This window comes from Sulfurimonas sp. HSL-1656, assembly GCF_039645585.1.
GTDB classification, from domain to species: domain Bacteria; phylum Campylobacterota; class Campylobacteria; order Campylobacterales; family Sulfurimonadaceae; genus Thiomicrolovo; species Thiomicrolovo subterrani.
Genome location: NZ_CP147915.1, coordinates 1,257,434 through 1,310,846, shown reverse-complemented (window position 1 = coordinate 1,310,846; position 53,413 = coordinate 1,257,434). Strand labels below are relative to the sequence as shown.

General features: G+C 54.7%; 70 protein-coding genes, 1 tRNA gene and 1 other RNA gene (2 of these 72 cut by a window edge). 26 read left to right on the top strand and 46 right to left on the bottom strand.

Annotated features, from left to right (window positions below):
* The 7 genes from sucD to rnpB form a co-directional block, all read left to right on the top strand.
* On the top strand, positions 1-600 hold the 3' portion of the coding sequence (sucD, locus tag WCX49_RS06775; protein ID WP_345984335.1) for a succinate--CoA ligase subunit alpha. It extends 273 nt beyond the left edge of the window; the window shows 600 of its 873 coding nt (coding positions 274-873); its start codon lies beyond the left edge, outside the window; its stop codon occupies positions 598-600.
* The gene (locus WCX49_RS06770) at positions 600-896 is read left to right on the top strand and encodes a heavy-metal-associated domain-containing protein (RefSeq protein ID WP_345984334.1); all 297 of its coding nucleotides are present in this window, start codon (positions 600-602) and stop codon (positions 894-896) included. Before sucD ends, WCX49_RS06770 begins: the two co-directional genes overlap by 1 nt.
* Positions 897-968: 72 nt before the next feature.
* Positions 969-1,286, top strand: coding sequence for a 4Fe-4S dicluster domain-containing protein (locus WCX49_RS06765; protein WP_345984333.1), 318 nt, complete (start codon positions 969-971; stop codon positions 1,284-1,286).
* A gap of 9 nt (positions 1,287-1,295) precedes the next feature.
* Positions 1,296-2,450 (top strand): 2-oxoglutarate synthase subunit alpha, encoded by a 1,155-nt coding sequence (locus tag WCX49_RS06760; protein ID WP_345984332.1) that lies wholly within the window; start codon positions 1,296-1,298, stop codon positions 2,448-2,450.
* Positions 2,450-3,304 carry a 2-oxoglutarate ferredoxin oxidoreductase subunit beta gene (locus WCX49_RS06755; protein WP_345984331.1) on the top strand — a complete coding sequence of 285 codons (855 nt, stop codon included), beginning with the start codon at positions 2,450-2,452 and terminating at the stop codon, positions 3,302-3,304. Before WCX49_RS06760 ends, WCX49_RS06755 begins: the two co-directional genes overlap by 1 nt.
* An 11-nt stretch (positions 3,305-3,315) precedes the next feature.
* On the top strand, positions 3,316-3,879 hold the full coding sequence (locus tag WCX49_RS06750; protein ID WP_345984330.1) for a 2-oxoacid:acceptor oxidoreductase family protein: 564 nt from the start codon (positions 3,316-3,318) through the stop codon (positions 3,877-3,879).
* A 290-nt stretch (positions 3,880-4,169) separates the two neighbouring features.
* An RNA gene (gene rnpB / locus WCX49_RS06745) (RNase P RNA component class A) lies at positions 4,170-4,492 on the top strand.
* Between the two features lie 24 nt (positions 4,493-4,516).
* Here the strand turns inward: rnpB and WCX49_RS06740 are convergent.
* Positions 4,517-5,140 carry a TetR/AcrR family transcriptional regulator gene (locus tag WCX49_RS06740; RefSeq protein ID WP_345984329.1) on the bottom strand — a complete coding sequence of 208 codons (624 nt, stop codon included), beginning with the start codon at positions 5,138-5,140 and terminating at the stop codon, positions 4,517-4,519.
* A gap of 219 nt (positions 5,141-5,359) precedes the next feature.
* On the opposite strand from WCX49_RS06740, the gene WCX49_RS06735 reads away from it, so the two are divergent.
* Positions 5,360-5,980, top strand: coding sequence for a hypothetical protein (locus WCX49_RS06735; RefSeq protein ID WP_345984328.1), 621 nt, complete (start codon positions 5,360-5,362; stop codon positions 5,978-5,980).
* Positions 5,981-6,301: 321 nt separating this feature from the next.
* Here the strand turns inward: WCX49_RS06735 and WCX49_RS06730 are convergent, their stop codons facing one another.
* The 19 genes from WCX49_RS06730 to WCX49_RS06640 all read right to left on the bottom strand — a co-directional run bounded on the left by WCX49_RS06730 (position 6,302) and on the right by WCX49_RS06640 (position 15,423).
* On the bottom strand, positions 6,302-6,499 hold the full coding sequence (locus WCX49_RS06730; RefSeq protein ID WP_345984327.1) for a hypothetical protein: 198 nt from the start codon (positions 6,497-6,499) through the stop codon (positions 6,302-6,304).
* A gap of 705 nt (positions 6,500-7,204) precedes the next feature.
* Entirely contained in the window at positions 7,205-7,597 is a 393-nt protein-coding gene (locus WCX49_RS06725) for a hypothetical protein (protein ID WP_345984326.1), read from the bottom strand.
* A 104-nt stretch (positions 7,598-7,701) separates the two neighbouring features.
* Entirely contained in the window at positions 7,702-7,905 is a 204-nt protein-coding gene (locus WCX49_RS06720; protein ID WP_345984325.1) for a hypothetical protein, read from the bottom strand.
* Positions 7,898-8,245, bottom strand: a complete 348-nt coding sequence (locus WCX49_RS06715; protein WP_345984324.1) for a hypothetical protein — start codon at positions 8,243-8,245, stop codon at positions 7,898-7,900. Before WCX49_RS06715 ends, WCX49_RS06720 begins: the two co-directional genes overlap by 8 nt.
* A gap of 64 nt (positions 8,246-8,309) precedes the next feature.
* Positions 8,310-8,915: a hypothetical protein gene (locus tag WCX49_RS06710; RefSeq protein ID WP_345984323.1), complete on the bottom strand. Its 606-nt coding sequence runs from the start codon at positions 8,913-8,915 to the stop codon at positions 8,310-8,312.
* Positions 8,872-9,084, bottom strand: a complete 213-nt coding sequence (locus WCX49_RS06705) for a hypothetical protein (RefSeq protein ID WP_345984322.1) — start codon at positions 9,082-9,084, stop codon at positions 8,872-8,874. The genes WCX49_RS06710 and WCX49_RS06705 overlap by 44 nt, the downstream gene beginning before the upstream one ends.
* A gap of 9 nt (positions 9,085-9,093) precedes the next feature.
* Complete coding sequence (locus tag WCX49_RS06700; protein ID WP_345984321.1) at positions 9,094-9,816, bottom strand: hypothetical protein; 723 nt, start codon at positions 9,814-9,816, stop codon at positions 9,094-9,096.
* Positions 9,813-10,133 carry a hypothetical protein gene (locus WCX49_RS06695; RefSeq protein WP_345984320.1) on the bottom strand — a complete coding sequence of 107 codons (321 nt, stop codon included), beginning with the start codon at positions 10,131-10,133 and terminating at the stop codon, positions 9,813-9,815. The genes WCX49_RS06700 and WCX49_RS06695 overlap by 4 nt, the downstream gene beginning before the upstream one ends.
* A gap of 74 nt (positions 10,134-10,207) precedes the next feature.
* On the bottom strand, positions 10,208-10,591 hold the full coding sequence (locus tag WCX49_RS06690) for a hypothetical protein (protein WP_345984319.1): 384 nt from the start codon (positions 10,589-10,591) through the stop codon (positions 10,208-10,210).
* Positions 10,591-10,854 (bottom strand): hypothetical protein, encoded by a 264-nt coding sequence (locus WCX49_RS06685; protein WP_345984318.1) that lies wholly within the window; start codon positions 10,852-10,854, stop codon positions 10,591-10,593. Before WCX49_RS06685 ends, WCX49_RS06690 begins: the two co-directional genes overlap by 1 nt.
* Positions 10,855-10,865: 11 nt before the next feature.
* Entirely contained in the window at positions 10,866-11,822 is a 957-nt protein-coding gene (locus WCX49_RS06680; RefSeq protein ID WP_345984317.1) for a hypothetical protein, read from the bottom strand.
* Positions 11,823-12,240: 418 nt separating this feature from the next.
* Positions 12,241-12,423 carry a hypothetical protein gene (locus tag WCX49_RS06675; protein WP_345984316.1) on the bottom strand — a complete coding sequence of 61 codons (183 nt, stop codon included), beginning with the start codon at positions 12,421-12,423 and terminating at the stop codon, positions 12,241-12,243.
* A gap of 10 nt (positions 12,424-12,433) precedes the next feature.
* Complete coding sequence (locus tag WCX49_RS06670) at positions 12,434-12,670, bottom strand: DUF3850 domain-containing protein (RefSeq protein WP_345984315.1); 237 nt, start codon at positions 12,668-12,670, stop codon at positions 12,434-12,436.
* A complete protein-coding gene (locus WCX49_RS06665) occupies positions 12,667-13,305 on the bottom strand; it encodes a hypothetical protein (RefSeq protein ID WP_345984314.1) in 639 nt (212 codons plus the stop codon). Before WCX49_RS06665 ends, WCX49_RS06670 begins: the two co-directional genes overlap by 4 nt.
* On the bottom strand, positions 13,302-13,886 hold the full coding sequence (locus WCX49_RS06660) for a hypothetical protein (protein WP_345984313.1): 585 nt from the start codon (positions 13,884-13,886) through the stop codon (positions 13,302-13,304). The genes WCX49_RS06665 and WCX49_RS06660 overlap by 4 nt, the downstream gene beginning before the upstream one ends.
* Positions 13,876-14,208 carry a hypothetical protein gene (locus WCX49_RS06655; RefSeq protein ID WP_345984312.1) on the bottom strand — a complete coding sequence of 111 codons (333 nt, stop codon included), beginning with the start codon at positions 14,206-14,208 and terminating at the stop codon, positions 13,876-13,878. Before WCX49_RS06655 ends, WCX49_RS06660 begins: the two co-directional genes overlap by 11 nt.
* A complete protein-coding gene (locus WCX49_RS06650) occupies positions 14,208-14,456 on the bottom strand; it encodes a hypothetical protein (protein WP_345984311.1) in 249 nt (82 codons plus the stop codon). Before WCX49_RS06650 ends, WCX49_RS06655 begins: the two co-directional genes overlap by 1 nt.
* Before the next feature lie 9 nt (positions 14,457-14,465).
* Positions 14,466-14,804, bottom strand: a complete 339-nt coding sequence (locus WCX49_RS06645) for a hypothetical protein (protein WP_345984310.1) — start codon at positions 14,802-14,804, stop codon at positions 14,466-14,468.
* A complete protein-coding gene (locus WCX49_RS06640) occupies positions 14,791-15,423 on the bottom strand; it encodes a hypothetical protein (RefSeq protein ID WP_345984309.1) in 633 nt (210 codons plus the stop codon). Before WCX49_RS06640 ends, WCX49_RS06645 begins: the two co-directional genes overlap by 14 nt.
* 304 nt (positions 15,424-15,727) lie before the next feature.
* Here WCX49_RS06640 and WCX49_RS06635 point away from each other — a divergent pair, with 304 nt between their 5' ends.
* The 5 genes from WCX49_RS06635 (at position 15,728) to WCX49_RS06615 (ending at position 18,364) form a co-directional block, all read left to right on the top strand.
* A complete protein-coding gene (locus tag WCX49_RS06635; protein ID WP_345984308.1) occupies positions 15,728-17,002 on the top strand; it encodes a citrate synthase in 1,275 nt (424 codons plus the stop codon).
* Positions 16,999-17,196, top strand: a complete 198-nt coding sequence (locus WCX49_RS06630) for a hypothetical protein (protein WP_345984307.1) — start codon at positions 16,999-17,001, stop codon at positions 17,194-17,196. Before WCX49_RS06635 ends, WCX49_RS06630 begins: the two co-directional genes overlap by 4 nt.
* A gap of 147 nt (positions 17,197-17,343) precedes the next feature.
* Positions 17,344-17,889 carry a response regulator gene (locus tag WCX49_RS06625; protein ID WP_231018057.1) on the top strand — a complete coding sequence of 182 codons (546 nt, stop codon included), beginning with the start codon at positions 17,344-17,346 and terminating at the stop codon, positions 17,887-17,889.
* Positions 17,890-17,982: 93 nt separating this feature from the next.
* Positions 17,983-18,057 (top strand) — tRNA-Glu (locus tag WCX49_RS06620).
* A 184-nt stretch (positions 18,058-18,241) separates the two neighbouring features.
* On the top strand, positions 18,242-18,364 hold the full coding sequence (locus tag WCX49_RS06615; RefSeq protein WP_345984306.1) for a hypothetical protein: 123 nt from the start codon (positions 18,242-18,244) through the stop codon (positions 18,362-18,364).
* 52 nt (positions 18,365-18,416) lie between these two features.
* Here the strand turns inward: WCX49_RS06615 and WCX49_RS06610 are convergent, their stop codons facing one another.
* Positions 18,417-18,950: a hypothetical protein gene (locus tag WCX49_RS06610; protein ID WP_345984305.1), complete on the bottom strand. Its 534-nt coding sequence runs from the start codon at positions 18,948-18,950 to the stop codon at positions 18,417-18,419.
* Positions 18,951-19,092: 142 nt separating this feature from the next.
* Here WCX49_RS06610 and gltX point away from each other — a divergent pair, with 142 nt between their 5' ends.
* Genes gltX through WCX49_RS06595 form a run of 3 tightly spaced genes read left to right on the top strand, consistent with a single transcriptional unit; the run spans position 19,093 to position 22,324 of the window.
* Positions 19,093-20,391: a glutamate--tRNA ligase gene (gene gltX / locus WCX49_RS06605; RefSeq protein ID WP_345984304.1), complete on the top strand. Its 1,299-nt coding sequence runs from the start codon at positions 19,093-19,095 to the stop codon at positions 20,389-20,391.
* Positions 20,388-20,684, top strand: coding sequence for a YggT family protein (locus WCX49_RS06600; protein ID WP_345971490.1), 297 nt, complete (start codon positions 20,388-20,390; stop codon positions 20,682-20,684). Before gltX ends, WCX49_RS06600 begins: the two co-directional genes overlap by 4 nt.
* Positions 20,685-20,686: 2 nt before the next feature.
* Positions 20,687-22,324: a transglycosylase SLT domain-containing protein gene (locus tag WCX49_RS06595; RefSeq protein WP_345984303.1), complete on the top strand. Its 1,638-nt coding sequence runs from the start codon at positions 20,687-20,689 to the stop codon at positions 22,322-22,324.
* Here the strand turns inward: WCX49_RS06595 and WCX49_RS06590 are convergent.
* Positions 22,260-22,733 carry a hypothetical protein gene (locus WCX49_RS06590; RefSeq protein WP_345984302.1) on the bottom strand — a complete coding sequence of 158 codons (474 nt, stop codon included), beginning with the start codon at positions 22,731-22,733 and terminating at the stop codon, positions 22,260-22,262. The two genes, WCX49_RS06595 and WCX49_RS06590, sit on opposite strands and share 65 nt — an antisense overlap.
* A 141-nt stretch (positions 22,734-22,874) precedes the next feature.
* Here WCX49_RS06590 and mobB point away from each other — a divergent pair, with 141 nt between their 5' ends.
* The 7 genes from mobB to dctP all read left to right on the top strand — a co-directional run bounded on the left by mobB (position 22,875) and on the right by dctP (position 29,851).
* A complete protein-coding gene (gene mobB / locus WCX49_RS06585; protein WP_345984301.1) occupies positions 22,875-23,378 on the top strand; it encodes a molybdopterin-guanine dinucleotide biosynthesis protein B in 504 nt (167 codons plus the stop codon).
* Complete coding sequence (locus WCX49_RS06580; protein WP_345984300.1) at positions 23,378-24,232, top strand: class 1 fructose-bisphosphatase; 855 nt, start codon at positions 23,378-23,380, stop codon at positions 24,230-24,232. Before mobB ends, WCX49_RS06580 begins: the two co-directional genes overlap by 1 nt.
* Complete coding sequence (locus tag WCX49_RS06575) at positions 24,219-24,422, top strand: hypothetical protein (protein WP_345984299.1); 204 nt, start codon at positions 24,219-24,221, stop codon at positions 24,420-24,422. Before WCX49_RS06580 ends, WCX49_RS06575 begins: the two co-directional genes overlap by 14 nt.
* A gap of 17 nt (positions 24,423-24,439) precedes the next feature.
* Positions 24,440-26,380: a methionine--tRNA ligase gene (metG, locus tag WCX49_RS06570; RefSeq protein WP_345984298.1), complete on the top strand. Its 1,941-nt coding sequence runs from the start codon at positions 24,440-24,442 to the stop codon at positions 26,378-26,380.
* Positions 26,377-27,375 carry a hypothetical protein gene (locus WCX49_RS06565; RefSeq protein ID WP_345984297.1) on the top strand — a complete coding sequence of 333 codons (999 nt, stop codon included), beginning with the start codon at positions 26,377-26,379 and terminating at the stop codon, positions 27,373-27,375. Before metG ends, WCX49_RS06565 begins: the two co-directional genes overlap by 4 nt.
* An 11-nt stretch (positions 27,376-27,386) precedes the next feature.
* On the top strand, positions 27,387-28,547 hold the full coding sequence (locus WCX49_RS06560; RefSeq protein ID WP_345984296.1) for a sodium:proton exchanger: 1,161 nt from the start codon (positions 27,387-27,389) through the stop codon (positions 28,545-28,547).
* A 170-nt stretch (positions 28,548-28,717) separates the two neighbouring features.
* Positions 28,718-29,851, top strand: coding sequence for a TRAP transporter substrate-binding protein DctP (dctP, locus tag WCX49_RS06555; protein WP_345984295.1), 1,134 nt, complete (start codon positions 28,718-28,720; stop codon positions 29,849-29,851).
* Here the strand turns inward: dctP and WCX49_RS06550 are convergent.
* The 7 genes from WCX49_RS06550 to WCX49_RS06520 all read right to left on the bottom strand — a co-directional run bounded on the left by WCX49_RS06550 (position 29,848) and on the right by WCX49_RS06520 (position 36,129).
* Positions 29,848-30,699 (bottom strand): bifunctional methionine sulfoxide reductase B/A protein, encoded by an 852-nt coding sequence (locus WCX49_RS06550; protein ID WP_345986795.1) that lies wholly within the window; start codon positions 30,697-30,699, stop codon positions 29,848-29,850. The two genes, dctP and WCX49_RS06550, sit on opposite strands and share 4 nt — an antisense overlap.
* Before the next feature lie 130 nt (positions 30,700-30,829).
* Positions 30,830-31,459 carry a SprT family zinc-dependent metalloprotease gene (locus WCX49_RS06545; protein ID WP_345984294.1) on the bottom strand — a complete coding sequence of 210 codons (630 nt, stop codon included), beginning with the start codon at positions 31,457-31,459 and terminating at the stop codon, positions 30,830-30,832.
* Entirely contained in the window at positions 31,449-31,946 is a 498-nt protein-coding gene (locus tag WCX49_RS06540; protein WP_345984293.1) for a DNA-deoxyinosine glycosylase, read from the bottom strand. The genes WCX49_RS06545 and WCX49_RS06540 overlap by 11 nt, the downstream gene beginning before the upstream one ends.
* Positions 31,947-33,167 carry an EAL domain-containing protein gene (locus WCX49_RS06535; protein ID WP_345986778.1) on the bottom strand — a complete coding sequence of 407 codons (1,221 nt, stop codon included), beginning with the start codon at positions 33,165-33,167 and terminating at the stop codon, positions 31,947-31,949.
* A gap of 71 nt (positions 33,168-33,238) precedes the next feature.
* Entirely contained in the window at positions 33,239-33,904 is a 666-nt protein-coding gene (gene queC, locus WCX49_RS06530; protein WP_345986777.1) for a 7-cyano-7-deazaguanine synthase QueC, read from the bottom strand.
* A 30-nt stretch (positions 33,905-33,934) separates the two neighbouring features.
* Positions 33,935-35,623 carry a GMC family oxidoreductase gene (locus WCX49_RS06525; RefSeq protein WP_345986776.1) on the bottom strand — a complete coding sequence of 563 codons (1,689 nt, stop codon included), beginning with the start codon at positions 35,621-35,623 and terminating at the stop codon, positions 33,935-33,937.
* Positions 35,620-36,129 carry a gluconate 2-dehydrogenase subunit 3 family protein gene (locus WCX49_RS06520; RefSeq protein WP_345986775.1) on the bottom strand — a complete coding sequence of 170 codons (510 nt, stop codon included), beginning with the start codon at positions 36,127-36,129 and terminating at the stop codon, positions 35,620-35,622. The genes WCX49_RS06525 and WCX49_RS06520 overlap by 4 nt, the downstream gene beginning before the upstream one ends.
* Positions 36,130-36,204: 75 nt before the next feature.
* Between WCX49_RS06520 and ybeY the strand changes: the two genes are divergently transcribed.
* Positions 36,205-36,630 (top strand): rRNA maturation RNase YbeY, encoded by a 426-nt coding sequence (gene ybeY, locus WCX49_RS06515; RefSeq protein WP_345986774.1) that lies wholly within the window; start codon positions 36,205-36,207, stop codon positions 36,628-36,630.
* Positions 36,630-37,559, top strand: a complete 930-nt coding sequence (locus tag WCX49_RS06510) for a calcium/sodium antiporter (RefSeq protein ID WP_345986773.1) — start codon at positions 36,630-36,632, stop codon at positions 37,557-37,559. Before ybeY ends, WCX49_RS06510 begins: the two co-directional genes overlap by 1 nt.
* Before the next feature lie 21 nt (positions 37,560-37,580).
* Here WCX49_RS06510 and mrdA read toward each other — a convergent pair whose 3' ends face one another.
* The 15 genes from mrdA to WCX49_RS06435 all read right to left on the bottom strand — a co-directional run bounded on the left by mrdA (position 37,581) and on the right by WCX49_RS06435 (position 49,341).
* Entirely contained in the window at positions 37,581-39,365 is a 1,785-nt protein-coding gene (gene mrdA / locus WCX49_RS06505; protein WP_345986772.1) for a penicillin-binding protein 2, read from the bottom strand.
* Entirely contained in the window at positions 39,362-39,733 is a 372-nt protein-coding gene (locus WCX49_RS06500) for a hypothetical protein (protein WP_345986771.1), read from the bottom strand. Before WCX49_RS06500 ends, mrdA begins: the two co-directional genes overlap by 4 nt.
* 47 nt (positions 39,734-39,780) lie before the next feature.
* Positions 39,781-40,242: an N-acetyltransferase gene (locus tag WCX49_RS06495; protein ID WP_345986770.1), complete on the bottom strand. Its 462-nt coding sequence runs from the start codon at positions 40,240-40,242 to the stop codon at positions 39,781-39,783.
* On the bottom strand, positions 40,226-40,849 hold the full coding sequence (gene yihA, locus WCX49_RS06490; RefSeq protein WP_345986769.1) for a ribosome biogenesis GTP-binding protein YihA/YsxC: 624 nt from the start codon (positions 40,847-40,849) through the stop codon (positions 40,226-40,228). Before yihA ends, WCX49_RS06495 begins: the two co-directional genes overlap by 17 nt.
* Complete coding sequence (gene lptA, locus WCX49_RS06485) at positions 40,846-41,325, bottom strand: lipopolysaccharide transport periplasmic protein LptA (RefSeq protein WP_345986768.1); 480 nt, start codon at positions 41,323-41,325, stop codon at positions 40,846-40,848. The genes yihA and lptA overlap by 4 nt, the downstream gene beginning before the upstream one ends.
* Positions 41,322-41,840, bottom strand: coding sequence for a hypothetical protein (locus tag WCX49_RS06480; protein WP_345986767.1), 519 nt, complete (start codon positions 41,838-41,840; stop codon positions 41,322-41,324). The genes lptA and WCX49_RS06480 overlap by 4 nt, the downstream gene beginning before the upstream one ends.
* Positions 41,837-42,334 (bottom strand): HAD-IIIA family hydrolase, encoded by a 498-nt coding sequence (locus WCX49_RS06475; RefSeq protein ID WP_345986766.1) that lies wholly within the window; start codon positions 42,332-42,334, stop codon positions 41,837-41,839. Before WCX49_RS06475 ends, WCX49_RS06480 begins: the two co-directional genes overlap by 4 nt.
* A complete protein-coding gene (gene hisB, locus WCX49_RS06470; RefSeq protein ID WP_345986765.1) occupies positions 42,331-42,903 on the bottom strand; it encodes an imidazoleglycerol-phosphate dehydratase HisB in 573 nt (190 codons plus the stop codon). Before hisB ends, WCX49_RS06475 begins: the two co-directional genes overlap by 4 nt.
* 2 nt (positions 42,904-42,905) lie before the next feature.
* Entirely contained in the window at positions 42,906-43,697 is a 792-nt protein-coding gene (locus WCX49_RS06465; RefSeq protein ID WP_345986764.1) for a septal ring lytic transglycosylase RlpA family protein, read from the bottom strand.
* Positions 43,690-44,913: a LysM peptidoglycan-binding domain-containing protein gene (locus WCX49_RS06460; RefSeq protein ID WP_345986763.1), complete on the bottom strand. Its 1,224-nt coding sequence runs from the start codon at positions 44,911-44,913 to the stop codon at positions 43,690-43,692. The genes WCX49_RS06465 and WCX49_RS06460 overlap by 8 nt, the downstream gene beginning before the upstream one ends.
* Before the next feature lie 48 nt (positions 44,914-44,961).
* Positions 44,962-45,738: a TatD family hydrolase gene (locus WCX49_RS06455; RefSeq protein WP_345986762.1), complete on the bottom strand. Its 777-nt coding sequence runs from the start codon at positions 45,736-45,738 to the stop codon at positions 44,962-44,964.
* On the bottom strand, positions 45,735-47,294 hold the full coding sequence (locus tag WCX49_RS06450; RefSeq protein ID WP_345986761.1) for an AAA family ATPase: 1,560 nt from the start codon (positions 47,292-47,294) through the stop codon (positions 45,735-45,737). Before WCX49_RS06450 ends, WCX49_RS06455 begins: the two co-directional genes overlap by 4 nt.
* Entirely contained in the window at positions 47,291-48,157 is an 867-nt protein-coding gene (locus WCX49_RS06445) for an NAD(+)/NADH kinase (protein ID WP_345986760.1), read from the bottom strand. The genes WCX49_RS06450 and WCX49_RS06445 overlap by 4 nt, the downstream gene beginning before the upstream one ends.
* Before the next feature lie 52 nt (positions 48,158-48,209).
* Positions 48,210-48,962 carry a TIGR04219 family outer membrane beta-barrel protein gene (locus WCX49_RS06440; protein WP_345986794.1) on the bottom strand — a complete coding sequence of 251 codons (753 nt, stop codon included), beginning with the start codon at positions 48,960-48,962 and terminating at the stop codon, positions 48,210-48,212.
* Positions 48,963-49,068: 106 nt separating this feature from the next.
* Complete coding sequence (locus WCX49_RS06435) at positions 49,069-49,341, bottom strand: PqqD family protein (protein ID WP_345986759.1); 273 nt, start codon at positions 49,339-49,341, stop codon at positions 49,069-49,071.
* Positions 49,342-49,542: 201 nt separating this feature from the next.
* Here WCX49_RS06435 and WCX49_RS06430 point away from each other — a divergent pair, with 201 nt between their 5' ends.
* Positions 49,543-50,694, top strand: coding sequence for a S8 family peptidase (locus tag WCX49_RS06430; RefSeq protein WP_345986758.1), 1,152 nt, complete (start codon positions 49,543-49,545; stop codon positions 50,692-50,694).
* A 58-nt stretch (positions 50,695-50,752) separates the two neighbouring features.
* Here the strand turns inward: WCX49_RS06430 and WCX49_RS06425 are convergent, their stop codons facing one another.
* Complete coding sequence (locus WCX49_RS06425; RefSeq protein WP_345986757.1) at positions 50,753-52,852, bottom strand: asparagine synthase-related protein; 2,100 nt, start codon at positions 52,850-52,852, stop codon at positions 50,753-50,755.
* A protein-coding gene (locus WCX49_RS06420; RefSeq protein ID WP_345986756.1) for a hypothetical protein crosses the window boundary here: on the bottom strand, positions 52,849-53,413 show its 3' portion. 320 nt of this gene lie beyond the right edge of the window; only the last 565 of its 885 coding nucleotides appear in the window; its start codon lies beyond the right edge, outside the window; the stop codon is at positions 52,849-52,851. The genes WCX49_RS06425 and WCX49_RS06420 overlap by 4 nt, the downstream gene beginning before the upstream one ends.

The following is a 53,413-nucleotide window of genomic DNA, read 5'->3' as shown; positions in this document are numbered from 1 at the left end:
CTGGCCGTCATCATTACCGAAGGCGCACCGGTCCGCGACATGATGTACGCAAAAATGTACGCGACGAAAAAAGGCATGAAGACGATTGGGCCGAACTGCCCGGGTATCATCACTGCCGAAGAGTGCAAGATCGGGATCATGCCGGGCATGATCTTCAAAAAAGGGAACGTCGGCCTGATCTCCAAGTCCGGTACCCTGACCTACGAAGGTGCAAACCAGGTCGTCAAGCAGGGCTTCGGTATCACGACGGCAGTCGGTATCGGCGGTGACCCGATCATCGGTCTTTCTTATAAGCAGCTGCTGCCGCTCTTCGAAGCGGATCCGGAAACGGAAGCGATCGTTATGATCGGTGAAATCGGCGGAGACTTGGAAATTCAGGCAGCTGCATTTATTAAGGAAAATATCACCAAACCGGTTGTAGCTTTTATCGCGGGCCAGACCGCGCCGAAAGGTAAACGTATGGGCCACGCCGGGGCAATCGTCTCCGGTGCAGCCGGTACGGCGGCCGAGAAGATGGCAGCGCTTGAAGCGGCCGGTGTCAAAGTCGTCGTTTCGCCTGCCGAGATCGGCAAAGCGGTCGCAGAGGTCCTTTCAAAGTAATGAAAGAGAGTGTCGCCGTCGCCAACGTCCGCTGCAGCGGTTGCGCGGCGACGATTACAAAGGCACTCGAAGCCGAAGGGTTTACATCCGTTGAAGTCGATTTGACGTGTGAGCCTCGTATCGTAACAGCAGATGTTGACGACGAGGCGCAATCAGCACTATTCAAATCGATTTTACGTGGCCTGGGTTATCCTCTTGCAGAAGAGCAGGTCAGCGGATTGGATGCAGCGGGACTGAAAGCGAAAAGTTTCGTCTCCTGCGCCGTCGGAAAATTTTCAACCAAAAGCGATGAGTAGGGGATCCTCATAAAGGACTCGCAGGAGTCTTTTATGAGATCCCTTATCTCGCAAATAAATGGAGGAGTATTAATGTTTCAGACTGAAAAACCGGGTGACGTCCCTGTCTGGGTCAACACCAATAACTGTAAAGCATGTGATATCTGTGTTTCCGTCTGCCCTTCGGGCGTTCTGGGGATGCGTTATGAACCGACATCTACACTGGGTGCGATGATCTCCATCGACCACCCGGAAGCGTGTATCGGCTGTAACGAGTGTGAACTCACATGTCCGGACTTTGCGATTTATGTTGCAGATAAGAAAGAGTACAAATTTGCGAAGCTGACAGATGAAGCAAAGGCACGCCAGGCGGCGATCGTTGCTAACAACTATATGTCACTTGAGCAGTAAGGAGCAGGAATGTCAAGAATTGTAATTTCAACAGGTAACGAACTGGCGGCAAAAGCGGCTGTAGATGCGGGCGCACGTTTCTTCGGCGGTTATCCGATTACACCGTCTTCCGAAGTTATGCACGAAGCATCCGATCTGCTGCCGGCAGTCGGCGGCGTCGCGATCCAGATGGAAGACGAGATCGGCGGTATTTCCGCTGCCCTCGGTGCTTCCATGACCGGTACGAAGTCGTTCACGGCGACATCAGGCCCGGGTATCTCCCTCAAAGCGGAGCAGATCGGTCTGGGCTTCATCGCCGAGATCCCGCTCGTTATCGTCAACGTCATGCGCGGCGGCCCTTCCACAGGTCTGCCGACACGTGTTTCCCAGGCGGATATCGGCCAGGCGAAATACCCGACACACGGTGACTACGCCTCTATTACCCTCTGTGCAGGTTCCCTGACAGAGTGTTATACGCAGACGGTCCGCGCTTTCAACCTCGCGGAAAAATACATGACACCGGTCTTCATGCTTCTGGATGAGACGATCGGTCACATGCACGGTAAAGCGGAACTCCCGGACCTCGAAGAGGTTGAAGCGAGCATCGTTAACCGCGCGACATTCGACGGTGCGCCGGAAGACTACCGCCCGTACGACGTTCCGATGAACCAGCCGGCGGTCCTGAACCCGATGTTCGAAGGGTACCGCTACCACGTTACGGGTCTGCACCACGGACCGACAGGCTTCCCGACGGAAGATGCGGAACAGTGCGAATTCAACATCGAACGCCTCACCGGCAAGATCAACACGGTTGCTGCACAAAACGACGGCCTTGACGATCTTCCGGATTACGAAGAGGTCCTGATGGACGACGCGGAAGTCTGTATCATCGCATACGGCTCCATCGCACTGGGTGCTTTCGAAGCGGTACAGAAACTGCGTGCAGAAGGGATCAAAGCCGGTCTCTTCCGCCCGATCATGATGTGGCCGAGCCCGGAAGCCGAGATCCGCAAGATCGGTGAACGCTTCGGTGACAAGATCATGGTAACCGAGCTGAACATGGGTCAGTACTCTACGGAAATCGAACGTATCGTTCGCCGTAACGATTTCACGCGCCTGCTCAAAGCAAACGGTCGCCCTATCGCGCCGGCAGAGATGGTAGCAAAAGTTAAGGAGATGATGTAATGGCTTTTAACTACGACAAATACCTTCGTGTAGACAAGATGCCGACACTCTGGTGTTGGGGCTGTGGTGACGGTGTCATCCTCAAAGCGACGATCCGCGCGATCGAGAAAATGGGATGGGACATGGACAAGGTCTGTGTCGTTTCCGGTATCGGCTGTTCCGGGCGTTTCAGCTCTTACATCAACTGTAATACGATTCACACGACACACGGTCGTACCGTTGCGTACGCCACCGGTGTCAAGCTTGCGAAACCAGAAGCAAACGTGATCGTTGTTGCCGGTGACGGTGACGGCCTGGCGATCGGTGGTAACCACACCATTCACGGTTGCCGCCGTAACATCGACCTGAACTTCATCCTGATCAACAACTTCATCTACGGTCTGACAAACTCCCAGACGTCCCCGACGACGCCGCAGGGGATGTGGACCGTCAGCCAGAAGAATGGTAACATCGACCCGACGTTCGACGCATGTGCGCTGGCGATCGGTGCGGGTGCCTCTTTTGTTGCACGCGAAACGATGCTCGACCCGAAGAAACTCGAGAAGATCCTGGTCAAAGGCTTCAGCCACAAAGGTTTCTCTTTCTTCGACATCATGTCCAACTGCCACATCAACCTTGGCCGTAAAAACAAAATGGCGAGCGCGATGCAGAACCTCGAGTGGATCGACAGCATCACCATGCCGCTGCGCAAGTGGGAAGCCCTCTCTGACGAAGAGAAGAAAAATGTATTCCCGACAGGTGTCCTTAAAGAAGTTCAGGAGCCTGAGTACTGTGAATCTTACGATCAGATCAAAGCCGCTGCACAAGGCAAGCGTGCGAAACTGACGCAAGACGACTTCGAGAAAAAGATCTAAGGAGACATGAAATGAGACATACATTGCGCTTTACCGGTGTAGGCGGGCAGGGGGTTCTCCTCGCCGGCGAAATCATGGCGGCCTGTAAGATCAAAGACGGTGGTTTCGGTCTGAAGACTGCGACCTATACTTCCCAGGTCCGCGGCGGCCCGACCGTCGTTGACATTACGCTTGACGATGAAGAGATCCGCTACCCGTACGCGAACGAAGGCGAGATCGATTTCATGCTTTCCGTTGCGGACGTCAGCTACCAGTCTTTCAAGAAGGGTGTAAAGCCGGGCGGCGTTATCGTTGTTGACCCGAACCTGGTTCACCCGACAGACGAAGACCGTCAGACATGGACTATCGTTGAGATCCCCATTATTACGATCGCAAAAGAAGAGGTCGGTAACGTTATTACGCAGTCTGTCGTCGCGATGGCGATTGCCAACCAGATCACAAGCGTTCTGAACCCGGAATCCCTCCAAGAGGTCATGCTCTCCAAAGTACCGAAAAAAGTACACGAAGCGAACCTCAAAGCCTGGGAACTCGGCGTCAAGTACGCAATCGAGTCCGGCGTTACGCTGGCAGCGTAAGGAAAAGGGCGGCTCCTCGCCGCTTTTTTTTGATCATCAATCTAATATTATATAATATCTTATATAGCCATCGATCCGGGAAAATAGAAGAGGGCGCCGGATTCTGCAAGTGAGAGGTATAATCGGTGCCTCGACGGTATCAATGACTCCAGTGAATTCTCGAATACGACACAGCATCAATGCATCGTTCAGCCGACAAAGAGCAGGCGTCTGATCGAAAAGTTGAAGAAGTTTGTAATATTATATAATATATTATTTATTTCGATCCGTTCTCATATGCTATAATATCACCGGTACAACGTGCGATAGCTTGATTTTCAAGAGGAAAGTCCGGGCTGCCGTAAGACAGGGCTCCATCTAACGGATGGCCGGCGAAAGCCGAGGGACAGTGCAACAGAGAGCAGACCGCCGCGCAAGCGGTAAGGGTGAAACGGTGGGGTAAGAGCCTACCAGTTCCGCCAGCAATGGCGGAAGCTATGTAAACCCAGCCTGGCAGCAAGAAACAGATGGTAAGCGTCTTACAATGCTTTTGTTTCGCTGGAGGCATCCGGTAACGGATGCAGTAGATAAATTATCGCATCAACAGAACCCGGCTTACCGTTGTACCTTTCTTCCCTATCTCTTTTATCCCATATGCTTATTCACTGATCGATGACCAGAAGAGGTCGAGCTGTTTTTCAAATGCCGTCGACAGTGCCGTCGTAGGCATGCTGTCAGCCTTTAGAAGGCTGACCTGCAGCCGCAGATAGAATAGTTGCCCCAGGAAGGCATTGGCGAGCGTCATAGGGTCATTGGAGCGGATAAGGCCCTCCTGCATCATGATGAAGAAACCCGAAGAGAGCACCTTGATATTCGCATCATGGAACTCCTGCCGGAACCCGCTGCGCAACACGTCATTCTGCATCAGTTCGATCAGCATAAAACGGAAGAGTTTTTCGTACTTTTTATCGAATGTCATCAGCTTGAATTCGGTCATGAACTTATGCAGAAAAGAGCGTCCTTTTTTCGCATTCTCCTGCACGAAATCATCGGTCTTCTGGTGGGCGAAAGGCGAGGCGAAAACCCTGCCTGCGACGGCCAGGAAAATCGCTTCTTTGTTTTCAAAATGGTTGTACAGCGCACTCTCCCTGATCCCGACTTTTGCAGCGATTTTACGTACGGAAGCACCTTTGTAGCCATGTTCCGCGAAGAGATCCATGGCAGCTTCCTCGATCAGCTTCTTTGTATCGCCACCTTTCTTAAACTCCCTGTTTTCGGGCATTTCAGTCTCCTTATTAACGAATGTTCATGTTTTAGAAAGTGTATATGAACGTCTGTTAATTTATCCTTAATCAAATGTGAACACTTGTTCTTTTGGTTCACGATGTAAATTAACATATGTTCATTTTATTCATGGGCAGACAAGTGCCGGTCAGGTATAATCATCAGGTCTTTAAAACGCATTTGTCAGTTATTGATATTTTTATATATGGAGTCAAGGATGAAACCGCTTTTTATCAGCATTTGCAGCGTCCTTTTTGTCGGCTGCAGTTCCCCCTCTATTATTGAAAAAGACGATCTGCTTCTGGGGGTGGAGATCGGTCAGGATCGCCTGACCGTCAGTACGGAAAAGATCGCCGAAGACCGTATCGGCATGCAGGGCCTCACGATCAGGCGTACGCTGTACGCAGTGCAGGGGGGACGGCATATTGTCTACGAGCTGGCGGTGACGCAGCCGCCTTATCGCTATCACTATGACCTGGGACGTTCGCTCGATCTTATTTTTGCGGCCAGGAAGGTATCGCAGATCGACCGAATCGGCAACCTCGGCTTTTATGCCATCGAATGGAAAGAGGGCGGCGTACTGCTCGCGGTTGCCCAGAACATGCATAAACGCGGTATTAAGATGATCTACGGTCTCAGTGCGGCTCAGATGGAAGAAGCGCTTGAGAGAGCCGCTAGCGACCATACAGCCAACCTGGATGCCTTTAAGAGCATTATGGTGCTGGACGGTGACAAATCCGCGTTTAAAAGCCGCTGGGTGCCGAAACTGCTGATCCTGGACACATTGATTACGCGTCCGGCTGTCCATCCGGCACCGAGACCGCTTATGCCGAAATAGTGTTTTGTTTTCTCCTTGTCGCCATATTATTTAATGTAATTGCTTATATTAAATAATGTCTATTGTGACAGCGGGCTCATTGTGGAATGGGGGATCGGGAACGGAAAACTTATTTCAAGAGAATATACATTATGAGGTTTAAGGTTTAAGGGGCATAAAAGGCAAAAGTAGGGTAGAATGGTGCTTAAGGTTACCATATGATTCCTGCTCAGGGAAATGTAACTGAACGATCAAAGGTTGCCGCCTTTGATCTCCTTCGAGGCGTTGCCGCGCCTCAAATGAAAATCAGCAGCCTCAAGTATATCACATAAACCTATGGTTTTATTCTTTCATCCCGATTAATTTTAGAAAATCACTATCATTCATATGATCCAGAAGGACTTTTCGCAGGACCGCAGACATTGCTAGGCCGTGTTCGTCCCTTAAAGCCTTTGTTTTGAGCCGTATAGCCTCCCTTTCTTCCTCTGTAAGCCGTATGAAGAACGCATAATCCTTCCTTCCAGTGTCAGGTCTGGCCATAAAATCTCCTTTGCTCTCAATGCACATATAGGGTACGAAAAAATCGTGTAGAAATTGGGCACATTATACCCCGTCGTTTTCGACGGGTTACCCCGTCGTTTTCGACGGGTGGCTATCTTATAAAGGAATTCTTTAAAGAAAGTCTTTTAGGGCAGAGGTGATCGACCAGGGGGAAATTTTCGGAAATTCGACGCGGTGCTCGTCGGCTGCGCCTCCTCACTGGTCCGCCCGGGGGCGGCCCTGATCGGTGCGCCTCCTTCGTCGGCCCATATACCGATGTTTTTACCTGCGCGTCGCGGTGCTCCTTGCCTGATCGGTTGCTGCACGACGCCCTGCGGGCTGTGCAGAGTGATATCGCTTGCCTCGCCGAAGGGCGACGCGCTCTAGGGTGCGCTTCGCGCAGCGGAAAGGGTTGAAGGTGTTCGGCTTTCGGTTGATTTATGGCTGAAGGTTTCGTTTGATGGATCGGAATAGTGCAGGATTCGAGCGGAAACGGGCCAAATTTCGATTTTTACCTAAAAAACGAGGTCAGATATGCACAACGGCATAAAATGCGTTTACGGCGATTTATGAAGGGGGTGATTTTTCCCGCCGCGCGCCGTGACGCGCCAGGATAAAAAACTGTGACTATTCCAGGAGGGAAAAACGTGACGCGGCAGCGGCGAATTGCGATCGATCCGTCACGCTTTACCGTGACGCGGACGGTCAGATTGCCGTTTCGACGAAGCCGAGCGTGTCCGGGATGCGGTCGAGGATGAATTGCGGCGCATAAACGTAGTTCTGGCCGCTGCCGCTGTACTGGATCGTCTGCATGTCTGACGTACCTGTGAAAGCGATTGCGGAGGTATCAGCGTTGTAGATCAACGTTTGAACGTCGCAGTTCTTCATTTCGATCTGGTTGTTCGTGCCGTTGATGGTCAGATTGTCAACGACGGCGCCGCCACAGTCATAGGTAAGCGTCTGCCCGGTCGATCCGGTTCCAAGCGTGACGTTGTACTGCGTCGTGGTGCTGCTGCTGTCCCCGCTGCTACTGCTGCTTTCGCCGCATCCGGTCAATGTGAGTGCTGCGGCGACGGCCGCGATGATGATTTTTTTCATGATGGTCCTGTTATTGAAGTGTGAAGATGATCCCGCCGTCTATGTAGTCGGCGGTTAGAGCGATAGCAAGGCCGCACGCGGCGGCCAGAAAGTAGAGCAGGGCGCTAGGGCCCCACTTTGACTTCGAGTTTTGTGATCCGTCTGTCATGTTCCCGTACCGTCCGTTTGAAGTTGGTGTGATCGCTGCTGATTATAACGATTTTGTCATTAATGGATTTCAGGTAGCGGACACCGTTGACGAGCGGGTAGATCACGAGCAGCATGATCACATCGACGTAGTCTTTGATGAAGTCGAGCAGCTCAAGCACGGGCGGCCTTTCTGGACCGCTCCGCCGTGTACTCTTTGAGCGAGGTGAACCCGATGAAGAGCAGGGCGGCGTAAGCGCCGTACTTGAGAAGTTTTGATCCGATACCGTCGGCAATGTCCGCCACGTCCTTTTCAAACTGCGTGGAGGTGTTGAAGTTGCCGTTTGACGGGTCGGCCGTCGTGTAGCTGTCGAAGGTCAGGTATTTGAGCCAATCCGGCGTTGCGTCGTAGACTTGCTGCGCGACGCTTCCTTCACCGAACGATGCACTCACCCCACCGTTTTCCGTTTCAGTGATACCGAGTACGTTTTGGTTCTGGTCAGGTTCAGATGATTGTGACATTCCAGGATCATTTGACCCGAAAAGGTAGCTGTATCCTTCGCCTACCATTCCAAAGATTGATGAGTCAGGCAATTCCATTGCGTTGTGCCGCCTTCACGTAGTGTTCCGGCGTCCCGGCCCCGGCCATCGAGTTGTAATGACGTTTCCAGTAAGCATCTCTCCCATCGATCATTTCAGGATCATCTATGTCGAACGGAACTGAACTGATAAGTTTTTTCGGTATCGGTTCAGGGATAAGTCTATATTTCAGACGGGCGAAGACGACTGAGAGCATGGGGGACCAACGAAGGTCATTGATCGTCGCCCGGTCGATATCGATGCCGAAATACTGGTTCACGATCTTTTTGATCCGCGCCGGGGTCCGCTCTTTGACATCATCGAAGCCGATAGGGTCGAACTGCATCAGCCCGATCCCGGTAAACCAAGAGCGGTCAATAGCGTTTCCCATGTCCGTTTCGGCCGCCGCTGTTTCAAGCAAAAGAAGCCGTGCAGGTTCGCCGCCGCCGAGTACGCTTACAACGTTGTCGACGATTTCGACAAGCGCGGCTTTTGAGGGTAATCCGTACAAAAAAAAGCTCCTTTCGAAGTAGAGCAGCGCGAAGGCTGCTGCGGTGATTAGCGCTCTGTCACGGCGCAACATATCCGAGGTCTTGAAGAATTGCGACACCATACGGATAAATTGTAGTTATGTGTCTGTATTGAGAAGGAGGGTTTACATAATCAGTTGAGAAGATTGGAAACCCTCTAGAATCTTCCATAATTTTCGTGTAAGTAATCGAAACAATTACTTCGTCAGGATTGAGCAATGCTTCAATTACTGCTTGTTCTTCAGGTGTCAAATTTAATCCTTATGCTTTAAGTGTGTAAAGGCTTAACATACAGCCGACTTTGGTGAAAGTCCCATTTCCAGAAATTCCACTAATTACCAAGTGCTTCCCTCTACAATTTTCTATTGTAAACTCTATGTAAGGTTGGTCTGTAAATGTTTTCACAGATGCATTTGCAACGATTTCACTATCGTAATATGCTACAACATTCCCCCAGTACAACGTATCAGGGGAAGTGTTATAACAGAACATTCTTACAGTCATTTTGTCACAGTCAGCATAGAAGTCAAAGAGAATTGTTAATGTACCTGCATTAGTAGAAGCTCTATGATTTTGGGGAAGATCATATTTATCAACAACTTTGTCAAGCACAGCCGGAAGCGATGCAGAGAAAGCAGCCGTAAGCTGATCAAGTGCATTTTGGTCATACCCGCCGAGGCTGTTGATATCGACCTGGCTGATCTGCGTCAGGATGCGGAAGTCCTCCGCCGTTTTCGCCTGCGCGAGTTTGATGATCCCTCCTGCGACTGCATCGGCGGAAACAAAGACTTTAGTTACTCCTTTCGCCTCGATCCCCTGAAACTTTTCAAGCGGGATCGGGTCGTTGTTCTGGTCGTTGAGCTTGACGGTAATGTTTGCCAGTGCGGGAGCATCGAGGACAACTAAGTATCCCCCGGCCGTCCCGATCTCCACATCCTTCAGGCCGTTTGTGATGCTTTTCGGGATGATGATGTAGGGTTTCATTTCCCTCCTTTTTTCTTTTTACCGAGATAGACGATCCCGCCGACGATAATCGCAACGTAAAAGACCTTCTCGATGTATCCGGACACGGTGGCCCGTGTCAGTGCCGCGTTTTGGTATTCGAGTGCTGCCGCGTCACGTTTCGCCGCGGCTTCGTTGTTGAGTGCTTTGGTCGTTGATGCACCGGAAGCTGCCAGCACTGCGGCGAGCGGTTCCAGGTCGACGTTCGTCGTCACGTTCGTTTCCGGCGTGACGGTGACGTTTGCGGTGCTGTCCTGATTCGAAGTTGTCGTTCCTTGACTTCCTCCGCCTCCGAGCAATCCACCTACACTATCAACGACTCCGCCTACAGCTTTTGTGATGCCTCCGGTGATATCGCCGATAGAGCAGCACATCAGTTACCCTTTTTCCTGGACGAAGCGGTGATAGCCGCTACGATGCCAATGATGACGACGACACCAAAGATCATGGCAGGTGTGTTACCTGCAAGACCAGACAGTACAGACGTTTTCGCCGCCTGCTGCTCTGTGGGCTGTACATCGTCACCGACTCCAACCGGGCCGCCTGATGCGCTAGCTCCTGAACCTAAAGCCACACCAGAACTAAGACCGAATTCGTCTTTGTTGCTCGTTGTAGCAGTGCTGTCAGCACGTGTTTGAGCATCAAACCCTGTTTTGGCGTCATTGCTGTCGCCAATGTTCATGATAGGGTTGAACGAGAGCGTATTCGTCAGCGTCTGGCTGGATGTGTTGTTCGAGCTGCTGCCGAGAAGGTTCATTACTTAGCCTTCATTGCGAGGATCCCGAGCAGGATCGCACCGACGCCGAGACCAAGATAGATCCCTGTTTTTTTGTCGATGGTGAAACCTGTAGGCATCGTGGCTTTCTGCTGCTGCTGCTCGTACGCTTTTGTTTGAGCATCAGACGCGGCCTTGTCCGCCTGGTTCTTTGTGATGCTCTCTTTCGTCTTGTACGATTCAAGGCCGTAACCGAGAATGTCTTTTGCGCTGAGGCCGCTGAAAAATCCATCTTCTTCAAACATGGATTCCCCTTTTATTTCTGCACTTCGACTGTATTCTCTGTCTGGAATTCGTCAGTGTAGACCGTCACATTGTTCGTACCGGCCTGTTTGGTGACACTGAGGACGAGTTCGAGCGTATTGAACTGTCCGTTCGTGTCGAGTGCATCGGAGAGTTTCCCGCGGGCACAGAAGTCGATGAGCAGAAGGCCGTCGGCATCCGATTCGGTGATGATGCGGTTTTTGCGGATGTTGAAGGCGCGAAGATCATCGGCATCCCATTCAGCGATCACCGTCGTACCGCTTTTCAGCTTCACGCTGTTCACAACGGAATTGTTGACAACACCGTCGACAGTAGCGGCGATGAGCAGGCGGCGGTAAACCTTTTTGACCGGGAGGTCGATCTGGAACTCTGTCGTGCTACTCGTGATCTCTTTACTGAGCTGCGTTTCGATGTTGTGTGCGATTCGTTCACCCGGATTGCGTGCATATCCGACAAGTTCGTTCGAGGAGACGAAGAGCGTCGCGCTGTTGACGGTTACACCTGTACCGATGCTTGCTTCAGATGCCCAGTCGATGAGCATGTCGAACGTCGTGTAAAGGGCCGTGTTCTCGATGGTGTCATACGGGCGGGCCATGCCGAGCATACTGAAGTCGATGGCGAAATAGATCGTCGAAATGTTGCCAGCCGACGAAACGGTCGTGACGACACTTTTCGTCATGTTTTTGCCGATGTTGTACAGGGTATTGTGGGAGAGCTTTTTCGTGTCAACATGCTTGTGCGTCTTGCTGCCGTTCGAAACAATCTGAATCTGGTTGATCAGGTTCAGGAATCCGCCGCTGAGAAGGGAAACGGCCGCAGCGTTGTCGTGGTTGACAACGAGCTTGCACACAAGGTTGTGCATGTGGAAGTTGCGCGGGAGTTCAATGCGCGATTGCGTTGTCGGTGTAAATGCCGCCTGTCCTGCCTTGTGGAGGTAGATACGTGCCATTATGCATTACCTCCGAGCGTTTTGCGGACGGTCGGCGAAGCGACTTTCTTGTACGTTGCGATACCGGCCAGTGTTGCCAGAGCAGAGAGGATCATGGTGGTGTTGATCAGCTTCATACGTTCACCCCCGCTTTAACGCTGAGAATGTCAGAGCCGAGGCCGACGAGCATACCGACGACAAACGCCGTGATGTAGGTTTTTTTCATTTTGTATTTCCTCCTATGGAAACACGCCGCGCTGATCTCCAAACGATCAACGTGACATAGAATAAGATTTTGGCCGAAGCCATCGAACGCCCCTAAAGGCGCTCTGTGGTTACGAACAAATTGTCTTTATTAATGCGTAAATCATTGCAAACGGGGTCAAAAAAAGTGCTACCAACAATAGGAAAACATTTAAGCACCCGATAGGACAATCATTCATTTTTTATTTTTCTGTTTCACTTCAACGTATTGACGTTCGAAGGTTTCTTTGTCGATCTTCCACTGGTCAGAATCGTCGCCTTTGTTCTGGACGATTACGTCGCCGTTCGGGAATGTACCTACAACTTCAATATGCTGTTTTTTCCGGTAGACCTTGTATTTATGTTCTGTCTGTTCCATTTATTTCCTTTCAAAATTCGATGGAAAGCATTGCGAATCCATCCGCAATTCCATATTGCATTCCTGTTTGAATGTGGGTGATATAAACATGCCACTTTTCACCAGTCTCAACACCGTTTTCAATTTCACAAAGTATGATTTCATCATCTACTTCGAACCCTCTATCATTCCTACGCATTTCAGCTTTTTTCTTGTATTGCTTCACTGCAATGAAATGATCTTTTTCAATTTTGAGATAGTGTGTCATATCGCCTCCGCCGCTTTGCGCGGGATGCTGATGATCTGCGCCTTTTCCAAGTCTTCTCCAATCATCAGGAAGTGAAAGCGCTCCAAGCGCTTCGCCGTTTCTGCGTGCTCTTTTCCTATATAGTTCTCCATATACTTTTTGTCCGTGTTTTCGCGGATTTTTGAGAAGAAAAATAGGTCTGTCATAGCTGTAAGGTTACGACTTATATTTGGAGGTCGTCGTGACGTCGTGATGATGTCAATCCGGTTGTGACGTCCGTAGTGAATCAGGTGATAAAAGGCTTTCTTGTTGTTCATGGTAGGCGGGGCGAACATGTCAACCTCGTCGACGAGAAACGTGATGGCCTTCATCTTCATGACGATCCACGCCAGTACTTCGAAGCTGTCAGGGTCAACGCCCTGGACAACCAGTTCGAATTTGTATTCGTAGAAGGTGGCGATGTTGTCGCGATCGTGGATCCATTTGCGGAACTGCTCCACGCTGCCAAAGTGGACGCGCCACGGTTTAGGCTCGTACTGATAGCGCGGGTCCGCGATGATCGTTGGACGGCGTTTGAGAAGTGCTAACAACTCAGTAAGCTTCGTTTTACCGTAGCCTTTATGCCCGATCACGGTCACGATCTGGTTTTGGATCACTTTTCCGCCTCCTTTTTCCGGCTGAAAAGTTTATTTTTAAGCTTCGAGAGTAGGGCAGGGGAGTTTTCAAGCCCGAAGATACCGTCGATCACCACAACGGCACCCGCTCCGAAGAGCATCACTTTTGAGGCAGTGTTGAGATTTACGCGGTCCTGCTGCACCTGTTCGTCCAGGGCGATAATGGCCTGTTTCTGGAACATTTCACGTGCTAACGGGTTAAGCGGTTTGCCGTCACGGTTCTGTTTGAACGCTTCGAGCACCGTCAGGCCCATGTTGATAATCTGCTCCGTTTCGCTCTCCGTTCTGGCCGCTCTGGCCTTCGGAGCGTCGTCGCCTTTCTCTTCGCCGCCTTTCATGATGATGTCGCAGAGCTTCGCTTTGCTCATACGTTCGAGCGTCGAGAGCTTTTTGTCGGAATAGGGCGCTGCCAACTGTGCCAGCTCCGCGCCTGTCTTTTCCATCAGCTCCGCACGGTTGAAAGCAGAGGTGTGTTGTTCCCCGGCGATAGCGTCCGCCACTTCCGCAGCGTCTCCGCTACCCGTTCCCGTAGCGATTCCGTTGTCCGTTCCGTTAACCTGCATTTTCGGCCCCCTGTGCCGTCCCTTCGGGCTTTTTGGCCTTCACGGCGATGAATGCAGCGATACCGACGAGGCTAAAGATGCCGACGATGATGAAAGGGAAGCCGCGCTTCTTTTCCGGTTCCGTTTCCGGCTCAGGTTGGGGGGCAGGGGCCTGCGCTGCGAGTTCCATTTTCTCTTTGACGGCCTTTGTCACTTCAGCGGTTATGTTTCCGCTCAGGCGGTCGGCGATCTGGTCGAGCTGATCTTCGTCGAGTTCAACCAGCTGCGGTTCCGCCGGTATAGATTCCGGCGGCGTATTCAGTTCTTTTTTCGCTTCATCCATCAGTTACCCCCGAAGAGTGAGAAGACGGCCGTAACGGCGTGGAAGTAGTCCCCGCCGGCTCCCGCGGTGATGGCCGTTCCGATCACGACCCAGAAAGAGGGCTTCTTCCAGAAGTTCTTGATCGTGTAGCGTTCCTGGACGGTCACGTTTTCATACGGGATCGTTTTGGCCTTTGCGGCTTCAATCGTAGGGATGTCGAGAAGATCGGCCGCAGCCAGGATCGTGTTTGATGTTTCGGTGATTTTCATTTGTGCTCCTTAGAAGTACATTTCGAACGCTTCGGCGTCCGGGAGGAATAGGCCGCTTTCTGCGGCGACGTTAAGGTCGTGCTCGAGGTCGGCCACGTCTTCATCGCGGGCCGTGCCTTTGATGATCCGCAGCGCACCGGATGGTGTCAGGTGAAAGCCGTTCGCGTGGTTTGACTCATAGACGGCCCCGGCGATCTGCGTTTCATACCCGTTCCCGGTGTTGGTGTGCATGACGAGACGGTCCTGGACGAGCCGGGAAGGGAAACGGCGCTTCTCCATACTGTTCTCGATTGCGAAGTCGAGCACAACGCCGAAGAAAGGATTTGTTTCGAGGTCATTGATTGTCATGGTCGATCCTTTTCTGCTGCGCCAGTTGGGCGAGGTTGGCAATGGCCGTACTGTGGCCGCCGTCTTCCATGAACCGGATAACCACGCTCTTTTTGCGGAACATCTTTTTGTAGACCTCCGCGCTGTCTTCGCTGCTCATGAGGGAAGGGCGTTCCCCGGTTTCATAGCGATAGAGCAGGCCGTCGCTGTGGATCATGTACTTGTGGACGAGGCCGCCGATCTCGACCGGGATGTAAATGTTTTTACAGTCCGCTTTGAGCCACTGTACGAAGAGGCGGTAATCGTTTTCGCGGGTCTTCCTGCGTTCACGGGCCGCCTTGCCTTTGTGCGATGCGTGCGCCTCTTCGAGCCAGATTACGCGGGGGAGGTTCTTCGGGTATACGTCCGACGCCTTGACGTTGTGGACGACAACGATGTAGTTTCCGTCCTGGAGAGATTTAAGCGACTTCTGAAGTGGTCTTTCAGCCTTGCCGGAAAGTTCCATCAGCTTACCGTTTGTGATCTCAGAGAAGCCCTGTGCGTTACATGCCTCCGCGATGATCGTGTAGAGGCGGAGGTCAACGTCGCGCAGCCGCTTGTCGTAGATGATCCGTTTCGGTATCGATACGTGGTATCCCATTTTAGGTGTCCTTTTCAAGGAATTTTTGGCTTAAGGTTCATGGGATATTTCGGGGGAGGCTTTGGCGGCTTTGCGTTTAAGGTTTGAGGGCCGAAAGGCCAGAAGCAAAATTTATATTTTGTTAACCTGATGCCAGAAAGGCACGGAAGGTACGGGGGGCGATGAAAATTGTTTTCAAGAGAATATACATTATGTTAACTAGATAAATATCTTTTGAAACGGCGATTAATGATAAGCAGACCTTTGGCGCTTTGCATTTGTTTTTAGGTATCCTTTGGAAGAATACATCGGAAAGGAGTTCGCCATGGCAACAGTGACCTTGACTGACAATCGCACGGGAAACAGCTACGAATTCAGCATCATGCATCCGACTGTGGGTCAGGATGTGATCGATATCCGTGACCTTTTCAAACAGACGGGAATGTTTACGTACGATCCCGGATTTACCTCTACGGCCAGCTGCAGCTCAACCATTACTTATATAGATGGGGCCAAGGGTGAGTTGCGCTACCGCGGCTACCCCATCGAAGAGCTGGCGATGAAAAAGAGCTACCTCGAGGTCTGCTATCTGCTGCTTAACGGCGAACTCCCCTCTCCGGAGGAACTGGCGGCGTACGATTATGAATTCCGTAAAAGGGCGTATGTCCACGAGGGATTGAAGAACCTCTTCTACTCTTTTCCGGACAACGCCCACCCCATGGCGATGCTCTCCTCCGCCGTCTCCGCGCTCTCGACCTTCTATTCGGAACATATCATGATGCGCAACGACGAGGACCTGCAGGTGATGCGCCGCCGGCTGCTGGCCAAGGTCCCTACCCTGGCGGCGTTCGCCTACCGGCGTTCCCTCGGGATTCCCTTCATCTATCCCGACCTTGAGCGCTCCTATACCGAAAACTTTCTCTATATGATTCACGCCTACCCCGGGCAGAACCTGAAGATACCCGAGGTGCAGGTTCGTGCTCTCGATACGATCTTCACCCTCCATGCCGACCACGAGCAGAATGCCTCCACGACGGTGGTCCGTTCCGTTGCCTCGACGGGGGCGCACCCCTATGCGGCGATTACGGCGGGTATCAATGCCCTGTGGGGACGGGCCCACGGCGGGGCAAACGAGTCGGTCATCGCACAGCTTGAATACATCGGTTCCGTAGAGCGTGTCGACGAATTCATTGCCCGCACAAAGGACCCCGAAGACGATTTCAGGTTAATGGGCTTCGGACACCGCGTTTACAAAAATTTCGATCCGCGTGCTAAAATCCTGAAGAAACTGCTTGACGAGATGAAAGATGAACTTGATGTCGACAACGAGCTGCTGCAGATCGCCGAGAAGATCGAAGCGGTCGCCCTCAGCGACGACTATTTTATTTCGCGGAAGCTCTATCCGAACATTGATTTCTATTCGGGGTTGATCCTGACGGCGCTCAAGATCCCCAAAGAGATGTTTACCATCATATTTGTGATCGGCCGTACCGTGGGTTGGCTGGCACAGTGGTTAGAATTCCACGCCGATGCGGAGAAAAAGATTGCCCGTCCGCGTCAACGCTATATCGGGCCTGAAACAAGGAGTGTACCTGAGTGAATACGAAACAGGAATTGATCAACGACATCGAAAAACTATTGAACGGCTACGGCGGCGATACCCACATCAACCCCAATATGCTTGCTTTTATGGACGAGCAGACCCTCAAATCGATCATCGCTTCTCTCCTGGACCAGAAGGAAAAAGCGGTCGAATCCAACCTCGAATGGCTCGAGCAATTTAAAAAATATTGATTTTTCCCATAAATTTAAGTTTGTGTAATTTAATTGTTACTATAATTTTGCAACGTAATATCACGAGTAAACAATTTTAATTCCGTTAACGTTGTTTGCTAAATAACAGTGTAAAATACATACAGAAATCATCATGAGGAAACAGAAATGAAAAATGTTGACCTGGTTCAGCTGACCGAAGAGACGAAAAAGATGAGTGCGATGGTCGTTGAAGACGAAGCAGTTGCGAACGAACTGCTCAGTTCAACGTTCAAGAACTTCTTTAAGGATGTTACATCCGCTTTTAATGGTAAAGAAGCCCTGGAGCTTTTCAAAGAGAAAAAACCGGATATCGTCTTTGTTGACATTATCATGCCGGAAATGGACGGTATCGAGCTTGCGCGCAAGATCCGTGAGATGAACCCGCAGCAGATGGTCGTTGTCATCTCTGCAAGCAACGATATCCAGAAGATCTCCGAGACAATCGAAATCGGTGTCAACAGCTTCATCCAGAAGCCTATCGATACGAAAAAGATTATCGAACTGCTTCAAAACGTCACCAATATGGTGAAGCGCAAGAAAAAAGTTGAAACGAAGACTTTCTCTATCTCCCTGCCCCTTGACCTGTATGACCTCGTCAACGACAACGCCAAGGCGGAAAGCATCTCCAAAAATGCGGTCATTATCCGCGCCCTTCGCGAATTCTATATGTAATTTCATTTAAATGCCGCAAGATGGCGGCATTTAAGAGATTGTTAAGCGTCCCGGAAATATAATTTCGGCTCAACAAAATTGTTGTCACCAAGTGGCCCCATCGTCTAGCGGTTAGGATCCCAGATTTTCATTCTGGTTACCGGAGTTCGAGTCTCCGTGGGGTCACCACTTCCAAACTTCCTTTCTTCAACATTTTCAAGTTTTTTTATCATCTTTACATTATTCCGTAGCCGTACGATTCTTTGTGTATTTTTATGCCTAAATGATCCTTTTGTAATGGAAGCTGCTTTTTATTCCGGGTGGAGTAGATTTGTCCGATGACAACAAAATATGCATTCAGAGGAAATTTCACATGACAGCGGGAGAAATTATTCTAGGCATTATCGCACTTTTTGCTGCTTTTGTAGGGATCGGAACCATACAATACAATAACAGGATATTTGAAAAAGAGGAGCAACAGCGCCGCGAGGAGTGACTTTTTGTGCCTTTTTTGAGGTGCGCCCCTGAGCGAGGCACATTTAGCCTATCTACTGCATCGAACGGATGGCGAGATTACCCATTTTCTCAAGGTAGGGATGCACGCCCTCTTCCCCCGATACCGTCTTTTTCAGTTCGTCAAGAAAATAGGTTTGCGTCGCTTCGTCGGCGAGGCTGAAGGCGTAGAGGACCCATTCGGCGGTCGCCCCCTCCATCCCTTCGAGTGCATAGACCTGGTCAAAGGCAAAATCCGAGGGGAGCAGGGAGATCGCCGTTTGATAGAATGCAGGCAAGTCGTAGCGGATGAGCTGCTGCAGGGTCTCCGCCTCGATGGTTGCATCCACCTCTTCGATATCGGCCATGCCGACGACCAGCGCCTTGCCGAATAGCAGCTTTTCGCCGAGAAAGAAGCCCTGCTGCCCTTTTTCGAACGCTTCGCCGCCGCTGTAGACCGTATGGGCCTTCAGCAGGGCGTTGCCGTCGACAAGGAGGGAGCCGAAAAGGGTGTAAAGGCTGTGGGGCTGTCCGTCGAAATCCTGGACGGAAACGGATTGGGTGTCGGGATCAATCAATAATGCTTTCATAGCGACAGTCTACCCCAATTTACATAGCGGCCGCCTAATCCGCCGGATGGACGCAGCGTTGCCGTCACGATTAAATGTGATAGGCGGCTCCGCCATTAAGCTTGTTTCGTTAATATTTCACAAAAAAATCAGGAACCTTTCTATGCTGCGTTTTGCCCCAAGCCCGACAGGAGATATGCACATCGGAAACCTTCGCGTTGCCATTTTCAACGCCCTCCTCTCCCGCCAGCGCAATGAGCCGCTGCTGATCCGGATCGAAGATACGGACAAAGAGCGGAATATTGAAGGCAAGGATAAAGAGATCCTGCAGATCCTGGCCCTTTTCGGGATCGAATATATCGATGTTATCTACCAGAGCAACAACCTGCGTTTTCACCGCGCCATGGCGATCCAGCTGCTGCAGGAGAAGAAGGCATTCAACTGTTTCTGCACCCCCGAGGAGCTTGATCACAAACGCGAGTTGGCCAAGGAGCAGAAAAAGCCCTTCCGCTATGATGACGCCTGTACGCACCTTCCGCCCGAAGCGACGATTGACAACGAAAACCCGTTTACGGTCCGCCTGAAGCGCCCCGATGCGCCGATCACGGTCGAGGACATCATCAAGGGTTCGGCGACGTTCGACCCGGCGGATATCGACAGTTTCATTATCCTGCGCGCGGAAAAGTTCCCGACCTACAACTTTGCCTGTGCTATCGACGATATGCTCGGCGACATCTCCCTGGTCATCCGCGGCGAGGACCACTTCTCCAATACCTCCAAGCAGATTGCGGTCCGCGATGCCCTGGGCTACGACAAGAAGGTCGAATACGCCCACCTGCCGATTATCCTCAATGACGAGGGCAAAAAGATGAGCAAGCGCGATAACGCGTCGAGCGTCAAGTGGATGCTCGAAGAGGGGTTCCTGCCCGAAGCGATCGCCAACTACCTTATTCTCATCGGCAACAAGACGCCTGAAGAGGTCTTTACGATGGCCGAGGCAGTCGCCTGGTTCGACCTGAAAAACATCTCCCGCGCACCGGCGCGTTTCAGCATCGACAAGCTGCGTCATATCAACCGCGAACACCTCCGCCGCATGGATGATAAAGAACTCTCGCGCTATGTCGGATTCGCTGACGATGCTATCGGCAGACTGGCCAAGCTTTACCTGGAAGAGGCCAGCACGACGAAGGAGCTGAAGGCGAAGGTGGCAGCGGTGTTCGCGCCGAAGGAGATCCCGGATGAGTTCGCCGAGAGTGCCGAGGCGATCCGCGCTGCCATCAAGGCAGCCCCTTACTTCGAAGCCTTCGACGACCTCAAGCAGCATGTCGTCGACACGACGGGCATCAAGGGCAAACAGCTCTTCAAGTCCCTGCGCCTGCTGCTGACCGGTGCCGAACACGGTCCGGAGCTGGCCGACGTCTATACGGAGATCAAATCCTACCTCGGGGAGATCGTCAAATGAGTACCTTCGGAAGCATCATCGCCGGGCTCGGCGGTATCGTCCATACGCTCATCAATGTCTATATCTGGGTCGTCATCATTGCCGCGCTGCTCACCTGGGTGCGCCCCGATCCGACCAACCCCATCGTGCAGGTGCTCTACCGCCTGACCGAACCGGCTTACAGCCTGCTGCGCCGCTACGTCCCGACAGTCTTCAACGGTATCGACCTGGCCCCGCTTATCATCATTATCGGCCTGCAGGTGATCGACGTCATCTTCGTTCGCCTGGTCTACGCGTTGGCAGGTGCGCTCTAGGCATGTTTCTGAGGGCCGCCCTCGCGACGCTGCTGCTCGGCGTGCTGCCGCTGTACGCCGACATCACCCTGGACGAAATCCGTTCCAAGCCCCCTTCAAACGCCCGCAATTTCATGATCTGGCAGTATTTCGACCAGAACATCACCTCCGAACAGGCGGACGAAGCGTTCTACCTGGTCCGCAATGCCGGCCAGCGGATGTTCTTCACGTACGCGCAGAAGAGCGACCGGCCTGAAGTCGCATATACCGTTCAGTGTATGAAAATGGGCGTCAAGGAGCTGATCCGTACCGACGACTCCGGGTGCGCGAAGCTCGCGGTCTCGGTCGGGAAACTCTCCGCGATGCACAAAGACGCCCGCACACGGGTTGTCGACCTGGTGGGCGACCCCGGCCTCAAAGCGGCCGCCGAAGTCCTTGACGACACGAACCTCTCTGCACACTACAGGCAATACAGCCCCGCCCTCTTCCTCCGGGTCTATAACGGCAGCTACGGCGCCTCCAAACGCAGGCAGTTCAACTTCATCCCCGATTACGATTATATGCAGGCGCTGGTGAAGGCACCGGGGTTTACGACGGCGGTGATGAGTACGATCAACGATGAGAAGCTCTCGAAATTCGGCTGGGCCCTCACCAAGGTCGATGCCGTCGAGGGGCTTGATCCGCGGGGGCTCTTTTACCTGGGGTTGAACCAGCTGCTGCGCGGGACAAAGTCGCGGGCCATCGAACTCTTCCAGCGCTCCGGCGACAAGGCCTACTACCAGAGTGACAAGGACAAGGCGCTTTTCTGGCAGGCGCTGGCTTCCGAGAAGAACGACCTGATGTGGAAGCTACTCGCACAGAGCTGGGACATCAACTTTTATACCCTTTACGCGATGGAGAAAACGGGGACGTTCCCGGAAAACTACTATTCGCAGCTGCAGACGTCCGATGCCGTCTCAGACCTGAACCTCTCCGACCCCTTTGTCTGGAACGACCTGCTCGACACCATCGGCCGTACACCGAAAAACGAACTCTATGCGCTGGCCAAACGGTACGACGCGAAAAACCTCGTGCCGCTGCAGTCGTTTATCATCGAAAAAGCGTCGCGTTACCGCCTGCAGGGCTATGTCATGCCCTATGATGCGGAACTGGCGGATGTCGACACGGACACGAAGGCGATCGTCTATGCGCTGATGCGCCAGGAGAGCCGCTTTATCCCGGCGGCCCTGTCGCACTCCTACGCCCTGGGGCTGATGCAGATGATGCCGTTCCTGTGCCGCGCGATGGACGGCCAGGTGGATTGCGGGCGCGAGACGCTGTTCGATATGTTCGACCCGCATATCAACCTGCTCTATGCCAAGCCCCATATCGCGTGGCTGCAGTACCGCGTTTACCACCCCCTTTTCATCGCCTATGCCTACAACGGGGGTATCGGCTTTACCAAACGCTACCTGCTCAGTGACAAGTTCAACCCCGGCCTCTACGAGCCTTTTTTGAGCATGGAACTGATGCGGACGACGGAGACGCGGGAGTACGGGAAGAAAGTGCTGACCAACTACGTGGTCTATAAGAAGATACTGGGCGAGCCGGTTTCGCTTATTGATCTGTGTGAAACGTTACTTCACCCTTTAAAAACGGACCGGTTCCGAAAAACAAAGTAAGATTCGCCTCCTTCGTCGGACGGAATAGCAGCTGGTAGTAGCGGTTCCACGGGTTGTTCAGCGGCATCAGCTCCCGCAGCGAGCAGTTCTCGTCCAGCTGGGCCAGCCCGACGGGCGTTTTGCCGTTGAGGGTCACGTTATAATCCTCGAGCGTCCGTCCGCCGCGGTCGAAAAGGGCGATGAAGAATGACGGCCTTTGGCCGTAGAGCTGCGGATCGACGGGATTGAGGTGCAGGATGCTGATCAGGGCGGCGGTACGGTTGGCCTCATCGGTCAGCGTCACGCGTTTGAGGTTCGCCACCGCCCTCTCATGCCGGCTGTCGAGCTTGGTGAAGTGGGTGAAGGCGCTCTCTTTGCTGCATGCGGAAAAGAGTACGGCGGTGATCAAGAGGGTGGGCCAAAAGCGCATGGGACTCCGGAAAGCATGATTTTCAGCATTATAGCGGAATGTCGCCGCGCTGCCCATTTGCGCCCATCTTAAGAGATTTTCAACCATTGTGGACTATAATCCCCCATATTTAAAGGGAGAGATCCCGGGGATGCAGTTACCATGAAAAAACGTCTTGCCGTTGCCTTTACCGGCCCTTCGAACAGCGGAAAAACGACACTGATCGTCAAAGTGGCCGCCAAGCTGATGCATGAGCACGGCAAAGAGGTCGCCATCATCAAGAACGACCCGAAGGACAAAGCGCGTTTTGACATCCCTGGCAAGGACAGTTACAAGTTCACCGATACGGGTGCTGAAGTTATCGTAACCTCGCCGAGCCGCACCACCCTCTTCTCCCACCGCCACCATGAGCTCGACGAACTGATCAAGCTCTTCGGCCACTTCGACATCCTGCTCGTCGAGGGCCTCAAAACCCTGCCGCTGCCGCGGATCAGCATCTTCCGCGACCGCATCGACGAGGCCTATTTTCCCTATATGAACGCCCTCGCCGTCGACGACAGCGTCACGCTGGACGACTATAACCTTCCCGACAAGGTCGCCGTCCTCGATCTCAACGACCCCGACGCCGTCGTCGGGTGGATCCTCAACCATGCCAAGGAGATATAATGCAGACACTCGCCCCCGTCTTTGAAGCCATTGAACGTGCAGCGCACCGTATTCACGAAGCGATCACCAACGAAGATACCGACTATTCGGCCCACTCCAACCAGTCCGGAGACGTTCAACTCAAGCTCGACATCCAGAGCGACCTGATCATCGCCGAGGAGTTCTCCCGCCTTCCGCTCGTCAAGGCGATTGCCAGCGAGGAGAAAGAAGAAGAAGAGATCCTGCACGAAGGCGGCCAGCTCTGCATCGCCTATGACCCCCTCGACGGCTCCAGCCTGATCGACGTCGACCTGAGCGTCGGTTCCATTTTCGGTATCTACGACGGCGAATGGAGCGCGCAGAAGATGATCGCTTCCGTCTACGTCGTCTACGGGCCGCGTACGGAGATGGTGACGGCCTATAAGAACAACGTCCGCCACTACACCTGGCGCCACGGCCGTTTCAAAGAGCTCGAGCAGATCAAGATCGGCGAAAAAGGCAAGCTCAACGCTCCTGGCGGTACCCAGCAGCACTGGCCTTCCCACCACAAACAGCTCATCGACGGCCTCTTTGCAGAGGGATACCGCCTGCGCTACTCCGGCGGCATGGTCCCCGACCTGCATCAGATCCTGCTCAAAGGGGGCGGACTCTTCAGCTACCCGGGCACGACGGACAAACCCGACGGCAAACTGAGAAAGCTCTTCGAAGTCTTCCCGTTTGCATTCGTCTACGAGATGGCCGGCGGCGCGGCGGTTGACGAGAAAGGGAACCGCCTGATGGACCTGCCCTGCAGCGATCCGCATGAAACGACCCCGTGCTTCTTCGGTTCCAAATACGAAATCGGCAAGGTAAAAGCGGCCTATGGCGCAGAGTGACGCGGAAAAAGACCGTTTCGAACTGCAGCTCGATGCAATGATCGAGAAACTGCAGGCGTGCCAGGCCGAGCACGGCGTTAAGAGCTGCAGCATCTGCGAGCACTGCCTGGGATGCGACGTGCGCAAGAGCTACGTCGCCGCCGTCTACGACAGCATGTCCAAGGGCGAGACCGGCGGATTCGAATTTTAACAAGGATATTAGAGAGTATGAGCTATTACGTCACCACCCCCATCTACTACGTCAACGGCGAGGCGCATATCGGCCACGCCTATACAACCTTTATCGCGGATGCGCTGGCCCGCTACCACCGTCTGATCGGCGAAGAGGTCTATTTCCTGACGGGGACGGACGAACACGGCCAGAAGATCGAAGAGTCGGCGAAGAAGTTCGAGAAACCGACGCAGCAGTTCGCCGACGAGATCAGCGCCAGCTTCCGCAACCTCTGGGACGAATTCGGCATCAGTTTCGACCAGTTCATCCGTACGACGGACAAGGACCATATGACCGGTGTCCAGAAGGCGTTTGAGAAGATGTACGCCAAGGGGGATATCTACAAAGGCAACTACGAGGGACACTACTGCGTCAGCTGCGAGACCTTCTTTCCCGAAACCCAGCTCATTGACGGGGAGTTCTGTCCGGACTGCGGCCGCTCGACCACTATCGTCAAAGAGGAGAGCTACTTCTTCAAGCTTTCGGCGTATGAGCAGAAGCTGCTGGATTATTACGAAGCGCACCAGGACTTTATCCTGCCGAAATCCCGCCGCAACGAGGTCATCAACTTCGTCAAGGGCGGTCTGAATGACCTTTCCGTGACCCGTACGAGCTTTACCTGGGGCGTGCCGCTTCCCGAATCCGTCGGGGACAACAAGCACGTCATGTACGTCTGGCTCGACGCCCTGCTCAACTATATCACGGCGCTCGGCTACGGCCGCGACGAGGCGAAAATGGAGTTCTGGCCGGCACAGATGCAGCTCGTGGGCAAGGATATCCTCCGCTTCCACGCGATCTACTGGCCGGCGTTCCTGATGAGCCTGGACCTCCCGCTGCCCAAGCATATCGGTGCGCATGGCTGGTGGACCCGCGACGGCGAGAAGATGAGCAAGTCCAAAGGCAACGTCGTCAGCCCCAAAGAGGTCGCCGATGTCTACGGCCTGGAGAACCTGCGCTACTTCATGATGCGCGAAGTCCCCTTCGGGCAGGACGGCGACTTCTCCCAGCGCGCCCTGATCGACCGGATCAACTCCGATCTCAGCAACGACCTGGGGAACCTGCTCAACCGCATTATCGGTATGAGCGGCAAATACTCCGATTTCGTCATCGACAGCAGTGACGTCATGACCTACCACAAAGCGGAGATGGAAGAGGTCGAAGCCGTGCTCGGCAGTGTCGAGCGCTTCCTGGACGAGGTCCAGACGCACCGTTTCCTCGAAGAGCTGTGGAAGCTCTTTACGATCGGTAACAAGGCGATCGAGGCGCATGCGCCGTGGGTCAAGATGAAAGAGGGCAAAAAAGAGGAGGCGCTGGCGCTGGTGGCACTGGTGGCCAACATCCTTGCCAAAGCCTCCGTGCTGCTGCACCCTTTCATGCCGAAAACGACGGCGACGATTGCGGATGCGCTCGGATTCGCCATCGACACCAACGCGTATAACGATCTCGTCAAAGGCGGCAAACTGCTGCCGACCTTCACGATCAAGCAGGTCCCGCCCCTCTTCCCGCGTATCGAAGCCCCGCTGATGGACCAGGCCCCGGCGGCACAGCCGAATGCCAAAGAGGAGGAGGCGCCGAAAAAAGCGAAAGCGGCGGCACCGGCCGAAGCGGACAACCTGATCACCATCGACCAGTTCTTCCAGACTCAGCTCAAGATCGGGACCATCGTCGAAGCCGAAGAGGTGCCCAAAAGCAAGAAACTGCTCAAGCTCCAGGTCGACGTCGGCGAGGAGAAACCGCGCCAGGTCGTGGCAGGGATCCGCGAATATTACGAGGCGCAGAGCCTCGTCGGCACGCAGGTCTGCGTCGTTGCGAACCTGAAACCCGCCAAATTGATGGGCATGGTCTCCGAAGGGATGCTGCTGGCAGCCAAGGATGACGAAGGGCTCTCGCTGATGCGCCCCGAAGCACCGAGAAAGGCAGGCAGTTCGGTCGGATGAGGCTCCAGAACCTCCTCTCATTGACGGGGGCGGAGATGATGTCCGACCCGGCGGTGACGCTTGTCGACGCCATTGTTCTTGACGTCCAGAAGGTGAGACGTGGTGATCTTTTTATCGCCTTTGATGCGGCGGACATCCCCAGGGCGGTGGCCAACGGCGCCTATGCCGTGCTCTATGAAGAGGCGTGTACGGTGACCGACCCCGAAATCGCTTGGCTGAAAGTGGAGTCGGTCGAGTATACGCTGCTGCGCCTGCTGCGTTTCCGCATGCTGGAGAAGTCGCTGCATGTCTACAGCTGCGACGACGTCACCCTTGCCGTAGCCTCCCAGATGCTCAAAGATCCGCGCTGCTACGTCTGGCAGGGGACGCTCCGCAGTCATTTCTACGATCTTTGGGAGCTTCGTGAGGGCAGCTGGGTCTTCGTACCCGAACGCAAACGCTGCGAGGATCTCTTCGTGCAGGTGCTGCCGCTGCCCAAGACGGGTAACGTTCCCGTCGACATTGCGGAGCAGACCCTTTTTGAAACTTCGTTTGTCCTTGACGACGTCTACTACGAGCGGATGCAGCTCTCCCCTTTCTTTCTCCCCTACCTTGGCCATCTTTATCAATTCGCCAAGTCGCAGGGCTTGACATTCATTGTCGGCGGGATGCAGGGAAGCACGCACTTCGTTCCCGTCTTCGTCGGCGACGACCTCCGGGTCAAGACCTTCGGCCAGGGCGGCAAGGTGCTTATTTTCGAACCGGACCTCTCGTTGCTGCTGCGCGAGGTGGATTTTATCCGCAGCGAAGCGAAGTGGGCCAAAATCATTTATTTGATGCCGAAGGGTTCTGCCATGGCACCCGACGATCACGACACATTCTTGCTATATGAGACCCAAGAAGATATAATGCAGCTACTAAAAACGGTTCCTTTTCATTTTGCATTGATCGGCGGACAGGACAAACGCCTGCTGGAGACGATGCATATCAAAACCGAAACACCAACCCTCTTCTAGGAGCAATTGCGTTGAACGCAGACCCCTCATCGAGTCCCCTGACGCTGCAGGAAGGACTCTCTCAAAATAAAGTCGCCGTGTACGGGATCGTACTGGGCGTAATCGCTTTCGTTTTCCATCACTATCATAACGCCTATCTCGCTACGACACTCTCCGCCGTATCCATCGCCCTGCTCTCCATGACCGTCGCCGAAGTCGCCGAAGTGCTCGCCGAACGCCTCGAAGAGCCCTACGGTTCCTTCGTACTCACTTTCAGTGCCGTGATCGTCGAGATCATCCTGCTTTACATGGTCCTGATGACGTCGCACAATGACCCCAGAGCAGTCGACACGGTCAAAGGGGGTATCATCTCCGCCGTCATCGTCGACATGAACGTCCTGCTGGGCTTGGCGGTCTTTATCGGCGGGCTGGCGTTCAAGGAGCAGGAACACAACGAAGACACCTCGAGCACCTATACGACGATCCTGCTCGTGGCGACCTCCGCGCTGCTCGTGCCGAGCATCATGCACTTTACCTCAGAGTCGCACCATGACCTGATCCTTGCAAGCAACATCATCGGGTTCGTACTCTTCTGTTTCTATATCGTCATTTTCATTTTCCAGACAAAGACACACTCTCACTTTTTCAAAGCGACGGCCCGCAGCCGCATCTTCCGCTATAAACGCCGCCTGGCAGAAGGCGAAGAGGCCGATGAGGAGCAGCCGGACGCCTTCGAACGCCTTTCGACCGTCGGTAATTTTGTCGTCATCTTCGCCCTGATCGCCCTGATCGGCATCGTAGCGGAGATCTTCGCGAATGAAGGGATGTCGCTTGTACAGGAGTACGACTTCCCGGTCGGCCTGGCGGGTCTCATCATCGCGATCATCTCCGTTGCCCCGGAGATCATGACGGCAATTACGGCGGCACGAAACGACCAGATTCAGCGGGTTATCAACATCGCCATGGGAGCCTCGACGGTGTCGATCATGCTGACGGTCCCCGCGCTGCTGGCGCTCTCCTATACGACCGCCCACCCGCTGACGCTGGACTTTAACACCCTGCAGGTCGGGGCGCTCATTCTTACCATCGTGCTGGCATGGAAAACGACGGATGACGGCTATACGAACTATTTCGAGGGGACGTCGCACCTCTTTTTCTTTATCTGTTATGCCATTATTGCCGCGTTTTACTAGGTTGGAACGCCCTGGGAACAAAGTCCCCAGGACTACGCTGGCCGCTGTGGCACTGAAGCACACGGTTGCTTTGTCCTCGCTGCGCTGCGAAATTCCGCTGCGCTACATCGGCGGCAGCGAAATGGGTGTGATATGCGAAAAAAAGTGGGCAATTATATAGGAGTTTATAGATGGATAGACGTACTTTCCTGACCGCCGCGGCGTCGACATCGTCGGCGGTCCTGCTTGAAGGCTGCAACGACGGCAACCGCGTAGCGATCGATTACAGCAAGCATCCGAAGCAGGATGACACGGCCGGCAAAACCGTCCATGTCAACCGCGGCAAAAAGACGGAGCTCAAGATCGCGACGAGCTGGCCGGCGCACTTCCCCATTATGGGCACCGGTGTCGACCGCTTCGCCGAGCGCGTTGCGCAGATCAGCGGCGGGCAGCTCAGCATCAAACTCTTCCCCAAAAATACCCTCGTCCCTGCCCTCGCCGTCTTCGATGCGGCCAGCAGCGGCCAGATCGACGGATTCCATTCGGGACCGTATTACTGGAAAGGCAAGAATGCAGCCTTCTCCCTTTTCAGCGGTTTTCCTTTCGGTATGACGGCCGAGGAGCTCAACGGCTGGATCCTCTACGGCGGCGGGCAGGAGCTATGGCGTGAACTTTACGGCCGCTACAACCTCTACCCCTTCGCCGGCGGTAACACCAATATCCAGATGGGCGGCTGGTTCCGAAAGCCGATCGAGACGCTGGAGGATATGAACGGCCTCAAAATGCGTATCCCGGGCCTTGGCGGCGAAGTGATGTCGAAACTGGGCGTCAACCCCGTGCTGCTGCCCGCCGGGGAGATCTACACCTCTTTGGAGCGCGGCGTCATCGACGCGACGGAGTGGGTCGGCCCCTACCTCGACATGAAGATGGGCTTTTACAAGGTTGCGCCCTACTACTATTCGGGCTGGCACGAACCGGGTTCCATCCTGGAGATGACGTTCAGCAAACATACGTGGGAGCGGCTCTCGGCAGAGCAGCAGGCTATCCTGGAGTGTGCCGTCAATGAGCTCAACAGTACGATGACCTTCGAATTCCAGGCGAAAAACGCCGAGGCGATGGCCTCGCTCGAAGCCAACGGCGTCAAACTGATGCGTTTTCCCGACGCCGTCACCGAGGCCGCCAAACAGGCGCTCTCCGAGGTCATCGCCGAGCAGAGTGCCCAGAGCAGTGATTTCAAACGTGTTTTTGAGAGTGCCTATGCCTACCTTGCCAGGAGCAAGACCTTCAGCGACGCCAGCCTGCGCTACTTCCTCAACGTCCGCTAGTTCTTCTCTTTAAAGCGGTCGACGAAGCCGTGGCAGTAGGGCTGCTTGCGGTGACGCTCGTAATAATCCTGGTGGTAGTCCTCCGCTTTATAAAATGCTGATGCCCCGATCAGTCTCGTTTTGACGTCATAGCCGTTCCTGCGCAGGCGGTCGATGAGCTTCTGCACCGTTGCTTTTTCCGCAGCGTTGTTATAGAAGACGGCGCTCTGGTACTGGGCGCCGACATCGGGCCCCTGCCGCCCCTCCTGGGTGGGGTCATGGATCTCGAAGAAGGTTTTGGCGAGGGTCTCGTAGTCGACCTTTGAAGGGTCGTAGGTGACGGCGACGGTCTCAAGGTGGCCCGTGTTCCCCTTGATCACATCGTAATAACCGGGATCTTTTTTCGATCCGCCCATGAAGCCCGAGACGACCGATTTGACGCCCGGGATCTTCTCCAGATAGTACTCCACACCCCAGAAACAGCCGCCGGCGAAGTAAGCGACCTTCTCGTCGGGGATAAACGCCATGGAGATGGAGTTGACACAGTGGCGCAGGTTCTTCTGCGTCAGGTGCTCGCCGCTGAAAACGTGCCCCAGGTGGGCGCCGCAGCTGGCACAGACGATCTCTGTACGGTAGCCGTCGGGGTCGGGAACGCGTTTGACGGCGCCGGGGATCTCGTCGTCAAACGACGGCCAGCCGCAGTGTGAATCGAACTTGTCCTCGGAGCGGTAGAGCTTCGCGCCGCAGCGTTTGCAGACGTAGGTGCCCTTGGCCTTGTTGTAGAGCAGTTCGCCGCTGTAGGGTCGCTCCGTGGCTTTGTGGACGATGACCGCTTCTTCCTGCGGGCTCAGCGGCTTCCAGTTGCCCACCGGTCTGTACGCGCCGGACTCCGCGGCAATAACCGGGAGCAGGAACAGGGCCAGAATCAGTATAAAAATTTTCATGGCTTCTCCTCGTCCCATCAGTATAGAGCGGGAGCATTAATCGTTCAAAAACGTATCAGTAGTAGCTGGCCTTGCGGAGTCGCATGCGTCGGCGCAGCGCCTTTTCGTCGGGGAGTACCGAGGCGACGAGGGCGTGGAAATCGGCGGAGTGGTTGAAGTGGACGCGGTGCGCCAGTTCGTGCACGACGGTGTAGTCGACCATCGCTTCTTCCAGCTGCAGCAGGAGGGTGTTGTAAGTGATAACCCCCGTCTTCGAGCAGCTCCCCCAGCGCCGTTTCATTTTCCGGAAACGAATGGCTTCGTAGGAGACCCCCATCTGTTCGGCGAACATGGCGGTTTTTTCGCACAGCAGCGCTTCGGCGCGATCACGGTAAAAGCGGTCGTAGCTTCGGCGGAGCGCTTCGGGCGAGTGGGCCTGAAACGCGGTGTCGATCTCCTCAAGAGTAACGATATCTCCCAGATAGAGAAGGCTTTCGCCCAGCCGCATCGAAGGCTGTGAAGAAACACGGGCCTGCTGGCGCAGGATCCATTCGCGCTTGGAAGCAACGAACGCCTGCAGATGCCTTAGTCCGCGGCCGTTGGACTTGAGCACGACCGTACCGTCGTCAGCGACGCTCAGGTAGGCATGCTTTATGCGGGGATTGATCCGGTGTTCGACACGGATGCCGTCACATTCAATCTGCATCGAGGACTGCTTTGAGTTGGCGATAGGCTTCCAGTTTGGCATCAAAGCGCATTGCAGCGTAGGCCGGAGAGGTCGAGGGGAGCAGCGTACAGGGGACGGGAAGGTCCGGAAATGCCTTGACGCACCCCTCGTATGCTTTTCTGCCGGTGCAGAAGATATGCCTGATGGCGGGGTGCGCTGCCAGGAAAGCGGGGATGTCGTTGGGGGTGAGCTCGCTGAGGTTGGCGTCGCTGGAGTTGTTTTCGCTGCGCACCAGGGAGGCATAGCTGTCCCACAGGGCGATCCCCTGCTCCAGGGCAAAAGCGCGCCGCGCCGTTTTGTCCGGGAGCGCGACGTCAAAAAGCTGTTCCATTATGGGCCAGAACTGGTTGCGCGGGTGGGCGTAGTAAAAAGCGGCTTCGAAAGAGGCGATGCTGGGAAAGGAACCGAGGACCAGGACGCGGGAACGGTCGTCGGCAATGGGGTCGAAGGGGTGTTCCAGGCGCATCTACACCCGGTGGTTCATCTTGACACTGACCTCGTCGTAGTCGGTCTTGAAAGCCTTGAGGACACGGTTCACCTTCTCGATATCGAGGGGCGAGTGCTGCAGCTGGTTGACGGCCTTGTACAGCAGGCTGAAGCGCCCTTTGCGCGCCGCGATCCATTTTTCAAGGTTCTTCGTGATCTCGAACGAGCCCATGAGCGTATCAAAAGGGATCTGGTAGATGTCGATGAGGGTCGAAAAGATGGCCAGCAGGCGCAGTTCGTCGCTGCGGCGCTCCGGGTCGGCGCTGTGGACATTGGAAACAATGGTGTTCATCAGGTCGATCCGCTCTTCGAAGAAGCGGGAAAAAGGTCCTTTTTCGACGCTGATGTCCGCCCCGCCCTTTGCATAGATGATCAGCATGAACCAGCGGCGCATCACATCGGGACCGATATCCATGATCATCGCGCGTACGGAGCGCGTGGCGTCATAGCGTTTCATCCCGGTGGAAATGAGGTACTGGAAGAACTGGATGGTGAGCTCGTTGTGGCGTTCGAACTCTTTGGCGAACTCATAGAAAGGCACCGTATCGAGCATTTTGTAAAGGCGGCTGACACCGATGTGCTTCGGTTCGAGGCGGTAATGTTTGACCGGGACCGGGTGCTGGATGTAGTAGCCCTGGAAATAATTAAACCCGAGCCCCTGGTAGGCGGAGAACTCGTCGATGCTTTCGACCTTCTGCGCAATAAGCTTGTGGTTGGCCTTCAGTACCTCGGCATGTTCAGCAACCTGCTCAATGTCGTTATTCTGAATATCGATCTTGAGATAGGCAATGTACGGCAGGACAGTTTGGAACTGGGCAATACTGTTGGCCGTAACGACGAAGTTGTCCAGGGCGAAGCGGTAGCCCTTGTCAAACAGAAGTTTCAGCTTGGCGATTTCATTGTGTCTCAGCGGTTCGTTTGCCGCGATCTCGAAGACGCACTGGTCGGGGCGGAAGGCCTCAATGATGTCCGTCATCAAAAAGGCGGGGGAGATATTGAAAAATGCAAGATCCTCCCCTACTGCTCGCTCTCTTCCGATCAGATTGAATACGCTCAGCATTACTTGCGCGGACATTAGACGATGTGTCAATGCGGGATTTGCGGCATTATTCTCACCTTCACGGTGTAGAAGTTCGTAGCCGTACGTCGCATTGGCAGCATCGATGATGGGTTGTCGCGCAACTTGTACAAACTCTGTCATCTGGCTCCTTTATATCAACTTCCGTTATTGTATTGTACAACAGTTTTCGACAGGCTTAGGAGACACCGTTTTTAACGATAGGGAATTGGGTCCCGTACGCCGGCCAGTTCAAACCCCTTCAGGCGCAGACGGCAGCTGTCGCAGACACCGCAGGCTTCGGCCTCGTCACGGTAACAGCTCCAGGTGAGTTCCAGGGGGACGTTGTATGCAATGGCCTCGGCGACGATCTGCTCTTTTTTCAGGTGCACGAGCGGCATGGCGATGGTCAGGTTCGTTTCATCCTTCGTCCCGAGGTTGACGGCACGCTGCATCGCCTCGATGTACGCTTCCCGGCAGTCGGGGTAGCCGCTGGAATCCTCCTCGACGACGCCGATGCCGATGACGGCAGCCCCCTCTTTCTCGGCAATAGCGGACGCGATGCTCAGAAAGATGCCGTTGCGGAAGGGTACGTAAGTGACCGGGACACCGGGCTCGATCCCGCCCGTCGGGACCTCGATGCTCCTGTCGGTCAGGGCCGATGCGCCGATCGCAGCGAAAAAGTCCAGGTCGATTTCGTAGGTTTGTGCGGTGCCGAGGCGCGCGGTAATCGCGCGGAAGCTCTCGAGCTCTTTTTGCTGGGTCCGCTGGTCGTAGTTGAAATGGACCGCGACGATCTCATACCCCTGGGCGCGGAGCATATAGGCCGCGAGTGTCGAATCCATCCCTCCGCTCATGATACAGACCGCTTTTTTACCCACGTTGATTTCCTTGTGTATTGATAGGTGCCATTATAGCCTGTTGGGCTTGGCTTTGAGCGCCGCCTTGATGGCATCGGCGACCCGGAAAGCGTTGGCGTAGATGGTCCAGGTGTAGGGTACGCTGCCGCCCGTGGGCATGAAACTGCCGTCGGAGACGTAGAGGTTGTCGATCCCGTGCACTTTGCACGAGGGGTCCAGCACGGACGCTTTGGGGTCCTTCCCGAAACGGCATCCGCCGGCAACGAGGTTCGGCGGCGGGGCGGACGATATGTCGCTTTGGATCTCCACCGCACCCATCTGCCGCAGCACGTTTTCGGCCTTGCCGGCCAGAAATGCACCGACTTCAAGGTCATGCGGGTGGCCGTAAAGACGGATCTTCCCGACGGGCATGCCCCATTTGTCCCGCACTCCCTCGTCGACCCCGATGAAACAGTTGTCCGTCGGGAGCCAGTCGTTGAAGACTTCGAACACGAACACACGGGAGGCTTTGAAGGCGTGTTCAAGACGCTTCTGCAGCCTGCTGCCCCAGACCAGGTTGCCGTCATCATCATACAGTTCGCGCATGGCACGGCTGACAGGGTTGGCGTGCTCAAAAAGGAAATCGATAGTGCCCCCTTTGTAGGTGCGCCCCTCCCGGTGATAGACGTACCAGTCCTGCAGGGAGCGGTTGACAAAGGCGCCGCGGGTCATCAGCTCAAAGCGCTGCCGTTCGTTCAGGCGGGAAAATTCGAACCTCCCCTGCCCGCTGCCGCCCGCGGAAAAGATCAGGTTCTTCCCCAGCTGTCCGTTGGCATTGCCGAGGCCGTCAGGGTAGTATTTATTGCGCGAGTTGAACAGCAGGCGCACGCTCTCGATCGCCTGGGCGGCAACGACAAAAGTGCCCGCCGTGACGGTGTGGGAGTTGCCGTCGGCATCAAAATAGTGTGCGGCCGTGACATGATGACGGTCTGCATCGAGCCTGTAGACGAAAACATCCGGGAGAATATCGCACCGTCCCGTCGCTTTGGCCTTCTCCAGCAGCGCCGCGCGGGCGTTCCCTTTTGCCCCCGTCGCACAGCCGTAGCTGCCGCAGAAATTCGAGTAGGAGCAGCCGCTCCGCCCCAGTGCGTCGTAGGGGAGTACGGCCCTCGGTGTGGGGATGCTGTGGTACCCAAGTGCTTCGCAGGCCGCATCGAACCAGCCGGAAATGGGCTGTTCCCAGGTCGGCGGGAAGGGGAAGTCCCTGGTGGAGCGCTGCTCCTGGAAGGGGTGTTCCACGACCCGGCCCGAGACGCCGACGACCTGCTCCACCTTCGTGAAATAGGGCTCCATCTCTTCGTAGGTGATGGGCCAGTCGACGACGTTGGCCCCCTCGATGGCCCCGAAAGTGGAGCGGAGTTTGAAATCGACCGGTTTCATCCGGTGGAAATAGCCGCTCATCAGGTTCGAAGAGCCGCCGACCATGGAGCCGTTCCAGAAGTTCCAGCCCGATTCCGCCGCGGTCACGCGATCAATGCTGCCGTCACTGTTATAGGTCTCGACGACATGCTGCTCATCCTTGAGACGCGGGGTATAGATACTGCGGCGGCTGACGGCGATCTCATCCTTGGTGAAATCCTTCTCCGTCAGGTAGGGACCCTTCTCAAGCACGAGGACGCTGTAGCCTGCGCGGCTCAGCTCATAGGCCACGGGCGCTGCCCCCGCTCCACTGCCGATGATGCAGATGTCATATTGTTTCATATCAATGCAGCCTTGGGGCGCGGATAGCCGGGTTCATGTCCCAGCCAGTGCCACCCCGCCTCATGGGTGTTCGCCCCGTAGACGGGGTCGCACAGCAGGGCTTCGAACAGGTAGGAGATGAGGCTCCAGAGCCAGCTCTCCCCCCAGGGCGTTCCGGAGAGCCATTGTAAAACCTCCTCGCGCTGCGACGGTGTGAGGCGGTAGTAGGCGCTGCCGAATTCCTTTCCGGTGTATTCGTTGAGCCAGAGTGCGCCGTTTGCGAGGAAGCGTTTATCATCGTCATCGATATAGTCATCGTGCATCACGCCGCCGAGGTAGTCGATCGCTTTGAGCAGTTGCGGCGAGGGGGCCGTACCGCCGCCGGGAAAAAGGTCGCGCTGCACGGTGGCGATGGTCTGGTAAGGCTCTTTGAGGATGGTCACGGGGCGGGCGTAATCCGCGCTGCTCTCAACGGGCAGCAGCAGGAGCGCCGCGCCCCCCAGCAGGAGGCTTCTTCGGGTAATCATGCACCGATTGTACCATAGCGGCAAAAACGTTTCAGTAACGGCATGCTAAAGCACAGATTGGCTAGAATGCCGTCTATGATTGATATCGATAACCAGACGGAATTTGAACCGGACTATACCCTTATGGAGACCATTGCCGACACGCTGAACGCGGGCGATATGGAGCTCATCATCTGTGACGACGAAACGATCCGCGTCCTCAACAAGGAGCACCGCGGCATCGACAAAGCGACCGATGTGCTGAGCTTTCCCTATGACCCCATGCCGATGGCGCCGATCGGGAGCATTGTCATCAGTGCCGACCATGTCAAAAGCGGCGCGGCGCGTTTCGGCCACAGCGAAGCGCAGGAGTGCGCCCTGCTCTTCTTGCACGGGGTGCTGCACCTGCTGGGCTTTGACCATGAGATCGATGACGGTGAAATGCGCCGCAAAGAGGAAGAGATCATCACTGCGCTCGGGCTGCCGAGCAGTCTTATCGTCCGTACCGAAGAGGAGGCGTAATGGAATACCTTGTTTTCGTTGCCGCAATGGCTACACTGATCTGGGGGGCGGATTTCATCATCCGCGAATCCGAGCGTATCGCCCTGCACTACAACATCTCCCACTTCGTCATCGGTGCGACGCTGGTCGGGTTCGGGACCTCCCTTCCGGAGATGGCGGCATCCATGATGGCATCGTGGTATGCCAAACCCGAACTGGCCGTCGCAAACGTCGTCGGGAGTGTGACGATGAATATCACCCTGGTGCTGGGGCTGGTCTTTGTCCTGGCGAAAAAAATGAACCCCGCCCGCGACCTTTTCAACCGCGACAGCGCCTGGATCCTTTTTCCCGTTATCCTCTACTTCCTGGCGGCTTACGACGGAGTCATCGGCCGTTTCGAGGGGGTGATCTTTGTCACGCTGATGGCGGCCTACCTCTACTTTCTCTTCTCCACGGACGGTTCGGAGCTGACCGAGGAGATTGATGAGAGTCTGGAAAAAGAGGCATTTGCCTGGGGGAAAACGATCGCCCTGCTGTTCGCCGGCTTCGTGATGACAATCGGCGGCGCGCACTTCGTCGTCGAGAGCGCCAGCATGATCGCCCGCAGCCTCGGGGTCAGCGAATGGGTCATCGGTCTGCTCCTGATCGCCTTCGGGACGTCGCTGCCCGAGCTGGTCGTTTCCCTGGTCGCCCTGAAAAAAGGGAATGCCGATCTGAGCATCGGGAATATCATCGGTTCAAACGTGGCGAACTTCGCCATGGTCCTCGGGGGCGCGGCACTGATCCGTCCCCTTCCCATCAGCGGTTCGAACCTGGGCGACATCTATATCATGATGGCCGCTTCCCTCGCCCTGCTCCTCGTGCTTGCCAACAAACTCTACAGCAAAGCCGGCGGGATCATCCTGCTGATGATCTTCGCCCTCTTCGTCAAAAGCGCGCTCGGGCACTGATCTCGGGGCGTATTCTGCTTTCTACTTTTTGATATAACCGAACTCGGCAAGTTTGTCGTAGATGCCGGAGACAATGTCGCCGGCGGCCGATGCCCCGTGACCGCCGTGTTCGATCAGCGCGGTGACGACATACTGCGGGTGGCGGTAGGGCCCGTAGGTTGTTAACCAGGCGTGTGAACGCGTATAGTAGGCCATATCTTCCTCTTTGATACGCTTTTTCGTCGCCTGCGGGATCCCGATAACCTGTGCGGTCCCCGTCTTGCCCGCAATGGCCACCTTGGTCGTAATCTGTGCGGAGGCCGTCCCTTTGGGGTGGCTGCAGACCTGGCGCATCGCCCGGCGGATGATGGGAAGATCCGCTTTCTGCCTGGCGGTCAGGACGTCGCGGTAGACCGGCTGGGTCAGGTTGTTGTCGATCATGCGCGCCAGCCGCGGCTGGGGCAGCTTCCCGCCGGCAATGAGGGCCGTGTTCTGGGCGATCTGCAGCGGCGTGACGAGTACGCTCCCCTGCCCGATGGACGTATTGAGCGTCTCCCCGATGTACCACGGTTCGTTGTAGCGTTCCCGCTTCCAGGCGCGGTTGGGGATCGTCCCGATGAACTCGTTGGGAAGGTCTATGCCCGTTTTATCGCCGAGACCGAAGCTTTTGAGCCCGTCGCTGATCTTTTCGATCCCGACTTTGAGGCTGCCTTTGTAGAAATAGTCGTCGCAGCTCTCCCGGATCGCCTTGTGCAGGTCGGTCTTGCCGTGCCCCCAGCTTTTCCAGCAGCGGAAGTTCCGGTTCCCCAGCTCCATGGTCCCGGTGCAGGTCACGTACCACCACTGGCTGATGCCGCTGTCGAGGTAGATCATCCCGATGGAGGGTTTGATCGTTGAGCCCGGGGGATAGAGCCCGTTGACGATCTTGTTGGTAAAGGGCATGTCCAGGTCGTTGATCAGTGCGTTCCATTTTGCTCCCGAGATACCCGATACGAAAGTATTGGGGTTGTATTCGGGGTAACTGCCCGCGGAGAGGATTTCGCCGTCGAGGCCCATGACGATTACGGCACCCGCGTTTCCCTCCATCATTCGGCTTATGTACTGCTGCAGCCGCATGTCGACGGTCAGGACAAGGTTCCGGTTCTCCAGCGGCTTGTGTGTCTCGAGGACGGAGATCTCCTCGTTCAGTGCATTCATCTGTACGGTACGTTCCCCAGGAACCCCCTCGAGGTAAGTGTTGTACTGCTTCTCCAGCCCGGATTTGCCGACGATTCCCGTCAATTTCAGGACCGGGTCGCGTTCGATCTCCTGCTGGTTGGATTTTGCCGTGTAGCCGATAATATGGGCCGCGATCTTCTGGTAGGGGTAGTAGCGCATCGGGGCCGGGGAGATTTTGACGTTTTCCAGCAGGTTCAGCTCCGAGTAGACGGGAAGGATGTCTTCGTAGGAGATAAAGTCCGCGACGGCGATTTCCCGGTGGTTGTAGTGCGAATCATTCTGCTTGTAGACCTTGAGCATCTTTTCCGCGTCGAGCATCGGCAGCAGCCGCTGGATCCGCTCCAGGGTACTCTGGAGGCTCTCGAGACGCTTCTGGGTGCTCAGGTGCGGCATCACCTCGATCTTGAAACCCAGCTTGTTGATGGCGAGCGGCCTGAAGTTACGGTCGAGGATCTCGCCGCGGACCGGGGCGATACGTTCCGTTTTCAGGGTGTTCTCCGTCGAGAGCTGTTCGTAGTAGCGGTTGGAGTGGACGCTCAGGTAGTAGACGCGGCTCAGCAGCGAGACCCAGATAAAGATGAACAGGGCGATAAGGATACGGGTTCTCACAGCAGCCCCACCAGGAAGAACTCGATCATCATATAGAAGATGACCTTGAAATCAAGCTGCGGCAGCGGGAGGGCGAACATGTTCGCAAACAGGGCCGTAAATGCCCAGTAGCCGACATAGGCGAGCAGCACGATGATGGCATTGAGGCAGAGGTGGCAGGAGACGATGCTCTTGATGCGCGGCAGGATGAGGAAGTAGCTGACGGTGTAGAAAAAGAGCGTACTGAGCAGCAGGTAACCCTTGGCGGTCTCCGCAATGATCAGCAAAACGACAATGACGAAAAAGGCAAAGGAGGAGTGCCTGTCAAGCGCCCGGATATAGAGAAAAAAGAGGACGCCGAAGAGCGGCGGCAGATAGAGATAGTGCATGCTCAGCGCTTCGTAGGGTACGAAGAGGAGTGCGAAAAAAATCCAGGTCAGAGGGTTTTGATCAGCGCGATTTCGTTGCATACCGGAAAGTGCTTGCATTTGATGCAGTCGGCCCAGATCTTGTGTTCGGGCAGGCTCTCTTTGGGGATCTCGGAAAAGGAGAGTTTTTCGAAGAAACGGGCGGCATAGGTCAGTGCCAGCACCCGTTTGAGCCCCAGCTTTTTCCCCTCTTCGATGGAGAGGCTGACCAGTTCGGCCCCGATGCCCTGGTTACGGTAGGGTTCATCGACGATCAGGGAGCGGATCTCGGCCAGTTCGGGCGAATGCACATGCAGCGCCGTAAAGCCGATGAGGCGTTCGCCGTCGAAGGCGAGAATGTAGGAGCGGATATTGGTAGCCAGCTCGTCGTTGCTGCGCACGAGGATGGTGCCGTCTTCGACTTTGGGGGCTACGAGGCGCTGCATCGCCGGGATATCGGCCAGGGTCGCTTTTCTAAAGTGGATGGACATCGTCGGTTCCGGTGAGAAGATCGTAAAGGCGCGCGGCCAGTTTTGCGATGCCGCGCTTCTTGCTGCTGGAGACGACCAGCGCGCCGGGGTAGTCCCGCAGCAGTGCACCGAGCTCTTTCTGGTTGAGCTTGTCCGATTTCGTAAAGACACGCAGCACCGTTTGGCCCGGCCGGCGGATCTGTTCAAGGTATTCGGCGACGGAGCGGTCGATAGGGAGGTCGGGGTGGCGGGCGTCGACAAGGTGCACGAAGACACGGATCTGTTCGCGCTGGGTGATGAAGTCCGTGAGGTTCTTTTCCCAGTCGCTCTTGAGGGTCTTGGAGACTTTGGCGTATCCGAACCCCGGGAGGTCTACCAGCAGGGCATTAAGCTTTTCTTGGTTGTCGCGGTCCATGAAGGTCGCGTCAAAGTAGTTGATCAGGCGTGTCTTGCCCGGCGTTGCAGAGACCTTCGCGAGGTTTTTATGGTTGCACAAGGCGTTGAGCAGCGAACTTTTCCCCGCATTGGAGCGTGCCATAAAGGCGATCTCGTTGACGGTGTCGTTGTCCGGAGACTGGGAAATGTTGGCGGCGCTGGTGTTGAAATGCGCCTCGACGACCTCGATCACTTCTTTTTCTCCTCGGGAAGGTTGAAGATCATGATGACAGGCTGGCGCTCCGCCCCTCTGGCCGCGGCCGTGCCCTCCTGGATATTGACGACGACCTCTTCGCCGTCGATCTGCTTGTGCTCATCGTGCTGCATCAGGTGCACGTCGCCGTAGAAACTGTACTGCTCTTTCAGCGGGAGGTAGATGACCTTCTGCGCCCGGCCGCTGTACGTCGCGCCGTTATCGGCCTTGAGGAAAAAGGAGGCGTCGCCGCTGGCGATATACTTCGTCGGCGTGCGGTCCGCGGCGGTAAAGACCTCGACACGCGACGCATTGAGTTCGTCGCTCCCCATCTTGATACGCACATGCCCCTCGAATACCGAGCGCCCCTCTTTTTCGTTGGCCGTAAAAGCGTCGGCAGCGATCTTGAGCTGTTCGGCCGCATAGAGGCTCCCTGCCGCTGCGATGGTGACGATAAGGGCTAAAGCGGACTTCACATTTTCTCCTTCATGGTATAAACTCCGACGATCTTTTTCGCGGTGATGTCGCCGCTTTTAATGTTGTAGAACAGGTTCCTGCCGTCAACGCGGTCGCTGGCCTGCCACAGTACGAAACTGCCCGGGGCGCGCACGTCGCCTGAGCTCTGGTTGTAATCGGCCTTCTGCGTTTCGAAGGTATAGCCGTCATCCCGCCGGAAACGGACATCCCCGTCCAGGGAGATCAGCGGTTCTTTGTAGATCCCTTTGCGGGCCTGCATCGTCTCTACGTGCCCCTCGGAGCGGTCAGTGAGGTTGAGGTCTTCAACCTCGTAGCGGTCGGGGAAGCGTGATGCGTGCGTTCCGGCGAGGATCGTTTTGACCCCGTCAGCCGCGACTTCATAGACCGTAAAACGCTCCAGTTCGATCTGTGCCAGCTCGCCGGGGGTGGCGATATCGACCTGCAACGGTTTGAAAAAGAAAAAAATGCTCCCCAGCACTGCGCCGATGAGCAGGTAAAAGGTCGAGACGCTCATTGCCACTGCGCGAGGAAAGCCTCTTCCTCGCCGTTGCGGCGCATCAACGCTTCGATCATCTCCCGCACGGCCGCTTCGCCGCCACGGCGTGCCAGGACATGGTCCACGCGCCCGGTAATGTAGGATGACGCATCCGCCGGTGCAAAGGAGACGGCGGCCAGCTCCAGCATTTTCAGGTCGTTCAGGTCGTCGCCGATGGCTGCAACCTCCGTCGTTACGTCGATATCAAGGTCGCTGCAGAGCATCTCCAGACGTTTGCGCTTATCTTTGACGCCCTGGTAGAGGTGCAAAATCCCCAGTTCATCCGCGCGGCGTTTGACGATACCCGAACGGCGCCCTGTAATGATGGCGACCTCGTGCCCGAGGCGCATCCAGCTTTTGATCGCCAGACCGTCTTTGACGTTGAAGGCTTTGATCTCCTCCCCGCTTTCGCCGTAGATGATCTGCCCGTTGGTCAGGCAGCCGTCGACGTCCAGCACGAGCAGTTTGATCACAAAACGCCCTTTGTGCTCGGAACGGTGACGCGTTCGTTGCGGGTTACCGCGCGGCGCAGCGCCACGGCGAATGCCTTGAAGGCCGCTTCAATGATGTGGTGGCGGTTTTTACCGCGCTGCATGACGATATGCGCGCAGATACGGGAGTTGAAAACGATGGCCCGGAAGAACTCCTCGGCCAGTTCCGTATCGAAATTTCCGACCTTGCCGCTGACGGGTACGTCGTAATAGAGGTAGGGACGGTTGCTCAGGTCCATGTCGCAGCTGACACTCGCTTCATCCATGACGACGACGGCATTGCCGAAGCGCTCCACCTTTTCGATCGGGTAGATCGCTTCGGCCAGCGCCATGGCGATGACGATGCCGACATCCTCGACACTGTGGTGGTCGTCAATGTGCGTGTCGCCTTTGCAGGAGACGTTCAGATCGATCAGCGCGTGTTTGGAGAAGGCTTCGAGCATGTGGTCGAAAAAGCCCACACCGGTATTGATGCTGCTTTTGCCCTCTCCGTAGAGTTCAAGCTCTACACGGATCTGCGTCTCTTTGGTATTGCGCTCTTTGACGATCATACTTATTTCCTTACGATAAAGGCGTGCTCAAAGGGTGACGATGCAATAAAATCGTGCGCTTCGGCCTCGCTTTTGAACTTTCCGAGCCAGACACGGAAAAGTCTTTCGTTATTATACTCAGTATCCTTGATGATCGTTTTATACCCTTCAAACCCGTTGTATTTCTGCTGGGTGATGGATGCCCCCTCGAAGCGCCGGAAGGCACCGATCTGGATATAGAAGGCAGTGACGATCTGCTCGGCCGGCCCCGCACGCAGCGCCGCCTCCGTCGGGATGACGCGTTCGCCCTTGCCGGCGAAACCGAGCACCTCGAGATGTACGTCCGTTGTCCCGGCCCCGACCATATCCAGGTCCGTCGCCGCCTTTTTGGAGAGGTCGATGATCCGCGAGGCGACGAAGGGCCCCCTGTCGTTGATCCGTACGACGGTCTGGTGCCCGTTGCGCTTGTTGGTGACACGGACGATGGTGTTCATCGGCAGGGTCTTGTGCGCGGCGGTGGCCGAATACATGTCGTAGCGCTCGCCGTTGGAGGTCAGTTTGCCGTGAAAGTCGGGACCGTACCAGCTGGCCCTGCCGTCGAAGGTGTCGCCCTTCTGCACGACGGTGGGAAAGTAGCGGCGCCCGTTGACCGTATAGGGGCGCATCGTCGGGTGTTTGTAGGTCGATGCCGCGGGGGTTGTACGGGTGGCGACGGCCGGAGACGGCGCCTCATACGCAGTACGGGATGACATGCCCCGGGTACTGCACCCGGCCATCAGGAGGAGCAGTGCCAGAAAAGGAAGCAGCTTAATCATAGATACTCAGCCGGTCACCGACACGGATCAGGTTCCCCTGGAGGTTATTGAGCTTTTTCAGGCTGGAGACGGTCGTTTCGAAATTGCGCGCGATCGCCTCAAGGGAGTCGCCCCGCTTGACGATGTATTTGCCGTTTTTGAGGTCCAGCGGTCTGGAGACCGGGATAACGAGCTTCTGTCCGATACGCAGTACATTGGAGTGCAGGCGGTTAAACTCTTTGATCATTTTGTAGGGGACCCGGTATTTCTTGCCGATGCGCGAAAGGTTCTCGCCCGACTCGACGCTGTGCAGCATATAGAAGGTCTCCAGGGGTGCGGGCTTGTAGTTCTGACGGAACTCGTTCAGTTTGACGTAGGGGATGTAGATCGAGTACTTTTTGTCATGGGGCGGGACGAAATCATAGTTGAGATGGCGGTTGAGCGATGCCAGCTTGTAGGGGGGCATATTGATCAGCTTGGCGACGCGGCTGATGCGTTCGCCGCGGGCCACTTCGACCTGGGCGATGGAGTAGGCGTTTGCACGGTTGAGCAGGTAGGCGTACTCCTGGTTGATCATAAAGTCCTCGTCGGCCGCCAGCAGCGTCAGCGCCACGATCTTGCGGATGTAGTTGCGGCTCTCTCTGGGAAGGTAGCGCTTCTTCTCGTCGAGCAGAACGTTGATGTCATCGGTGCCCGCCTTTTTGATGGCCCTGAAAAGACGCCCTTCCCCGCAGTTGTAGGCAATGGCGGCCAGGTACCACTTGTTGAAGCGCGCGTGGAGGGTTTCAAGGTAGGTGAGCGCGGCATTGGTCGATTTGAGGAGGTCTTTGCGTTCGTCGACGTAGTCGTTGATCTGCAGACCGAAGATGCGCCCGGTTTCCGGCATAAACTGCCAGAGCCCGGAGGCCTTTTTGCGGGAGTAGGCATCGATGGAGAAGCCGGACTCGGCCATCGCAAGGAAGAGGAACTCGTCAGGAACGTCCGAGTGGGCCAGGGAGTCCTTGATCATGGGAATGAAAAGGTAGGCCTGGTCGAGGCTTTTAAAGAAGCCGTGGCGCTGGTACTCTTTGCGTTTTTTGCTGATGATCTTTTGCAGTTTCGCGTCGTTGAGAAAAGAGAGCGGAAGGTCGAAGGCTCGTACGATCTGGGCTTCCCGGTTCGAGTTCGACTCAAACGTCAGTGCCCCGAAAAGCAGTGCCGGAAGCAAAAAAATAGCTGCAAATATACGTCCGATCACCAATACACCACCTCTTTTTGGGCCCCATTATAGCATAGTGAGACGCGGTTAGGAAATCCCGAAAAGGCGTGATGCATTCTTTGTGGTCAGTGTTTCAACGGCCTCTGCCGGCATTTCGAGCAGTTCACCCATCTTCTGTGCCACCAGCTTCGTATAGGCCGGCTCATTACGTTCGCCGCGGTGCGGATGCGGCGTCAGGTAGGGGCCGTCCGTTTCGATGAGCAGCCGCTCTTTGGGGATACTCGGCAGGACCTGCACCAGCTTACGTGCATTTTTAAAGGTCAGCACGCCGCCGATGCCGTAATAGAAGTTCTGACCGGCAAGGACGAGCAGCTCCTCGTCGGCATTGTAGCAGTGCAGGACACCCCCGACTTTTGCCGCGCCCTCCTCCTCGAGGATCACACGGGCATCATGGCTGGCGTTACGAATATGCACAATGAGCGGTTTGCCGTAGGCCAGAGCGATCCGGATCTGGGCGCGGAACACCTCTGCCTGTTTCTGCTTTTCGGCTTCCTGCTCCGCTTCGCTGCCTTCAAGGCGGAAGTAATCCAGTCCGCACTCTCCCACGGCAACGCATTTCGGGTGCGTGAGGAACTCGTCGAAAGCTGCCGTATCGAACCCTTCAAGATCGTACGGGTGGATCCCGACGGCGAAGTAGACGTTTTCATGCGCTTCGGCAATGGCAATGGCGCGCGGCAGGGTCACGGCGTCGGCGCCCGGAATGATCAGCGCTTCAACCCCCTGCTCTGCGGCACGTTCCAATACCGCTTCGAGATCCTCTTCGTAGCGTTCGTCGTCAAGATGAATGTGCGTGTCGATAATCATACAGCCTTCCCGGTGCTGTTTCCATGGGCCGCATCGAGGAGCTCGCGGGCGAGATGACGCGCTTTTTCCGAAACGGTGTCGCCGCTGACGATCCGCGCAATCTCCTCCATGCGCTCCTCCTGCGTCGCCAGTTCCCGTACGCTGCTGTGGTCGTCCTTCGTGACAAGGAAATGCTGCTCGCCCATGGCGGTGAGCTGCGGCTGGTGGGAGATGACGAGGATCTGGAAATGCTGACTGAGCGTCCGCAGTACGCGGGCCACGCTCATGGACTCCTCGCCGCTGAGGTTGGCGTCGATCTCGTCAAGCATCAACACCCCCTGCTGCCCCTGCATCCCTTCGGACTTGACGGCCAGAAGTGCCAGCCGCAGGCGGTTGAATTCGCCGGCGCTGATCTGCTGCAGCGACGCGCCTTTGAGCTGCAAAGAGGCGCGGTCCTGCCCTGCGGGGCCGAAATCGCCGTGGGCCAGCGTCAGTTCGGCGCCGTCGAGGTAGAGTTGGTGCAGGTAGCTGTTGATGGAATCATTCAGTCCGTACAGTGCCCCGCTACGTGCCAGCGAGATCTGTGCCGCGCTCTGCGTCAGGGAGGTGTAAAGGGTATTGAGTTCCTGCTGCATCGCCTTGACGTGTTCTTCGAGAGATTCGTAGACCTCGAGCTCTTTTTGCTTGCTGTCGCGGTAGGCCAATGCCTCTTCGATACTGCCGTAGCGGCGTTTGAGATCCGACAGCTGTTCAAGCCGGTCGAGCACATGCTCGATGTCCGTCCCCTCCAGGTCGTTAAAGCGCTCCTGGGCCGAATCGAAGCGGGTACGCAATTCATTCATCGCATCATCGAAAAATGCGCTGTCGACATCCAATGAAACCAATACCTCATTGACGACGTGCTCATACTCGAAGATCTGCTGGGCATGCACGATCTTCTCTTCGATCTTCTCTTTTTTGGAGAGGGACTTTTTAACCTCGAGCAGGGTCTCATATTCATCGGCTTCCGGACCGATCTCATTGATCTTGTTCACCTCGAAGCGGGCGAACTCCTCCTGATCACGCAGTTTGCGTTCATCGGACTTGAGGCGATCAAGCTCCTGTTCAAGGTGTTTCAGCCTCAGGTAGCCCTGGTGATAGAGCTCGAGACGGTGGGGGTGCTTGTCATCGGTGAGACTTACCGTCATGTCGATCAGCTGCAGGAGCGCATCCGAATCGAAATCACTGTAATCTTTGAGGCTCAGATGCCGCAGATGGGTCCTGCTGAGCTCTGCCGCCGCGGCACGGGAGATGGCCTGATTGTTGAAAAAATAGCGTGCCTTCTCTTTTTTGACCTCACGCAGGACATTGGGGCTTTCATTGAGCAGCCCGCTGGCACTTTCGTCGATCTGCCATGAAACGACCGATTCACTGAGCGATGCAATAGGGTCGTCCAGGCCGAATGAGGCGAGAATCGAGCGCATGAAAACGGATTTACCGCTGCCGCTGGGACCGGAAAAGACGATCAACCCCGGTTTCAGGTCGATAGAGACCTCTTCAAACGTCAAGCAGTCACGCATATGGAAATGTTCGATCATCCTTCACCCCAGTTCAGTTTTTCTTTGAGCACGTCAAAGTAGTTGAAAGCTTTTCGGTGCAGCAGTTTTGCCGGCATATCGGCGAGGGAGATGCGGATGCTGTCCCCCTCACCGAACTCGTACATATCCTGTCCATCCACGACGGCTAGTGCACTCTGGTCGGGTGTCCTGACTTCGATGTCATACTGCCCCGGCAGAACGACCGGCCGCTGTGTCAGCGAATGCGGGCAGATCGGGGTCAATGCGAAGACTTTGGTCAGCGGGAAGAGCACCGGGCCTCCGGCAGAGAGGTTATAGGCCGTCGAACCCGTCGGGGTCGAGATGATGACGCCGTCGCCGAAATAGGTGTTGAAGTTCTTGCCGTCGACGAAAGTCTCGACATGGATCATCTTGGAGATGGAGGGGCGCGTGATCACGATGTCGTTGAAAGCGACGACACGCTTCTCTCCCGCCGCGGTCGTAATGACCGCCTGCAGCATTGCCCGTTCGTCGATGCGGTACTCCCCTGCTTTGATCTGGGCGAGGATCTCATCGAGTTCATCGAGTGCCACGTCTGCCAGGAATCCCAGTTTCCCGGCATGGATCCCCATCACCGGTTTGCCGAAACTGTGCGAACGCCGTACCGCGGAGATGAGGGTTCCGTCCCCGCCGATGGTCGCCAGCAGATCGCTCTCCCGGCAGAGGATGTCGAACTGCTGCCCGAGCACGCCGATCATGCCGCCGCTGAGGTTGTCAATGAGGACTTCGATGCCATGGCCTTCGAAGATCTGCTTGACCCGGTAAAACACCTCTTTGAGTTCCGGCGTCGAAGGCCGTAGGATAATGCCGACTTTTTTCAGAGGAATCTGCGCTGTTTCATTCATGGGACAGATTATACCACGCCAAACAGTCAGGCCCGGCTTTCGTGTCTGGTTGCTAAAAATGCAGCGAGGCGTCGAGGTAAATGCCGCTCAAATGAAGATCGATCTTCGTGTTGTAACTCGGTTTTTGCAGCCAGAGCCGGTGAATACGGTACCCGAGTTCCACCGAAGGTCTGAAATAGGTCGTCACCGTATCGAAATCATACCGTCCTGACAACCGGAAGTCATAGAGGGTGAAGCTGCCTTCATCATAATAGTAGTAAGTGAGATCGACCGAAGCGGGCAGCTGCATAACAGGAACGCGGGCATGAAGGTAGAGCTGCGGCAGCGTTGTAATGTCGCTTTCATCATAATGGATAGAGCTGTCATCGATGGTATAGCGCGTTTTAACGTATTTCACATTGATGCCGGCGTCGAATGACATCCACGAAATCAGGTCGGAAAACGAATAGTAGAAGGTCGCATCGTACTCCAATGCGGTCACTTTATTCGGTGCATCGGCCTGATAGAGAAACGGCCCCCACGTGACTGAGCCTTTGGTACGCCCCTCGTAGGCAATCGACGTGTACTCGAGCTTGAGGTTCGGTACGAATGGGGATACATTCAGGGGTTTGAAATCTGCATGCAAATAGAAGTTGTTCTCATTCTTGTACCCCAGGTCCCCCACGGCGGTGACGCTTCCCCCGCTCTCATCATAGGTCAGATCACCTGAGGCTTTGGCGTTCCACACCCCTGCCCCGATCTCGATGTCCGTTTCGAAAGCCTGAAGAGCGGTCACAGTCAGAAAACACAGCAGTATTGATTTCACGGGGAAAGGCACGGGACTCCTTCAGTTTGAGCATATACGCTGATCATTGGGGCAAATCAGATGTGGGAGCCGCCGGAAGCGCTTGTTACCGGCGATTATAGCATTTTCATGCTATTTTGGCGAGTTTTTTGTTAATTAAGGTTTCTACAAATGTTTCAAGATCTTTTTTCAATACATCTTGATCGACTTCATACATATTACGAAGCGCATCCACTGTCTCTTGGAAGGTCTTTCCGTCCTGCAGCAGCTGCCATATATCGGTTGCGACGCTGTCGAGACCGAAATAGTTTTCGCTCTCCATATCGAGCAGAACGATTTCATCGTCTACCCTTTGCGAAAAAACCGTATCAGCTACAGCAATTCTCTTTGAATAATCCACCGTCAATCCTTTACAGAATTATACAATAGATCGGATATATATTATTATTTGTTTAAAATATTAATGTTTTTTATATGTTACAAAAATTTGGTGAGATAAACAACAAATAACAATATTAAAATAGGTTATTTTTAATTTGTATGAAACAGCGCCAATAAAGAATGAATTTGTTACGATTGGGGCTATTAGAAGGAGGTTGTTATGTTGAAGCGTTTTCGTCCAGTACGGCATCTACTTATGTTGCTTGTAGCCACTGTTGTTGCCAATAACGTAGTTGCAGCCAATGTGAGACAAAAAATCGTTGTCTTTACACCAGAGTTTTCAAACCCTGTTCAGCAGGCCGCACTGCTTAGAGACCTTGGGGTTATTCCGGTCAAACCACTTCGTATTGTCAATGGTTTTGCGGTATCGCTTCCGGATGCGGCATTCAATGCATTGCTTGACATTGACAATCAAAATATTCTCCGGATTGACGATGATATCGTACTGAATGGGGCCGCGAAACCCGTCGATCCCCTTCCCCAGCCTGCTCAAGAGCTGACATGGGGTGTTGATCGGATTGAAGCGGACCTTGCCTGGCCGGAAACCAACGGGACAATGATCAACGTTGCCGTACTTGATACGGGGGCGGATCTTGACCACCCTGACCTGACAGACAACATCAAAGGGAATTTCAGTGCGCTTAACCCGCATAAGAGCGCGGAAGACGATAACGGGCACGGCACCCATGTCAGCGGGATCATGGCAGCTGCCAACAATACCATCGGCGTCATCGGTGCGGCACCGCAGATCAACCTCTATGTGGTAAAGGTACTCGGCAGTGACAATACGGGGAACTTGTCGGATATTCTTGACGGGATGCAGTGGTGTATCGACAACCATATGCAGGTGGTGAACATGAGCTTCGGAGCGACGAGTACCGTCCAATCCCTGACAGATGCTGTTGCCGCAATGCACGCCGCGGGAATTGTACAGGTAGCAGCCGCCGGAAATAACGGTGCATCTGGCGGGACCATGCTTTACCCGGCCAGATATCCCGAAACCATTGCGGTCTCTTCTGTCGATATCAACGGGAACCTGGCGGCAAGCTCCAGCTACGGACCGGAAATCGACCTCGCAGCCCCAGGTGTCGGTATCTACTCCACCTATCTTAATGCCGGCTACACGTCCATGAACGGTACAAGCATGGCAACGCCTCACGTGACGGCGTCAGCAGCGCTTGTACTTTCCGTTTACCCGACGCTTACACCGGATGAAGTCAAAACAAAATTAAAAAGCAGCGCCGAAGATCTTGGGCTGCCTTTGGAAGAACAGGGTGCCGGGCTTGTACGGCCGGACTTTGCGATTCAATAATCTGGTCTGCATCAGACAGATGATTGGGAACGAATGTGCTTCCCAATCTCTGGTGTGATTATCCGCTTGCACCGCCAAAAACATCCAGATAGTGGTCTGCCGTCAAGCTTTCATTGTTTTTGGGGTTATTCCCGCCCATCGTAGACTTGACATCCAGTATTTTCATTTGTGGTTTGCACCACACCTTTTTGTCGTAATCGTTTTTTTCATTCCTAGTCATTCTATGCCTCTCAACCTGACATTTGTCAAAACAGTAGCATAAATTAACGGAAAAGCCAGCTCTTCCAAGCAAAAAAGTCCTAACTGTTTCATTTACCGTTTCTATGGTTTTGTAATCAAACACAAAATCACTATTTATCAATTTTATCAGTGACCGGCGCAACCTCTCAGGATGGATATAACGGTTCCTGCAATCGCACATTTCATCCCTGGTTATTATGTCAAGCAGGTAGTTGAAAGACTCCATTTCCGTATCGATTATCTGCTGTACCCTTTTGGGTTCTTTCTTGAAATTGCCGAGTCGTATTTCTTCTGGCAGAATTTCTTGAACAGCGTGGCGGAAGAGATAACGGTTTTGCTGTTTTTGATAGTAATACTGTTCGGGCAGTGAAAGCGAAAACTCGATCAGTCGTTTATCCAATAAAGGAAACCTGTACTCCAGACGATTCTCATAGGCCGAAGCAGACCACGACTCAAGGCGTGCAAGAATGTGCCCTTGGCGATAATATGCAAGCTGATCGGCAGGAATACTTTTTTGGTACATGAACGTAGATGGTTTTTTTCTTTTCCTGGCGTAACGGGCAAAATCGTCCCGTGCACAATGCAGGTGTTCTTCGACATTGCAATTAACTCTTGGCATGTAACAGAGGAGATTCCGGGGCATGAAAGGAAGAAGTATTTCCCGGTAGCAGCGGCGCAAGAAGCAGCGCTTTTGATGATGAGTAGTCACACATTCCGACCAAAGTCCTCTGAGCGCTTTTAAAAATTTGCCCTGATGGACCAGGTCGGCAAAAATGGCTCTGCCATGGTAGGTAACGAACTCATCACCGCCCCACCCCGATAGAACCGTTCGAATCTGCTGTTGATGTGCCGATTTTCGTAGAACGAATTCATACCACAGGTCAACAGTATCATTCAAAGAGATATCAAGTCCCGAAAGAATTTCCGATAAGGCTTTCCCGTCGAGACCGATATGCTCCAGATCGATATTTTCCTTACTCGCGATCTGCTGGCTGTTTGCCCATTCGTAATGAGAGGCGTCATCCTCTGCCTGCGGCGGTGCAATCCAGCTATAGGTTTTAAGCTTTTCTCCCCTCCGGGCAAGCATACGTGCGGCAAGGACACTGATCGTTGAAGAGTCCAGCCCGCCGCTCAGATGCGACGCAACGGGATACTGTGTTCTTAGACGCACTTTAACGGCGTCTTCGAGAAGAGCTCGGAGTTTTATGTCGTACTCGTCGAATGTCCCGGATCTGTCACGACGAATCGTTTCGATATCCCAGTAGGTATGAAAGGTTGCAGATGCAGTCGTGACCGTGAGCGTCGTAGCCGGCGGGAGCTTTTTGACCGCATTGTAAAATGTCAACGTAGGGTGCCAAAGCTCCCCCTTCTCCAGATAGATCGCAGCGGCCTCATCACTTAACGCTTTCGGAATACCGTCGTGCGCCAGCAACCCACGCATGTCATTTCCGAAGACAAAGAGATCATTGTCCATGGCATAGTAGAAGGGCTTGACGCCCATATGGTCCCGTGCGCAAAAAAGCCGATTTTTCGCACTGTCCCAAATAGCGAATGCGAAGTCACCCAGCAGGTATTGCGGGCAAGACTCTCCCCATTTCCGGTAGGCGGCCAGAATGAACTCGCTGTCACCGATCTCTTCTGTAGGCCGGCCGGGGAGCTCCAGCTGTTCAAACAGTTCTGCGCGGTTGTCGATCCGTGCGTCCATTGTCAGCAACAAGCTCTCCTGCTCCAGCGGCAGATGCTCATGAAATGATTCGGGGGTATTGTGCAGCATGGCGTGTCCCAGCGCTACTGTACCGCCCAGTCTGACCGAGCGTTCGTCAGGCTTCCAATAAGAAAAGGCCTCGAGCATAGCATCGGCAACGGCAGGCTCCACCGGGTTGTCGTTTCGATTGAAGATGCCGAAGAATCCGCTCATTCAATACCTCTGTGATGCACGCAAATGGCGGCATGGACTTCGCTGAGCCGATCCAGATCGTGGGGAACACGAATGGTGTAGACGTTGACCTGGTTTAGCAGTGCGGAGAGGTACTTGAGGCGCTTTTCCTTTAGGAAAGCGAATAGAAAGAGGTAATTGGGAAGCAGCGCCTCAAATTTTCGGAACCCCGTTATCTCTTCAATCGCAACGGTTGCTTCGGCATCAGCTTTTTCAAGGACGTAGAATGCGCTGATAGGTTTGAAGTCCGTCATAAAACCCGCCACATGGTAGCCGAGCTCTTCGAATTTTCTGTAGGGGCGGTGGTAAGGGTGTGCACCGACGGCAATGAACCGGTCGCCGTCTATAAAGGTCGGCACCTTGTCATCCGAAACAAGCGTATGGCCCTGCCGGATAAAATAATCCGTCATCGTCGATTTTCCGCCCATGGATGGTGCAATGAAAAGTACCGGGCGGCCGTCAATCTCGACGGCACCCGCATGAAAAAAGTCATACATCTCTTCAAAGGAGAAATAGAGCGGGAGCAGCAAATGGATGAACCAG

Excerpts from the sequence above, each read along its gene's own strand:
- WCX49_RS06760 (WP_345984332.1), top strand. The coding sequence starts at position 1,296 with ATGTCAAGAATTGTAATTTCAACAGGTAACGAACTGGCGGCAAAAGCG.
- ybeY (WP_345986774.1), top strand. The coding sequence starts at position 36,205 with ATGATTGATATCGATAACCAGACGGAATTTGAACCGGACTATACCCTT.
- WCX49_RS06455 (WP_345986762.1), bottom strand. The coding sequence starts at position 45,738 with ATGATTATCGACACGCACATTCATCTTGACGACGAACGCTACGAAGAG.
- WCX49_RS06680 (WP_345984317.1), bottom strand. The coding sequence starts at position 11,822 with ATGGCACGTATCTACCTCCACAAGGCAGGACAGGCGGCATTTACACCG.
- WCX49_RS06685 (WP_345984318.1), bottom strand. The coding sequence starts at position 10,854 with ATGTTTGAAGAAGATGGATTTTTCAGCGGCCTCAGCGCAAAAGACATT.
- WCX49_RS06770 (WP_345984334.1), top strand. The coding sequence starts at position 600 with ATGAAAGAGAGTGTCGCCGTCGCCAACGTCCGCTGCAGCGGTTGCGCG.
- WCX49_RS06445 (WP_345986760.1), bottom strand. The coding sequence starts at position 48,157 with ATGAATGAAACAGCGCAGATTCCTCTGAAAAAAGTCGGCATTATCCTA.
- metG (WP_345984298.1), top strand. The coding sequence starts at position 24,440 with ATGAGCTATTACGTCACCACCCCCATCTACTACGTCAACGGCGAGGCG.
- WCX49_RS06650 (WP_345984311.1), bottom strand. The coding sequence starts at position 14,456 with ATGAAAATCACCGAAACATCAAACACGATCCTGGCTGCGGCCGATCTT.
- WCX49_RS06730 (WP_345984327.1), bottom strand. The coding sequence starts at position 6,499 with ATGGCCAGACCTGACACTGGAAGGAAGGATTATGCGTTCTTCATACGG.
- gltX (WP_345984304.1), top strand. The coding sequence starts at position 19,093 with ATGCTGCGTTTTGCCCCAAGCCCGACAGGAGATATGCACATCGGAAAC.
- WCX49_RS06535 (WP_345986778.1), bottom strand. The coding sequence starts at position 33,167 with ATGACAGAGTTTGTACAAGTTGCGCGACAACCCATCATCGATGCTGCC.
- WCX49_RS06710 (WP_345984323.1), bottom strand. The coding sequence starts at position 8,915 with ATGGTGTCGCAATTCTTCAAGACCTCGGATATGTTGCGCCGTGACAGA.
- WCX49_RS06510 (WP_345986773.1), top strand. The coding sequence starts at position 36,630 with ATGGAATACCTTGTTTTCGTTGCCGCAATGGCTACACTGATCTGGGGG.
- WCX49_RS06740 (WP_345984329.1), bottom strand. The coding sequence starts at position 5,140 with ATGCCCGAAAACAGGGAGTTTAAGAAAGGTGGCGATACAAAGAAGCTG.
- WCX49_RS06540 (WP_345984293.1), bottom strand. The coding sequence starts at position 31,946 with ATGCGCCTGGAACACCCCTTCGACCCCATTGCCGACGACCGTTCCCGC.
- WCX49_RS06610 (WP_345984305.1), bottom strand. The coding sequence starts at position 18,950 with ATGAAAGCATTATTGATTGATCCCGACACCCAATCCGTTTCCGTCCAG.
- WCX49_RS06765 (WP_345984333.1), top strand. The coding sequence starts at position 969 with ATGTTTCAGACTGAAAAACCGGGTGACGTCCCTGTCTGGGTCAACACC.
- hisB (WP_345986765.1), bottom strand. The coding sequence starts at position 42,903 with ATGATCGTCAAAGAGCGCAATACCAAAGAGACGCAGATCCGTGTAGAG.
- WCX49_RS06575 (WP_345984299.1), top strand. The coding sequence starts at position 24,219 with ATGGCGCAGAGTGACGCGGAAAAAGACCGTTTCGAACTGCAGCTCGAT.
- WCX49_RS06520 (WP_345986775.1), bottom strand. The coding sequence starts at position 36,129 with ATGATTACCCGAAGAAGCCTCCTGCTGGGGGGCGCGGCGCTCCTGCTG.
- WCX49_RS06595 (WP_345984303.1), top strand. The coding sequence starts at position 20,687 with ATGTTTCTGAGGGCCGCCCTCGCGACGCTGCTGCTCGGCGTGCTGCCG.
- WCX49_RS06675 (WP_345984316.1), bottom strand. The coding sequence starts at position 12,423 with ATGGAACAGACAGAACATAAATACAAGGTCTACCGGAAAAAACAGCAT.
- WCX49_RS06495 (WP_345986770.1), bottom strand. The coding sequence starts at position 40,242 with ATGTCCATCCACTTTAGAAAAGCGACCCTGGCCGATATCCCGGCGATG.
- WCX49_RS06580 (WP_345984300.1), top strand. The coding sequence starts at position 23,378 with ATGCAGACACTCGCCCCCGTCTTTGAAGCCATTGAACGTGCAGCGCAC.
- mobB (WP_345984301.1), top strand. The coding sequence starts at position 22,875 with ATGAAAAAACGTCTTGCCGTTGCCTTTACCGGCCCTTCGAACAGCGGA.
- WCX49_RS06425 (WP_345986757.1), bottom strand. The coding sequence starts at position 52,852 with ATGAGCGGATTCTTCGGCATCTTCAATCGAAACGACAACCCGGTGGAG.
- WCX49_RS06690 (WP_345984319.1), bottom strand. The coding sequence starts at position 10,591 with ATGAACCTTCTCGGCAGCAGCTCGAACAACACATCCAGCCAGACGCTG.
- WCX49_RS06660 (WP_345984313.1), bottom strand. The coding sequence starts at position 13,886 with ATGCAGGTTAACGGAACGGACAACGGAATCGCTACGGGAACGGGTAGC.
- WCX49_RS06750 (WP_345984330.1), top strand. The coding sequence starts at position 3,316 with ATGAGACATACATTGCGCTTTACCGGTGTAGGCGGGCAGGGGGTTCTC.
- WCX49_RS06725 (WP_345984326.1), bottom strand. The coding sequence starts at position 7,597 with ATGAAAAAAATCATCATCGCGGCCGTCGCCGCAGCACTCACATTGACC.
- WCX49_RS06565 (WP_345984297.1), top strand. The coding sequence starts at position 26,377 with ATGAGGCTCCAGAACCTCCTCTCATTGACGGGGGCGGAGATGATGTCC.
- WCX49_RS06525 (WP_345986776.1), bottom strand. The coding sequence starts at position 35,623 with ATGAAACAATATGACATCTGCATCATCGGCAGTGGAGCGGGGGCAGCG.
- WCX49_RS06500 (WP_345986771.1), bottom strand. The coding sequence starts at position 39,733 with ATGCACTATCTCTATCTGCCGCCGCTCTTCGGCGTCCTCTTTTTTCTC.
- WCX49_RS06450 (WP_345986761.1), bottom strand. The coding sequence starts at position 47,294 with ATGATCGAACATTTCCATATGCGTGACTGCTTGACGTTTGAAGAGGTC.
- WCX49_RS06640 (WP_345984309.1), bottom strand. The coding sequence starts at position 15,423 with ATGGGATACCACGTATCGATACCGAAACGGATCATCTACGACAAGCGG.
- WCX49_RS06590 (WP_345984302.1), bottom strand. The coding sequence starts at position 22,733 with ATGCGCTTTTGGCCCACCCTCTTGATCACCGCCGTACTCTTTTCCGCA.
- WCX49_RS06635 (WP_345984308.1), top strand. The coding sequence starts at position 15,728 with ATGGCAACAGTGACCTTGACTGACAATCGCACGGGAAACAGCTACGAA.
- WCX49_RS06655 (WP_345984312.1), bottom strand. The coding sequence starts at position 14,208 with ATGGATGAAGCGAAAAAAGAACTGAATACGCCGCCGGAATCTATACCG.
- WCX49_RS06600 (WP_345971490.1), top strand. The coding sequence starts at position 20,388 with ATGAGTACCTTCGGAAGCATCATCGCCGGGCTCGGCGGTATCGTCCAT.
- WCX49_RS06625 (WP_231018057.1), top strand. The coding sequence starts at position 17,344 with ATGAAAAATGTTGACCTGGTTCAGCTGACCGAAGAGACGAAAAAGATG.
- WCX49_RS06645 (WP_345984310.1), bottom strand. The coding sequence starts at position 14,804 with ATGACAATCAATGACCTCGAAACAAATCCTTTCTTCGGCGTTGTGCTC.
- WCX49_RS06545 (WP_345984294.1), bottom strand. The coding sequence starts at position 31,459 with ATGCAGATTGAATGTGACGGCATCCGTGTCGAACACCGGATCAATCCC.
- WCX49_RS06430 (WP_345986758.1), top strand. The coding sequence starts at position 49,543 with ATGTTGAAGCGTTTTCGTCCAGTACGGCATCTACTTATGTTGCTTGTA.
- WCX49_RS06670 (WP_345984315.1), bottom strand. The coding sequence starts at position 12,670 with ATGACACACTATCTCAAAATTGAAAAAGATCATTTCATTGCAGTGAAG.
- WCX49_RS06465 (WP_345986764.1), bottom strand. The coding sequence starts at position 43,697 with ATGATTAAGCTGCTTCCTTTTCTGGCACTGCTCCTCCTGATGGCCGGG.
- WCX49_RS06615 (WP_345984306.1), top strand. The coding sequence starts at position 18,242 with ATGACAGCGGGAGAAATTATTCTAGGCATTATCGCACTTTTTGCTGCT.
- WCX49_RS06700 (WP_345984321.1), bottom strand. The coding sequence starts at position 9,816 with ATGAAACCCTACATCATCATCCCGAAAAGCATCACAAACGGCCTGAAG.
- dctP (WP_345984295.1), top strand. The coding sequence starts at position 28,718 with ATGGATAGACGTACTTTCCTGACCGCCGCGGCGTCGACATCGTCGGCG.
- WCX49_RS06715 (WP_345984324.1), bottom strand. The coding sequence starts at position 8,245 with ATGTCACAATCATCTGAACCTGACCAGAACCAAAACGTACTCGGTATC.
- WCX49_RS06480 (WP_345986767.1), bottom strand. The coding sequence starts at position 41,840 with ATGAGCGTCTCGACCTTTTACCTGCTCATCGGCGCAGTGCTGGGGAGC.
- WCX49_RS06735 (WP_345984328.1), top strand. The coding sequence starts at position 5,360 with ATGAAACCGCTTTTTATCAGCATTTGCAGCGTCCTTTTTGTCGGCTGC.
- WCX49_RS06755 (WP_345984331.1), top strand. The coding sequence starts at position 2,450 with ATGGCTTTTAACTACGACAAATACCTTCGTGTAGACAAGATGCCGACA.